Below are 57671 nucleotides of genomic sequence, written 5' to 3' on the forward strand. Positions count from 1 at the left end.
TGCCCTGGCGAATCCACACTTCTTCCTGCGCCAGCTTCCTGTCGAACAGTGCGTTGGCCTGCGCCTCGGCGTGCAGGCGTTCCTCGCGGCGGCGCAGGTAGTTCGCATAGTCGCCGGGCCAGTCCGTGAGCTGGCCACGGTCGATCTCGACGATGCGCGTGGCCAGCGCCTGCAGAAAGCTGCGGTCATGGGTGACGAAGACCAGGCTGCCGTCGAAGGATTTCAGGAAGCCTTCCAGCCAGCCGATCGCCTCGATGTCGAGATGGTTGGTGGGCTCGTCGAGCAGCAGCACGTCGGGCTTGCGCACCAGCGCCTGCGCCAGCAGCACGCGTCGCTTCATGCCGCCGGAGAGCGCGGCGAAATCGGTTTCGGCGGGCAGCTCCAGCCGGGCCAGCACTTCGGTCACGCGGTGGTCGAGGTCCCAGCCGTGACGCGCCTCGATCTGCGCCTGCACCTCGCCCAGCGCATCGACCATGCCATCCAGGTGCAGGCCCTCGTGCAGCAGGTGGTGGTAGCGCGCCAGCAGCTGACCGAGGTCGCCAAGACCCGTGGCCACCACATCGAACACGCTGCCGGTGGTGCCGTGCGGCACTTCCTGCGCCATGCGCGCGATCACCGTGCCGCCTTGCACGCGCACTTCGCCATCGTCGGGCTTCAGCTCCCCGGCGATCAGCTTCATCAGGGTGGATTTGCCTTCGCCGTTGCGGCCGACGATGCATACGCGCTCGTTGCGATCGATCGACAGGTCGACGTGTTCGAGCAGGAGGGGGCCGCCGATGCTGAAGTCGACGCGCTGCAATTGGATCAGGGACATCTTTTCATTCTAGCGGGCGACCACGCCGAAGCTGCGGCATGCGTGGGCGAATGGCTGGAACAATCCGTTGTGGAACATGGATTTAACGAAATTATTTCATGTCTTGCCTATGGAATTTGCCGCCGCCTTGCGTTAAGGTCGCGACCACGCGGGGTTATTGTTGCAATTTGTTTGCGAGGAATTCGGGTGGCCATCGAGTCCATGAGGCTGGGGCGGGTGCTGGATCGTCTGCGTGCGATCCTGCTGCTGGTGTTGCTGTGCAGCCTCGGCGGCTTCGCCTGCGCGGCGCACGCCGGTTACGCGGCCATCGTGGTCGACGGCAGCACCGGCCAGGTCCTGCAACAGGTCAATGCCGACCAGCGCGACTACCCCGCTTCGCTGACCAAGATGATGACGCTCTACCTCACCTTCCAGGGTTTGAAGAGCGGCAAGCTGACGCTCGACCAGCAGATGCCGGTGTCCGCCTGGGCGGCGAACAAGTCGCCCACCAAGCTGGGCTTGCGCGCCGGCCAGACCGTCTCGGTGCAGGACTGCATCCTCGGCATGATCACGAAGTCGGCCAACGATGCCGCCACCGTGATGGGCGAGGGCATCGGCGGCAGCGAAAGCCATTTCGCCGAGATGATGAACGCACAGGCCGCGCTGCTCGGCATGAGCGATACGCATTTCGCCAACGCCTCCGGCCTGCCCGACCCGAACAACACCTCCACCGCGCACGATCTGGTGAAGCTGGCGATGGCGCTGTACCGCGACTTCCCGCAGTACGCACATTTCTTCGCCACCCAGGAGTTCGTGTTCCGCGGTCACATCGTGCGTGGCCACAACCACCTGATGTATCGCTATCCCGGCATGGACGGGCTGAAGACCGGCTTCACCGACGCCTCCGGTTTCAACCTTGCCTCCACCGCCGTGCGCGATGGTCACCGCCTGTTCGCCGTGGTGCTGGGCAGCCGCACCGCCGCCGTGCGCGACAACCTGATGGCGCGCCTGCTCGACGATGGTTTCGAGGGGCAGCAGACGCCGCCGATCCTGGTTGCCGAAGCCGCCGGCGTGCGCGCAGGCAGCCGGGCTGCCCGCATCCTCGAGGCGATCTCGCCGATCCAGACCGCCGAGGCGGATACGGTGCCGGCCTCGCAGCGTCGCCCCGGAGCCCGCCCGCCGCGCCATGGTAAGCGTGCGGTCGTGGCCAGCCGCAGCTGCGGCACGAACCGCGGCACCGCCTGCCGGGCCAGTCGCTCGCATCGTCGTGCGCGGCATGCCGCTCCCAAGCTGGCTGCCCATCATCCGCGGACCAAGAAGACGGTCGTGGTCGCCTCGCGCCGCGACACCGACGGCTAGACAGCCGCCTCGCTCCATCGTCCTTCCATGTCGCCGCGCGGCTGAGCCCCGCGCGGCATGAGCGATGCCGGTGGCGCCTGGCCCGGCATCGGTCGATCCGATGGCTTATCCTGTGGCGTTGAAACGCGCGGCATGGCTGCTGCACATGCGTGCACGGACCGTGCGGCGCACACCCAGGGGCATCCATGACCGGTCAGCTGACCGACCGCTATCTGCGGGCCAAGCACATCGCGATGAGCGTGCTGGAAGCCGACGCGTCCGGACGCGATGCGGCGATCGTGCGCGAATGCGGCGACGACGAGGAGCTGGCGCGCGAAGTGCGCTGGATGATCGCGGCCGTCGAGCGCAGCCACACCGCCACGCTGCCACTCTTGCCGGGGGATACGGTCGACCTGAGTGGCCTCGATGCGCAGGCCAACGCGCCTCGCCGCTACCGCCTGGTGCGCCGCGTGGGCGAGGGTGGCATGGGCGTGGTCTACCTCGCCGAACGCGCAGATGCCGGCTTCGCGCAGCAGGTGGCGCTGAAGGTGTTGGGCACCGGCGCGGTGGGTTCGCCCACGCTGCTGGAGCGCTTCGCACGCGAACGGCAGCTGCTGGCGCGGCTGGAGCATCCGGGCATTGCACGGCTGCTCGATGGCGGCCTGCTCTCCGATGGCCAGCCCTTCCTCGCGATGGAGTATGTAGAGGGCGAGCGCATCGACGCATGGTGCGAGCGGCGCGGGCTCGACCTGCGCGAGCGCATCATGCTGTTCCTCAAGGTCTGCGCCGCGGTGGAATACGCGCACCGCAACCTGGTGATCCATCGCGACCTGAAACCCGCCAACATCCTGGTCGATGCGCAGGGCCAGCCCAAGCTGTTGGACTTCGGCATCGCCCGCCTGATCGATGCAGAGGCCATCGAGACCACGCTCACCGAGACCGGCCAGCATGCGCTGACCCTGGCCTACGCCAGTCCCGAGCAGATCGAGCAGCAGCCGCTGACCACCTCGGTGGACGTCTACGGACTGGGCATGGTGCTGTACCAGCTGGTGGCAGGGCGGCGCCCCTGGCAGCACATCACCACGCCGCACCAGCTGAGCCACGCGATCGTCTCCGGCGAGATCGTGCCGCCCAGCCGCAGCGCGCAGCCGCCGCAGGCGAATGGCAGCGAGGCGCCGCGCCGGGTGGTGCCAGCCGACATCGACGCGATCGCGCTGAAGGCGCTGCGCCGCCAGGCCAGCGAGCGTTATGCCACCGTCGGCGCGCTTGCCGCCGACCTGCGCAACTGGCTGGAGCGGCGGCCGGTGCTGGCGCGGCGCGGGCGCCGCCTGTACCGCCTGCGCCGCTTCCTGCAGCGCAACCGCTGGCCGTTGACGGCTGCCACCGCGCTGTTGCTCAGCGTGCTTGCCGGCCTCGCCACCTCGCTCTACTCGCTGCACCAGGCGCGTGTGCAGCAGCGACTGGCCGAGCGGCGCCAGCAACAGCTGGAGCGCATGGTGCAATTCCAGCAGTCGATGTACGACAGCGTGGATATCGGTGCGATGGGGCACGCCGTCGTCGCCGCGACGCAGCAGCAGGTCGGCGCGGCGCTGGCGTCGTCGGCATCGGCCGTGCCGGCGGTGGACGGCACGCTGGCCAGGGCTTTCGCCGGCGTGCAGGCCACCGACATTGCGCGCGAAGCGATGGACGACTACGTCATCGGCCACACGTTGAATGGCCTCGATCACGCATTCCCCGATGCGCCGCTGCTGGATGCCGATCTGCGCCAGTCACTGGCGCGCGCATTGCTGGGCATCGGCAGCTATGCGCATGCCGCCGCCGAGCTGCGCAAGGTGCTCGCGGTACGTGCCAAGTTGCTGCCCGCCGATGACCGCCGTCAGCTTTCCGTGCGCGTGGATCTGGCGCAGGCGTTGGAGAAGCAGGGGCAGGCCGCTGCCGCGGCGGACATGTACGCCCAGGTCGAAAGGCTGGCGCGGGCCGAGCCGCCCACCGGCGCGCTGCGGGTCGCGGCCGAATCCGGGGCGGCGCGCATGCTGGTGGAGCAGGGGCATCTGCAGCAGGCATTGCAGCAACAGGACGCGCTCTACGCCATGTTGAAGCCGCGCGTGCCTGCCACTGACCCCGGCCTGATGCAGCTGCAACGCGACCTGGTGATGACGTTGATCGGGCTTGGCCAGCGCGATCGCGCGCTGCAGCTGGCCGAACCGCTGGTGGCGCTGGAGCAGCGCACGCTGGGCGCGGACAACCCGCAGACCCTCGACGCCATGTTGGTGCAGGCCAGGTTGCTGCACTACCGCTACGAGTACGAGCGTTCGCTCGCGCTCGCGTGCCAGGTGGCCGCCGCACGCACGCAGCGCCTGGGTGCGGACCATCCCGACACGCTGGCCGCCGCCTATATGGCTGCGACGGACGAGGTGTACCTGGCGCAGGAGCCGCAGGCTTTCGCGGCGGCAGGCGCGGATCTGCAACGGGTGATCGACGCGCGTCGCCGCGAACTGGGCAGCGACCACCCCGACACCATCGCCGCCGAGACGGTGATGGTGCGACTGCTGGCCAAGCAGGGCGGCTATGCCAAGGCGCCGGCCGAGCAGCGCGCGTATTACGCACAGGCGATCGCGCTGGAGCGGCAGATCCTCGCGGCCCACGAACGCCAGCTCGGCCCCGACCATCCCAAGACCTTGATGGCGCTGGGCAGCCTCGCCAGCCTGCTGGACGAGGCCGGCCAGTACGGGTCGGCGCTCGCCGAGGCCAAGCTGTGCCTGGCCGGCCAGTTGCGCGTGCTGGGCCCGCAGCACCCGCTGATTTCCGCCACGCGCACTCTGATCGGCGACATCGATGACGATGCCCACGATTGGGAAGCCTCGCGCGATGCCTACCGGCAGGCGCTGGAACAGCGCGAGCGGCTGCTGGGCCTGCGTGACGCACATACCATAGAGAGCGCCTCGCGCCTGTACTCGGTGCTGATGGAGCTGCACGCCAGCGCCGACGCCATCAAGGTGCGCCAGCGCTACATGGACCCGGTGATCGCGATGGACCCGAAGACGCTCAACGCCGCCATGCGCAGCGTGCGCGACGAGGCGATCCGGATGCTGAAGCCGTAGCGTCTGTCAGTGCAAGGTCGTCGCAGGCGGGCGGGGTGTGGCGTCCGGCAGATGCCGGCGCAGCAAATCCGTGGCGTAGTGGAAATCACGGCCTAGGTCTTTGCGCGAGAACGGGGTCTCCAGCATGCGCATAGCCACTTCGAACGCGGTGAGCCTGTTCCACGCGAACTGCGTCCACGCCTCGTATTTGCGCTGGTTCATCGACGCGACCAGGCTGCGGTTGGTGTTACGCGCGTAGGCTGGCGGTTGCCGCCATGCATCGAGTTCGGCATGCGCCGCCGGGCCGTCGATGCCGCAGGCGGCGAACAGCAGGCGCAGTTGCTCTGCTGCCATTTCGTGCAGGCGCCTCAGGTTGGCCGCACGAGCCGGCAGCACCAGCACGGTGCCGGTGGCCGCATTCATCAGCAACGCGAAGGGCTGGCGGTCGATGAAGTCGATGTCCGCGCACCATTCGCCCAGCGGGTTGCCGGCGGCCGGCGGCTCCGGCGGCGCGGACGGCAGGTGCAGGCGCTTCAAGAGTTTCTGCGAGCAGCGGACGACGGTCAAGGCGCGCCTTCCGCCTGCGCGCGGGCAGCCTGCAGCCAGGCCAGCGCGGCGGCTTCGGAATCCTCGATGGCGATTTCCACGGTGCGCTTGGCGGCGTCGAGGAGGGTGGCGGCACGTTGCTTCGCCGCGAACGCTGCGTCGACGGATTGCCGGATGGCTTGCTGCACGTGCTCCGGTGCTTGCCAGACGAGGAAGCGTGCGATGTCGTTCGGGTACAGCTCGATCTGCCCGGACGAGCCGCGCAACCATTTTTCCACCTGCGACTGGCCGGCGCGGCTATTCAGGTACACCGACAGGTACACAGGGTCGATGGCGCTCGGTTGGGGGCGCAAGACGGTGACATGGTTATCGGGCAATGCCCCGGTCGCATGCAGGTAGGGTGCCGTGCGGCCAATGGTGCCGACGCCGGTGCCGTTCATCAGCACGTCGCCGTAACGAATCGTGAGCGCGCGTCTGCCCGATGAGGCGGTGCGGTTCTCGGCATCCAATCGCACCTCGCCGTTGACGACATGTTTGGAATTGACGACCGGCAAGCCCTGATCGGCGTAGTCCGGCTGCGCTCCGCGCTCGTTAACGGTGAGTAGCGTTTGCAGCGCGCATGAGCGTCCGGTGGCACGAAGGTGTGCCTCCAGCTCGACGTAGCTAGGCTTGAAATGTTCCGCGTCCAGCCGCCCTGCGGCGAAAGCGTCGCGGCTGCGGCGGACGTAGCTCAACGGTTGTGGCGGTTGCCAGTCGGCGAGGCCAAGTGCTGATAGCAGTTGCCGTTCGCCTCGTGCTTGGGCAGTCTTTGCTTCGTCGTGAAATGTGATGGCGGTTTGGAAGCAATCCACAATGCAGGCTTGAAGGCGCTGACCCAAGCGTGGAACTGGCACCTTGCGGCCATCGTCGAGGCTAAGGTGAAGTTGGACGTTGCCTTGGAATTGCCGCTGCAACAGGCGCTCACCTAAGTTGCTGTTGAGATATGCGACCAAGGCCTCCGGGGCGAAGACGCTTTTACCGTAAGGTGAAAGTCTGGTTGCAATTGTGTCCTGGCTGGTGTTGCAGCGATTCAGTGTGACGACCGAGGCGGCGGGATACGCAGTTTTCGACAACACGATGTCGCCTCTGCGTAGCTCGGTTTTCTTCTCCGTTTCGTGGATCGTTTCGGGAATAAGTGCAAGATTGGAATCGTCGATGACACCGGAGCGCAGATTGAGGATGCGCAAGAAGGGTACGCCGGTTTCGCTATACGACTCCGCGTTGATGTCGAAGATGCCTTTCACGAAGCGTGAGAATAGCGGGCCGAGTTCATCGTGGCCGCCAGTGTAGGCACGCACTTCCTTGTCAGCCGCCAGCATGGGTTTGGCGAAGTAGCCGCTATCGATGCGAAGTTTGCCGTTGTCCCTGCGAACATCCGACAAGCGAAGTTCGCTGACTTCCAGCCCCTCCAACAAGCCCGCATAGCGGGCCGCGTCAAAGGGGCGATTCAAAAAAAACCGAGTTTCTCCTTCGCCGCGAATTCGGCGAAGGCCTCGGCGATGCCGTCCTGGGTCAGCCCGTCGTGGTTGAACAGGTCGTGCTGGATCACCCAGTGCCCGTGGTTGTCGCGCAAGGGCTGGCGATAGGACTCGACCTCGCGCAAGCGCTGCAGCCGATAGCCATCCTTCTGGCGGATTGCCTCCAGGCTTCCATGTTGCTGGACCAGCGTGAGCGCTGTTTCGACACCCTCCTTGCCGTCCGGATAGGTGACTCGATAAAGACCGGCGGCCTCCGCTACAGCGAAGCGTTGCTGCAGCTCTTCGTCTGACAAGTCTTCCAGCGTCGGTTTGTCGCCTTCTGTCCAGTCGAACAGGCGATGCCGTGGTTGTGAGAAGGCTATGATCTTCTCGCCGCTGTTGTCCTTACTGGCCAGCTGCTGGGTGGCGAAGAAGATCGGGTAGTCGTCCACGCGTGGGCAGTGGTAGCGCGGGTCGCTGGCGTCGTCGTTCCACTTCTGCACGAACAGCACGCTGGTCTTGGTGCCGGTGTGCGGCTTGAAGGTGTTGGGGTGCAGGCCGACCACGGCGAGGATGCGGCAGCGCTCGGCGACGAATTCACGCACGCGCTGGTCGCTAGCGTTGTTGAAGCGGCCTTGCGGCAGCACCACGGCCATGCGTCCGCCGGGACGCAGGAAGTCCAGGTTGCGTTCGATGAACAGCAGGTCGCGGCCGACCTTGCTTTCCAGCTTGCCGTTGGCCTTGTGGCCCAGGTCGTAGGGGCTGAGCATGTCGCTCTGCTTGATGTCGCCCGCGAACGGCGGGTTGGCCATCAGCACGTCGAAACTGAACGTGCGGTTCTGGTTCTTGGGGCTACGCAACTTTTTCAGCTTGGCCCAGCCGGGGCCGTAGGTTTCCTGCCAGTCCTCGTCCTGCTTGATGCGCTCGTCCCACTTGGGCCAGTCCAGCGTGTTCAGGTGCAGCACGTTGGTCTGGCCGTCGCCGGCGATCAGGTTGAGGCAGCGCGCCACACGCACGGATTTCTCGTCGAAGTCGATGGCGAACACCTTGTCGCGCACGTAGTCGTGGCAGCGCTGTGGCTTGGCCTCCATGGTGAACAGGTTCGAGACAGGCAGGCCTTCGTCGGCAAAAATCTGCTTCCACACATGGAACATCGAGTGCACGGTGAAGCCGGCACTGCCGGCCGCCGTGTCGATCACCGTCTCGGACTCGTGCGGATTCATCATGCGCACGCACATGTCGATCACCCAGCGCGGGGTGAAGTACTGGCCCTTCTCGCCCTTGGACGATTTGCCGACCAGGTACTCGAAGGCGTCGTCCACCACGTCGAGATTGGAGTTGAACAGCTTCCACTCCTCCAGCGAGCCCACGCAGACTTGCAGGTGCTCCGGGCCGAGCTTGATCTTCTCATCGTCGGCGAACACGCCGGGCCATTCCTTCTTCGCGTCGTCGAACAGCGACTGGATGTTGGCCTTGAGCTGGGCAGCGGTGTTGGAGTTCCGGAAGCGCAGGTACTTGTGCCGCCCGCGGTAGCAGTACATCTCGTCGTAGAGCTTGCTGAAGATCAGCTTGAACACTTCCTCGAACACGTCCACGCCAGCGTTGGCGAGGACTTCGTTCTCCATTTCCTCGATCAGCTGTTTCAGGCTGCGCACGCGCTTGCCTTCGGCCTCGCGCTTGCGCTCCACCTCGATCAGCGTGTCCATCGTCCACGGCTGGCCGGCGATGTCGTCGATGGTCTGCACGACATCGGGAATGTCGGGAATCTCGACGAAGTAGTTGGGGTTCTTGCGGTGCCAGACCACCGATTCCACGCCGTTGCACCACATTGCCAGCGGCGCGCCGGTGGCATGGGTGTAGGAACGCAACTGCTCCTTGCCGTCCTTGAGCTTGCCCTGTTTCACTTCGACGACGATGTAGGGCACGGTGGGACGGTCGGCATCCATCACGACGATATCGGCGCGCTTGGAGCTGTCGCGGCCGAAAGTGATGGGGTATTCCACTGCCAGGCGCGACGGCGAATAGCGGTAATGCAGCGCCAGCCGCTGCAGCCAGAGCTGGCGCACCAGCTCCTCACGCTTGGCCTGCACCGGCTTGTCGCGCACCAGGCAATGCACGTAGGGCTTGCCGTTCTTCTCGCTCAGCGCGGCTTCGACCGCCGCCAGTGGAGCGCCGCCGAAAAGCTCGATCAAAGTGCCGCGATCAATGTCGTTGAGCAGGTGTTCGAGGCGCATGCGGCGGCCGTCCGTCGGGTGTGGAGGATTTGCGGGTTATACCACTCATCCACTTCGAGTGGTATAACCGAGCGGCCTTCCGGAGCCTTGCCATGGCCTTGTACCGTGAACTGCCCGCCGCCGCGCAAACCGCCTACGCCGAGCTTCAGGAGTTGGTGCAGGTGGCGGAGGCGTTGCGTTCGCCGGCCTCGCTGACGGGCACGGTGGGCTGGAAGACGATCAAGGGTCACCGTTACGCGTACTGGCAGTTCAAGGAGATCGACGGGCGCAAGCGCGAGTATTACCTCGGGCCGGACGGGCCGCAGATCGCGGCGATCGAGCAGGCGCGCGACCGACCCGCGCCGGCGTTGGAGGCGGTGGCGCGGCAGGCGCGTGCGGCGGTGGCGCACGGCAACCTGCCGACGCCGGCCAAGCCGTTCCGTATCGTCAAGCGCTTCGCCGACTACCAGTTCTTCCGCGCCGGTGGGCTGCTGGTGGGTACGCATGCGTTCCTCGCCATGGGCAACCAGCTGGGCGTGGCCTGGGGCGAGGGCACGCGCACGCTGGATCTGGATTTCGCCCATGCCGGCCCCGGCGGCGACGTGGCAGTGGCGCTGCCGGCCGATTTGAAGACGGACATGCCGGATGCGTTGAAGTCGCTGGAGATGGGCTTCCTGCCGGCGCTGGGCGGCAGCCGCGGCTTTGCCAACCAGTATGTAAGCGAGCGCGAGCCGGACCTGCGCATCGACTTCCTCACCGTGCCGCGACGCAAGCGCGACGACGTGCATGCGCCCGATCTCGGTGTGGCGCTGGTGCCGTTGAAGTTTCTCGATTACCTGCTGGAACAGCCGGGGCAGGCGGTGCTTCTGGATGCGGCCGATGCCTGTCTGGTGAATCTGCCTGATCCCGCGCGCTATGGCTTGCACAAGCTGTTGGTGGCGGCCGAACGTGGCGCACGGCATCCGAAGTATCAGAAGGACATTGGCCAGGCGCTGGCGCTCATCGACTGGCACCTGGAGCGTGCGCCGGCACTGTTGCTGGATGCGTGGGGTGACCTTGCGGGGCGCGGTACTGGCTGGACGAAGCGTGCCCGGCAGTCACTGGCCGCGGCGCCGGCGCGGCAGCGCGAGCTGGTGCAACGTTTCCAGCGGGCGGCCGGCCTGAAGTGATTGCCGGTCCAACGAAAACGGGCCGCATCATGCGGCCCGTTTCGGTCCAGCCCTTCGACTTCCTCGCTCCTCAAAGCGCGGATGTCCATACCCGCTCCCCGCGTCGCGCCTGCGGCGCTACGCTCAGGGCGAACGGCAGTGGCTTACTTCAGCTTGGCGGCCTTGCGCAGCGCCTCGGCCTTGTCGGTCTTTTCCCACGAGAACGCGGTGTAACCCTTGCCGTTCTTGTCCTTGACCTCGACCGGGCTGCGGCCGAAGTGGCCGTAGCTGGCGGTCTGCTGGTACATCGGGTGGATCAGGTCGAGCATCTGCAGGATGCCGTACGGGCGCAGGTCGAAGTGCGCGCGGATCAGCTTCTCGATCTTGTCGTCGCTGATCTTGCCGGTGCCGAAGGTGGTCACCGAGATCGAGGTGGGATGCGCCACGCCGATCGCGTAGCTCACCTGCACCTCGCAGCGGTCGGCGATGCCGGCGGCGACGATGTTCTTGGCCACGTAGCGCGCGGCGTAGGCGGCCGAACGGTCGACCTTGGACGGATCCTTGCCGGAGAACGCGCCGCCGCCGTGGCGGGCCCAGCCGCCGTAGGTGTCGACGATGATCTTGCGGCCGGTCAGGCCGCAGTCGCCCACCGGGCCGCCGATCTCGAACTTGCCGGTCGGGTTGATGTGGAACTTGGTGCCCTTGTGCAGCAGCTTGGACGGCAGCACCGGCTTGATGATGTGCTCGCGCACGGCCTCGATCAGGTCCTTCTGCTTCACGCCCGGATCGTGCTGGGTGCTGAGCACCACGGCGTCGATCGCGGTGGCCACGCCGTTGTCGTAGCGCAGGGTGACCTGGCTCTTCGCGTCCGGGCGCAGCCACGGCAGCGGCGAGTTCTTCTTCTTGCGGACCTTGGCCTGCTGCTCGACGAGGCGATGCGAATAGTGGATCGCCGCCGGCATGTAGTCCCTGGTCTCGTTGGTCGCGTAGCCGAACATCAGGCCCTGGTCGCCGGCGCCCTGTTCCTCGGGCTTCTTGCGGTCCACGCCCTGGTTGATGTCGGGCGACTGCTTGCCGATCAGGTTCAGCACGCCGCAGGTGGCGCCGTCGAAGCCGACGTCGCTGGAGTTGTAGCCGATGTCGAGGATCACCTTGCGGGTGATCGCCTCGAGGTCGATCCAGGCGCTGGTGGTGATCTCGCCGGCGACGATCGCCACGCCGGTCTTGACCATGGTTTCGCAGGCCACGCGGGCGCGCGGATCCTGCGCGAGGATCGCGTCGAGCACGGCGTCGGAGATCTGGTCGGCGACCTTGTCCGGATGGCCTTCGGAGACCGATTCGGAAGTGAACAGGTGGCTGGACATCGCGTTTATATCCTCGTGTACGGATAAAGAGATAAAAGAGTGCGCCATCATACAACGCCGCCCCGGCTTTTGCAGCCGGCCGAAATTCTGGCGGCCGGCCGGTTAGCTGCGTGTTCAGACGTCCGAATGGCCAGCGGCCCAGCAGCGGGGCCGCCGGCCGACGGACTCAGGCCGCTGCAGCGGCCAGTTCCGCCCGCAGCAGGCGGGCGCAGTCCACCATGCCGCGCAGCGCCGGTTCCACTTCGGCCCAGCCGCGGGTCTTCAGGCCGCAATCGGGGTTGACCCAGAGCTGGCCGGGCTGCAGCACCTGCAGCGCCTTGCGCAGCAGGGCTAGCATCTCCTCCTGCGTGGGCACGCGCGGCGAGTGGATGTCGTACACGCCGGGGCCGATGCCGTTGGGGTAGCGGAAGCGCACGAAGGCGTCCAGCAGTTCCATGCGCGAGCGACTGGTCTCGATCGAGATCACATCGGCATCCATCGCGGCCACCGCCTCGATGATGTCGTTGAACTCCGAGTAGCACATGTGGGTGTGGATCTGGGTGGCGTCGCGCACGCCGCCGGCGGTGATGCGGAAGCATTCCACCGCCCAGGCCAGGTAGCTCGGCCAGTCGGCGCGGCGCAGCGGCAGGCCTTCGCGCAGCGCGGGCTCGTCGATCTGGATCGCGCGGATGCCGGTGGCCTCCAGGTCGTGCACTTCGTCGCGCAGCGCCAGCGCGATCTGCCGACACACGGTCTCGCGCGGCAGGTCGTCACGCACGAACGACCACTGCAGCATGGTCACCGGGCCGGTGAGCATGCCCTTCATCGGCTTTTCGGTGAGCGACTGGGCGAACGTCGACCAGCGCACCGTCATCGGCGCGGGCCGTGCCACGTCGCCCCAGATCACCGGCGGCTTCACGCAGCGCGAGCCATAGCTCTGCACCCAGCCCAGCCTGGTGAAGAGATAGCCGTCCAGTTGCTCGCCGAAGTATTCCACCATGTCGTTGCGCTCGGGTTCGCCGTGCACCAGCACGTCCAACCCGATGGCCTCCTGGAAACGTACCACGCGCTCGACTTCCGCTTCCAGCAAGGCCTCGTAGTCGGCATCGGCCAGTCTGCCGGCGCGATGCGCGGCGCGTGCCTGGCGCAGATCGTCGGTCTGTGGGAACGAACCGATGGTGGTGGTGGGCAAGGACGGCAGGGCCAGCGCCCCGGCCTGTGCCGCGCGCCGCGTGGCGTAGGGCGAACGGCGCAGCGCCATCTGCGGGCTGAGTTCGTGCAGGCGGCCGCGCACGGCCGGGTTGCGCACGCCGGGCTGCTGCGCCTGCCGGTCGAGCAGGGCCTGCTGCGCCTGCAGCGCGGCCTCGGCTTCCGCCTGGCCGGTGAGGGCGTCGGCGTAGACGCGCAATTCCTCGATCTTCTGCCGCGCGAACGCCATGCCGGCCCGGCGTGCCGGATCGAGCGCGGTCTCGGCATCGAGATCGATCGGCACGTGCAGCAGCGAGCAGGAGGGCGCCAGCCAGACCCGCTCAGCGCCGAGGCGCTCGCGCGCCTTGCGCAGCAGCGGCAGCACCCGGTCGGGACGACTGCGCCACACGTTGCGGCCATCGACCACGCCGGAGCTGAGCACACGGTCTTCAGGCAATGCGTCGAGCACGGCATCGAGCTGCTGCGGCGCGCGTGCCAGGTCGACGTGCAGACCGGCCACCGGCAAGCTGGCGGCAAGCGCGAGATTGTCGTCGAGTGCGCCGAAGTAGCTGGCGAGCAGGATCTTCGGACCACCCGCCGCGGCCAGTGCCGCGTACGCATGGCGGTAGGCGGCGTGGTCGTCGGCGTCCTGGTCGAGCGCGAGGCAGGGCTCGTCCAGTTGCACCCAGTCCGCGCCGGCCGCGACCAGTCGACGCAGCAGCTCCCCATAGGCGGGCAGCAAGGCGTCGAGCAGGGCGAGCCGGTCGCTGCCGTCCACGGTCTTGGACAGCAGCAGGAAGGACACCGGCCCCAGCAGCACCGGCCGCGCGCGGTGGCCCAGTGCCTGGGCTTCACGCAGCTCCGCCAGCGGCTTGTCGCCGACGAGGGCGAAGCGCTGGCCGGCATGCAGCTCCGGCACCAGGTAGTGGTAGTTGGTGTCGAACCACTTGGTCATTTCCAGCGCGTGCAGGTCGTGGCCGCCGCGCTTGTGGCCGCGCGCCATCGCGAAATAGCCGTCCAGACGGTTTTCGGCGAACACCGGCCGGTAGCGACCCGGGATCGCGTCGAACAGCACAGCGGTGTCGAGCACGTGATCGTAGAGGCTGAAGTCGTTGCAGGGCACGACGTCGGCGCCGGCCTCGCGCGCCAGCTGCCAGTGCCGCGCCCGCAGTGTGCGAGCGGTGTCGAGCAGGGTGTCGGCCGGCGTGTTGCCGTGCCAGTGGGATTCGAGCGCGCGCTTCAGTTCGCGCTTCAGGCCGATGCGTGGAAAACCGAGAAAGGTGACGAGTGACATGGATGATTCCTCTTGCATGGATGGGCAAAGAGGAACGAAGGGTGGCCAGCGCGGACGGCTGGGCCGGTGACCTTCGCCCCCGCGGGCGAACCAGCTTGCGCGGGGTATGACGCGCCCGCCGCGATCCACGCGGCGAGCGTGGCACTCCCCGCGGAGAGCCAGGCCGTACGGAGCCCGAGCGCTCGCTTTCGCGGGCGCGCGGATTCCGGCCAAGGCAGGTCTTCGGGCTCGTGGACATGGCTGGCGATGTGCCGGCCGCCTACTGTCCGCCGCTTCCCGGGCGGGAACCTGGGCCACAGAAACATCCGAGGCGAAAAGCCTGTGGTGCGAGGGCAGATTTTCGACGGTTTGCTGGCCCATGGTGGTCCCATGGGCCAAGAGCCGGCGGAAATATGCACCGCGCCGCGGGCTTTGCAGCCCGGATGGTTTCTGCAGCCCAGGCTCCTTAGCCCAGTGCTGGTGACGGAGGTCGTTTCCACATACCGCTGCGGGGCAGCGCCGGATTCGCACCGGCTTCCCTTTTGATTTCATCTTTCCATTCGAATGGAAAGATGAAAACCTCGGCGCTGCGCAAGGTACGCTCCGGCAGGGCATCCGTCAATGGACGGATAGCCATCCAAACGGTCATGGAGGGCCCGCTATCCGGCGCTGTCATGCCGCTGACGCGGCAACGCAACGAGGCCGTCCCGATGGTCGCGGAATCTTGCGGCAGGCCAAGCCGGGAGTCTCGCCATGCAAGCCATCGAGCAGCGTTTGCAGCAACGCTACCCCCACTGGTTCCGCGGTCACCGCGGGCGGCTCGCCACCCCGCTGCTGCACGGATGGGCAAGCTGGTCGGGACTGGACGGCATCGATGCCTTCTGCACGGAGCATGCCGGGTTGCGCGGCTTCGCCTTCGTCGAAGCGGGGCTGCGCTACCTGCAATTGCGCTACGACGTGGACGGGCAAGCGCTGGCGCGCATCCCGCCAAAGGGGCCACTGCTGATCGTCGCCAACCACCCCTGCGGCGGGCTCGATGCGCTGGCGCTGCTGGACATGGTGGGGCGGGTGCGCCGCGACGTGCGCATCATCGCCAACGAAGTGCTGGCGCTGGTGGAGCCGCTGGCGGAGCTGCTGCTGCCGGTGCGCGTGTTCGGCGGCAGCGCCGGCGCGGCCAGCCTGCGCCGGGTGGGGCGCGCCCTGCGCGCCGGCGGATGCGTGATCGTATTTCCGGCCGGCGAGGTTTCGCGGCTGGGTCCGCGCGGCGTACGCGACCCGCACTGGCGTCCCGGCTTCCTGCGCTTCGCGCGCCGCGCAGCGGCGCCGGTATTGCCGGTGCGCATCGAGGCGCGCAATTCGGTGTTGTTCTACGGGATTTCCGCACTGTGGCGACCGGCGTCGACGGCGCTGCTGGCGCGGGAGATGTTCGCCCGCCGGCAGCGGCCGGTGCGCTTGCACGTGGGCGAGCCGACCGTGGTCACGGATGGCGAGCGCGAGCGCGATGCGCTTCGACGCATCCGCCAGACGCTGTATGCCATCGGCCGCGACGAAACGGCGCCCTCCGGGGTGGGCTCCATGCCTGTGGCGCCGCCGATCGGCGCGCACGAACTGGCGGCGGCCGTGGCGGCCACTGAACTGCTCGGAGCCACCAGCGACGGCAAGCAGATCCACCTGGCGCGGAATGCCGGCGGTTCGCCGCTGCTGCAGGAAATCGGCCTGCTGCGCGAACTGACCTTCCGCGAGGTCGGCGAAGGCACCGGCCGCAGCCGCGACCTCGACGCCTACGATGCGCACTACGACCACATCCTGGTGTGGGACGCAGAGGCCTCGCGCATCGCCGGCGCCTATCGGGTGATGCGTGGCGTCGAGGCGCTGGCGCGCACCGGGCTGGCCGGTCTGTACACGGCATCGCTGTTCCGCTACGCGGACGAGGCCGTGCCGCGGCTGGCGACGGGACTGGAGCTTGGCCGCAGCTTCGTGGTGCCCGACTACTGGGGCAGCCGCAGCCTCGACTACCTATGGCAGGGCATCGGCGCCTACCTGCAGCGCCATCCGGGCGTGCGCTACCTCTATGGTGCGGTGTCGATCAGCGCCGCGCTGCCGCGCGCGGCGAGCGAGCAGATCGTGGCCTACTACCAGCGCTACCACGGCAGTGCGCAGCCGCTGGCCAGCGCGCGCCGGCCATTCGCGTTCGGGGATGCGGCGCCATCGTTCGACGGGCTCGACGGCGCGGCCGCGCACGAGGCACTGAAGCTGGCGCTGGACCGGCTCGGCGCCTCGGTGCCGATGCTGTACAAGCAGTACACCGAGCTGTGCGAGCCCGGCGGGGCGTGTTTCCTCGCCTTCGGCGTGGACCCGGACTTCAGCGGCTCCATCGACGGACTGATCGAGGTGGACCTGGAGCGGCTGCGGCCGCGCAAGCGCCAGCGCTACCTGGCGCGCCGGCAGGATGCGGTGGCATGAAGCGCCCGACCGCCCCGTCCGAGCGGCGGCTGCGGACGGTGTTCCTGTCCGACGTGCACCTGGGCACGCGGCATTGCCACGCGGCGGAATTGGCCGATTTCCTCGACAACCTGCGCTGCAGGCAGTTGTACCTGGTGGGCGACATCGTCGACCTGTGGCGGATGGCGCAGCGCCGCTCGCAATGGAGCGGTGCGCATACCCGGGTGATCGAGGCGCTGCACGCGCTGCACGCGCGCGGTACGGAGATCATCTACGTGCCAGGCAACCACGACCGGCCGTTGCGGCGGGTGTGCGGGCTGATGCTGCCGGGCATGCGCGTGCGGCGGCGCGCGGTCCACGTCACCGCCGACGGCCGCCGCCTGCTGGTGACGCATGGCGACGACTACGACAACGTCACCCAGTTCGGCGGCCTGCAGGAACGCCTGGGCGACTGGCTCTACTACCGCATTCTCACCTGCAACCGCTGGCTCAACTGTGCGCGCAGGCGGCTCGGCCTGCGCTACTGGTCGTTGTCCGCCTTCGTGAAGCGGCGCAGCGGCGCCGCCGAACGCTACATCGCGCGCTTCGTGCAGGCCGGGCTGGACGATGCCGCGCGACGGCGCCTCGACGGCATCGTCTGCGGGCACATCCATCGCGCCGCGCTGATCCAGCGCGACGGCCTGATCTATGCCAACGACGGCGACTGGGTGGAAAGCCTCACCGTGCTGACCGAGGACATGGACGGCGCGCTGCGCCTGCTCGGCCATCGCGGCGATGTGCAGGCCGAGCTGCCGCCGCGGTTGCGCCTGACGACGGTGGAACTGCCGTGCGAGCTGGCGGCCTGAAGACGGATCAAGCAGCCAGGCGCTCGCCGACCGACAGCGCGGCGAAATAGTCGCGGGTCAGCCGGAGCTGTTCGGCCGCGGTTTCCGCGCGGTTGACCACCCCGCGGAAGGCGGCGTTCTCCAGGCGATCCTTGGCGTACCAGCCCAGGTGCTTGCGCGCGATGCGCACGCCGGCCTGTTCGCCATAGAAGGCGTAGAGGTGTTCCAGGTGGCCGAGCAGGATCGCCGCCACTTCGGCCGGCGTCGGTTCGGGCAGCTGTTCGCCGGTGGCGAGGTAGTGGGCGATCTCGCGGAAGATCCACGGTCGGCCCTGTGCGCCGCGGCCGATCATCAGCGCATCCGCGCCGGTGGCGTCGAGCACGTGCCTGGCCTGCTGCGGTGTCGCGACATCGCCGTTGGCGAACACCGGGATGCGGACGCTGGCTTTCACCGCGGCGATGGTCTCGTATTCGGCCTCGCCTTCGTACTTGTCGGCGCGGGTGCGGCCATGCACGGCGAGCGCGGCGATGCCGGCGTCCTCGGCAATGCGCGCGATGGCCAGCGCATTTTTGTTCTGGCGATCCCAGCCGGTGCGGATCTTCAGCGTCACCGGCACCTCCGCCGCCTCCGCCACGGCCTTGCAGATGCGCGCCACCAGCGGCTCGTCCTGCAGCAGGGCGGAGCCGGACCACACGTTGCACACCTTCTTCGCCGGGCAGCCCATGTTGATGTCGACGATCTGCGCGCCGTTGGCCACGTTGAAGCGCGCGGCCTCGGCCAGCATCGCCGGGTCGTAGCCGGCGATCTGCACGCTCACCGGCTCGGGCTCGCCCGCGTGGTCCATGCGGTGCAGCGACTTGCGTGTATGCCAGAGGCGCGGGTCGGCCGTTGTCATCTCGGACACGGCCAGGCCCGCGCCCAGCCGCTTGCACAGCAGGCGGAACGGCTTGTCGGTGACGCCGGCCATGGGGGCCAGCGCCAGCGGCGGGTCGATGCGGTACGGGCCGATCTGCATGCGGGTATTGTACCCGGCCGACCTTTTGGACCCGATGAACCGACGGAGGCACTGCATGAGCACCACCCGGCGCCAGCGCGCATGGATGTTTTTGTCACTGTTGCTGGTGCTGCCGATGGCGGCGCTGGCGCACCACGATCATGGCGACAAAGGCAGCCGCGGGCTGCGCAATGTCACCGTGCTGATCGTGCGGCATGCCGAGAAACCGGCCTCGGGCAATGGCCTGAGCTCGCAGGGCGAGCAGCGCGCCCAGGCTTACGCCAGCTATTTCGACCCGCTGCGGCTCGATGGCCAGAGCCTGCTGCCGGGACGGCTGATCGCCACCAGGGACAGCAAGGCCAGCATCCGGCCGCGCCTGACGCTGACGCCGCTATCGCAGCGTCTTGGGCTGCCGATCGAGCAGCCGTATGCCGACGCCGACGTGGACAAGCTGGTGAAGTCGCTGGGCAAGGACAACCAGGCGCCGGTGGTGCTGATCGCCTGGCACCACGGCCACATCGACAAGCTGATCGAGGCTTTCGGCGGCGACGCCAAGGCCATCACCGGCCGCAAGTCGTGGCCGGGCGACGTCTATGACTGGCTGGTCGTGCTGCGCTTCGACGACCATGGCCGGCTGCTGGCGCCGCGCAGCCAGCTGGTGCAGGAGCATCTGTTGCCTGGCGATGGCGCCGGCTGACACGCGGCAGTGGCGAAATGCGGGGCGCTCGGCGTCCAGCCGTCGTGCCGGCGGCGAGTGTGACGGTCACCCGGAAAAGCTATGATCACGGCGAGAGGCACTTGACAGGGAACGGGCTTCGGATGTTTCGGGGGGCATGGCTGGGTCTGCTGCTGACGCTGATGGCGATGCCTGCTGTCGCGGCGTCCATGAATGCGTTCCGCGAGCGCGCCGTGACCGATCCGCACGGTTTGATCGCCGCGGTCCGCCAGCAGCTCGACCACGCGGGCGCCAACCTGCCGCCGGCGCGCGAGCGCGAGCTGTTGTGGGGCATGGGCACGGCCGCGATCAACAGCAACGACGATGCGGCGCTGGCTGAAGCCACGCTGCGCCTCAACAGCCTGGCCGCGGTGACGCACGATCCGGTGGCCGCGGCGGCCGCGGGTTTCCTGCAGGCGCGCCATGACATCGCCAATGGCATCAGTGCCGGCCTGGGCGAAGCCCTGCAGGCGGCGAACAAGGTGCTGGGGCAGGCCGATCCCGGGATCGTGGCCTGGGCACGCTACCAGTTCTGCGACGCCTACACCCTCGACGACAAGCCGGACAAGGCTATTCCGCTGTGCCAGCAGGCGCTGGCGGACTATCGCGCACTGGGCGACGAGTTCGGCATGGGCGATGCGGAGAACGACACAGGCCTCGCGCTGGCCACGCAGGACAAGGTGGACGACGCAGCCGCCGCCTACAAGCGTTCGCGCCAGCACTACGCCAGGGCAGGGGCGGATCAATTGGTGGTGCTGGTGGGCGACAACCTGGCGAAGATGTATCTCAAGCAGGGCCGCCCGCGCGAGGCGATGGCGTTGTCGCAGGCCTCGCTCAAACAGGAGCTGGCCGCCGGCCGCGTCAGCGATTCGCTGGACTCCACCACCGACATCGCGCTGGCCGAGGCGGCGCTGGGCCTGCATCGCCAGGCCTACGCGCGGATGCGCGATGCCGTGGCGCGCGCACGCAAGGCCGGCATCAACGGCCAGTTGATCGGCATGCTGCAGGTGGAGAGCCGGATGGCCGAACAGGTCGGCGACCTGCGCCAGGCCTTGGCCGACGAGCGCGAGGCATCGCGGCTCAACAACCAGGCAGAGACACCGGCGCAGCGCGTCGTCGAGGCCGAACTGGAGCAGCGCTATGCCACCCGCGAGAAGGAGCTGCGCATCAGCGAGCTGGAGCATGCCAACGAGCTGAAGGACTTGCAGCTCAAGGCGGCGGAGGCTGACGCTGCGCGCCGGCGCGAGCAGCAGCAGCGGCAGCGCCTGGCCAGTGTGACGATTGCCTTGCTGGCGGCAGCCTTGCTCCTGATCGTCGGCCTGCTCGTGCTGCTGCTGCGCGCGCAGCGCCGGCATGCCGCCGAGCTGCAGGCGCAGACCTTGCGCGATCCGCTGACCGGCATGGCGAACCGGCGCGCGTTCCAGCAGCGTGCCACCGAGCTGCTGCACCATCCGCGCGAGGAGCACGCAGCGCCGCACGTGCTGTTGCTGATCGACATCGATCATTTCAAGAGCATCAACGACAGCATCGGGCACCTGCAGGGCGACCGGGTATTGCGGCTCCTGACCGATTACCTGCGCACCGCGGTGGACGACTCCTGTTTCGTGGCGCGCATCGGCGGCGAGGAATTCACCGTGCTGTGCCCGCGTGCCGGCTTGGCCGCAGGCATGCGCCTGGCCGAAGCCTTGCGCACGGGGGTGGCCGCACTCGTCCTGCCGAAGGACCTGCCGTTGACCAAACTGACGATCAGCATTGGTGTGGCGCAGTTCGATGGCGCGCGCTGCCATGACCTGTCGAGCTGGATGCGCGCCGCCGACCTGGCCCTGTACGCGGCGAAGTCCGGCGGCCGCGACCAGGTGGTGGCGAGCAAGCTGGCCGGCTGACTCAGTGTGTGGGCACGATGCGGCCGGCGGCGGCCGGGTCGTGCCGGTGCTTGAACAGCGGCACGAACAGCAGCGCCATCACCAGTGCATAGCCGGCGAAGGCCAGCCAGATGCCGTGCCAGTCCTTGCAGATCAGCAGCGCATCGTTGCAGGCGTGGTTGGTGAAGAAGTGGTCGATCACGAAGCCGGCGATCAGGCTGCCCAGCACCGCGCCGACGCCGTTGGTCATCAGCATGAACAGGCCTTGCGCGCTGGCGCGGATCTTCGGGTCGGCCTGGCCCTCGACGAACAGCGAGCCGGAGATGTTGAAGAAGTCGAACGCCATGCCGTAGACGATGCACGACAGCACGATCATCCATAACCCGCCGAGGGGATCCGGGTTGCCGAACGCGAACAGGCCGAAGCGCAGCACCCAGGCCAGCATGCTCATCGTCATCACCGCCTTGATGCCGAAGCGCTTCAGGAAGAACGGGATGGTGAGGATGAACGCGGTTTCCGAGAACTGCGAGATCGAGATGATGATGGTCGAGTACTTCACCGTCAGCAGGTTCGCGTAGGCCGGCACCTTGACGAAGTCGCTGAGGAAGGCGTCGCCATAGGCATTGGTGAGCTGCAGCGCCGCGCCCAGCAGCATCGCGAAGACGAAGAACACCGCCATGTTGCGGTTCTTGAACAGCACGAACGAGGTGAGGCCGAGACGATCCGTCAGGCTGCGGCTGTGCGCGGCATCGAGCCTGGGCGGGCACTTCGGCAGGGTGAACGCATACAGGCCCAGCAGCAGCGAGGCGCCCGCGGCCACGTGGAACTGCGCCGGAGACGCCTTGAAGCCGAGCAGGCTGGTGGTCCAGGTGGCGGCGATGAAACCCACCGTGCCCCACACGCGGATCGGCGGATAGGTGCTCACCACGTCCAGCCCTTCCTGCTTGAGCGCGTTGTACGCCACCGTGATCGAGAGCGAGATGGTGGGCATGTAGAAACACATGTACAGCAGCACCACCCAGAACATCTGCTGCGGGTCGGCCGCATGCGGTATCGCGAACAGCACCAGCGCGCCCACGATCTGGAACAGGCCGTACAGGCGCTCCGCGTTGATCCACTTGTCCGCCACGATGCCGGCCAGCGAAGGCATGAACAGCGAGGCGATGCCCATGGTCGAGAAGATCGCGCCGAAGCTGGTGCCCGACCAGTGCAGGGTCTGGAACCACCACGTGCCGATGGTCAGCAGCCAGGCGCCCCAGATGTAGTACTGGAAGAAATTCAGGATGACGAGGCGGAGCTTGAGGCTCATGGATGCGGATTCCCCTTTCGGCCGGGGACGATCCCGTGGCCATGCTGCTTGGAATCGGGCCAGATTAGATGAAGCTCCGGCAAGGCAGCAAGGCGCGGTGCATCGCACTGTTGCGGCTAAACTGCGCTTCCGCCATCCCGTCCGGAGCGTGTTGCATGAGCCTGTTCCTGACCATCGCCGTGGTACAGCTGATCGCCCTGATGAGCCCGGGCCCGGATTTCTTCTACGTCTCGCAGACCGCGGTGAGCCACTCGCGCCGCGAGGCGCTGGCTGGCGTGGCGGGTATCACGCTGGGCGTGGCGGTGTGGGCTGCGCTGGCGCTGCTCGGCCTGCAGCTGCTGTTGCACCGGCTGCTGTGGTTGGAGCGCGCGATCGCGGTATGCGGTGGCGCCTACCTGTGCTGGATGGGGCTGAAGATGCTGCGCGGCGCACTGGCTGTGCCTGCTGGCGGCGTGCCGGCGCATGCGGTGCGATTGGCCAATGGCCCCTGGCGCGCGCTGCGCAGCGGCCTGTTCACCAATCTCGCCAACCCCAAGGTGGTGGTGTATTTCGGCAGCATCTTCTCCGCTTTCGTGGGCGACGGGCAGAGTGCCTGGGCGCGCTGGGGGCTGTGGCTGATGGTGGTGGCCGAGACGCTACTGTGGTTCGCCCTGGTGGCCGGCGTGTTCGCGCTGCCGGCGATGCGCCGCGGCTACCTGCGCCTGCGCCGCTGGATCGACGGCTGCGCCGGCGCGGTATTCATGCTGTTCGGGCTGCACCTGATCTTCGCGCGCCGCACGGGTTGAAGGCGCGCTCCCGGTAATGCGTGTGGTGTTAGCCCTGCGGCCACACCGTCGCTGTTGACTACGAGGTCGTGGCATGGAGCCGCGGCTTGCGGCCCTTCGCTCGCTCCGACGTGGCCGAACCACCTCACTCTCGCCGCGTGCTCCGTCTCCCCTCGCCGTCATTCCGGCGCAGGCCAGAATCCAGTAGCAGGGGCGACGGGTCTTCGCGACAACCATGCATTGCTTCACTGGATTCCGGCCTGCGCCGGAATGATGGTCTGCAAGGGGACCGTCATCGGATGTCGAGAGACGGCCGGGCGGTTCCTAACGCAATGCCATGGCCACCTGCCGGCGCAGCTCCGGCAGCAGTTCCGTTTCGAACCATGGATTGCGCGCGAGCCACAGCCGGTTGCGCGGGCTGGGGTGCGGCAGCGGCAGCGCGCCGCGGGCGAGGTGTTCGCGCCAGGCCAGCACGGTATCGGTGAGCGTGCGTCCGCGCCGTTCGCCGAGCAGGCCGGCCTGCGCGTACTGGCCGATCGCCAGCGTCAGCCGCACCTGCGTGAGGCGTGGCAGCAGCAGCGGATGCCAGGCGGGCGCGCATTCCGGCCGCGGCGGCAGGTCGCCACCCTTGCCGGTGCCGGGAAAACAGAAACCCATCGGCACGATGGCGATCTTTCCCGCGTCGTAGAACGTGGCGTGATCCACGCCCAGCCATTCACGCAGGCGATCGCCGCTGACGTCGTTGAACGGGATGCCGGTCTCGTGCACCTTGCGTCCCGGCGCCTGGCTCACGATCAGCAGCCGCGACTGCGGCGACGCCTGCAGCACCGGGCGCGGCCCCAGCGGCAGGTGCGCCTCGCACAGGCGGCAGGCGCGGACGCGCGCCAGCAGTTGTTCGAAGGATTCCAGTCCGCTCACGGCAACAGCTTGCCCGGATTGAGGATGCCGTCGGGATCGAACGCGGCCTTGATGCCGCGCATCAGGTCCAGCGTGGCGGCCGGCAGCGCCAGCGGCATGAACTCGCGCTTGACCACGCCGATGCCGTGTTCGCCCGAGATCGTGCCGTCCAGCGCGATCACCAGCGCGAACAGCCCGGGCAACGCGGCGTAGGCGCGTTCGATCTCGTCCACGTCGCGCGGCAACAGGTTCACGTGCAGGTTGCCGTTGCCGGCGTGGCCGAAGCTGACGATGGGCACGGCGTGTCTCGCGGCCAGCTGCTTCACGCCATCCACCAGCTCGGGCAGGCGGCTCACCGGCACCACCACGTCCTCGTTGATCTTGTGCTGCGTGGCGGCGCGCTGGGCGAAGGAGAGCGCCTTGCGTGCGGCCCATAGCGCGCGGGTCTGTGCCTCGTCGCGGGCCACCTCCAGTTGCACCAGCCCATCCACGCGTGCGGCGGATTCGACGGCGGCGACCGCGCTGTCCAGCGCATCCTGGGCGCCGTCCAGCTCGATCATCAGCAGCGCCTCGACCACCGGTACGCCGGCCTCGGGCTGGTGCTCGCGAGCCAGCTTCAGCGCCAGCGCATCCATGAACTCCAGCGCACAGGGCGTGGCCGGCTGCGCCATGATGCGCGCCACTGCCCGCGCCGCCGCCGCGGTGTTGCGATACGAGGCGCGTAGCGTGCGCACCGCCAAGGGTTTCGGCGTGAGCTTGAGCGTGGCCTCGGTGATCAGTGCCAGCGTGCCTTCCGAACCGATCAGCAGGCGCGTGAGGTCGTAGCCGATCGCACTCTTGGTGGTCTGCGTGCCGCAGCGAAAGCTCTCGCCGTTGCCCGCCACGGCGCGGAGGCCCAGCACGTTGTCGCGGGTCGAGCCGTATTTCACCGCGTGCGGTCCGGAGGCGTTGCAGGCGAGGTTGCCGCCCGCCGTGCACCACGGCGCCGAGCCCGGATCGGGGGGCCAGAAGAAGCCGTGCGGCGCCAGCGCCAGCTGCAACGCCTCGTTCGTCACGCCCGGCTCCACCACGGCGAGGCGGTTGTCCGGATCGATGCGCAGGATGCGGTCCATGCGCATGAAGTTCGCCGCCACGCCGCCTTCCAACGGCACCGAGGCGCCGGTGGAACTGGTGCCGCCACCGCGTGCGGTGATCGGTACGCGATGCTCGCGGCAGGCATGTACCAGCGCTTCCACCTGCGCGTGCTCCGTCGGGAAAACCACCGCATCCGGCAGCGTGTTGAGCCGCGAGTTGTCGCCGGCGCAGGCGCGGCGTTCGGCTTCGGCCGTGGACACGGCGCCGGACGGGAAGGCTTCGTGCAGAAAGTCCAGCAGGGTGGAGGGCAGTGGCATCGCGGCAGTTTAACGCTGTGCACACGACGGGTACGCGTGACCTTTCCCCCAGTAGCCGTACCTACGGTCACTGAGAAAGCCCAAGGTTGAAGGGTGCCGTGTGTTGGCATGTCGTGCACGATGACGAGCTGCAAACCGAGCGGGCGGGATATGCCCACAACGGCTGTGCGGTCGTGTTGCGTTGCAGGCACGCCGCCGGTCCGCGATCGCATCGCGGGCTCGGCCCGGCGATGTGAGCCAGTGCTCGTTCAGGCATTCGTCGCGGAACTTGCCGCTGGAGCTTTCGATGCAGCCGCTCTGCATGGGGCGCTCCGGTTCAATGAGAAGGTGCTCGACGCCGTATCGCGTGAATGCTTGCCAGCTACGCTTCAGTCGGCTTCAAACGCCGCGCGCAGCCATTGCATGCGCGCATCGGCGGCCTGGCCGTCGTAGCTCACCACGTCGAAGCGGCAGGGGCGCTGTGCGTGTTGCGGATGGGTGGCCAACCATAATTGCGCGGTGCGGACCAGCTTGTCCCGCTTGCCGCGGGTGACCGAGGCGAGCGCGTCGCCGTGGCCGGCACGCGCGCGGTAACGCACCTCGACGAACACCACGGTGTCGCCGTCGAGCATGACCAGGTCGAGTTCGCCGTGGCGGGTGGTGTAGTTGCGCGCCAGCAGTTTCAGGCCGGCGCGTTCGAGTTCGGCACTGGCGCGCTGCTCGAAGGCGGCACCGGTGTCGCGCATCAGCGGGTCGAGGAAGCGGGGGCCGGTTGCGCGCTGCTGGCCGGGGCCGGTGTGCTGGTTGCCGGCGTGGGCAGGTCGTCGACCTGCAGGCTGCCGCCCAGCGGGCGCGCGAGGCCGTTCTGGAACTTTGCCCAGATCAGCACGCGGCGGATGCGGCCGAACTGGTCGGCGGTGAGCTGGCCGCTGGCGCCGGGCAGATAGCTGCCGGGGTGGTTGCGCAGCCAGTCGAGGTAGGGCACCAGGTTCCACGCATCCATGCCGAACGCGAACAGCCGTGCATTGCCGTCGCGCGCGGCGGGCAGCAGGGTGGCGATGTCGTCGTGGCGCGGCAGGCCGGGCTGGGCGTCGAACAGCCATGGCGCATCGCAGAACTCCACGCCGTTGAGATCGCCGTCCGCGGTGGGATTGTCGGAGCCGGCGTAGACGTGCGAGGTGGCGAACACCGGCAGCGCGATCCTGGCGATCTGCAGCTGTGGCAGCAGCAGGCGCGCCTGGTTGGGGCGCATGCTGATGAAGATGCCGGTGTCACTCGCGGGGGCACCGGCGACGGCGCCTGTACTGGCGCTGGCAGCGGGAGCGGAGGCATCGGGCGTGCTGGTGGCGGGAGCGGCGGTGGCGGCGGTGACGGGCAGGTGCAGGCTGGCGATCAGGTTCGCGTAGTTCGTGCCATCGGCGGGCAGGGTGGCCATACCCGCCACATCGCCGCCGCGGGCGAGCAGCTCGGCCTTGAACGCGTTGGCCGCACGTTGGGCGAAGTCGTCGCTGGAGATCACCACGTAGGCCTGGTGCACGCCGCGTTCGATCATGTGATCGGCGGCCTGGGCACCTTCGGTTTCCGGTAGCAGGCCGAACTCGCTGGCATTGCTCGCGGGGAGCTGCCGGTTGTCCGGGTGGTTCAGCGCCAGCACCGGTACCGGCAACTTGGCTTGCGCGAACAGCGCGGCCACCGCGCCGCGGGTGAGCGGGCCGACCACCAGTTGCGCACCATCGGTCGCAGCCTGCTGGTAGGCCTTGATCGCGCCGTCGGAACTGCCCTGCGTGTCGTAGATGCGCACCGAGGCGCGCGGCGCGTGGGTGCGGGTGCTCTCGGCGTAGGCGGCGAAGAAGCCCTCGAGAATCGCATTGCTGGCAGCGGAATAGACGCCATCCTCGGGCAGTAGCAGGGCTACGTGGGCTGGCATCTTGTAGCCCTCGCGCACGTCGGCACCGGTGCCCGGCAACAGGGTGCCGACCGGCTGCTGCAGCGACGGCGGCGCCTGGGCTACGGTGACGCCGAGCTGGGTGAGCGCCTCGTTGGTCCACGACAACATGCGGTCGTCCGGCTTCATCGCGGCGGCGCGCTGCTTGAGCGAAGCCACGTCCAGCTGGGTCAGCTGGGCGAGGATCTGCTTGCGGTTTTCCGCGCGATCCAGCCCTTGCAGGTGGTCATCCATCTGCACGCGGGTGCGGGCGGCGCCCCAGTGGTCGCCCGTGGCGGCCTGGGCGCGGGCGCGCAGTTCGTACAGGCGCGCCTGCAGCTTGTCCGGCACGGCAACGGAGGGCTGGGTGGTGAGCCGGAGTGCGGTAGCCGCATCGTGGTTGCGCAGCGCGAGATCGGCGCGCAGCAGGTCGAAACGCACGGTATCGTCGCCCTGCAGGTTGGCGCGCCTGATCTGCGCCAGGGTGGGTGCGGCCGCTTCGATCCGGCCCTCCTCGCGCCAGGCTTCGGCCGCCAGCAGCTGGTAGCGGTCGGCATGGCCGCCGTATTGCGCGGCCAGCGCGAGGTAAGCCTGTGCGGCCTGGTCGAACTGGCCTTGCCGGGCCAGCGATGCGGCACTGTCCGATGCGCTGATTTCAGCAGGCGAGCTCTTCGTGTTGCCCGGGACGCAACTGCTCAGGGCCAGCGTGGCGGCCAGCAACAGGATCGGACCGAGGGCGGGCAGGGATGGCCGGGGGACGGGGCGCAGGCGCATCGGAAGTCTCTTGTCGGTAATCGCGGCGAGTGTGCGCGATGATAGCCGATCGTTTCCGTGACTCGGGTCCGCAGGAGCTTGCACATGTCATCCGTCCAACCCGGCTGCCTGTGGGTGGTCGCCACGCCGATCGGCCATCGCGACGATTTCTCCGCACGGGCGATCGCCACGTTGCGCGAGGTGGCGGTGATCGCCGCCGAGGACACTCGCCACAGCCGGCCGTTGCTGCTCCATCACAACGTTGCCACGCCGCTGGTTGCGCTGCATGAGCACAATGAGCGCGAAGTGGTGGATGCCATCGTGCGACGATTGCAGGGCGGTGAATCGGTGGCGCTGATTTCCGATGCGGGCACGCCGCTGATTTCCGATCCGGGGTTCCGCCTGGTGCGCGCGGCGCGGGCGGCGGGCATCGGTTGCGCGCCGGTGCCGGGCGCCTGCGCGGCGATCGCCGCCTTGTCGGTGGCGGGCCTGCCCAGCGACCGTTTCGTGTTCGAGGGTTTCCTGCCGCCGAAATCCGCGGCGCGCCGTGCACGCCTGCAGGAACTGGCGGGTGAGCCGCGCACGCTGGTCTTCTACGAATCCTCGCATCGCGTCGCCGAAAGCCTGGCCGACATGCGTGCGGTGTTCGGTGAAGAACGCGAGGCGGTGCTGGCACGGGAACTTACCAAGATGTTCGAGACGGTGATCGGCGAGCCGCTGGCGCAGCTCGCCGAGCGCGTGGCGAACGATCCCGACCAGCAGCGCGGCGAATGCGTGCTCCTGGTTGCTGGTCGCGGCGAGGAGGCGGATGCGAAGCTCGCCGAAGGGCAGCGCATCTTCGCCATCCTGCGCGAGGAACTGTCGCCGGCGAAGGCCGCGAAGCTGGCTGCCGCGATCAGCGGTGCGCCGCGCAAGGCGCTATACGAAGGGTAGGGGCGCACCCTGTGCGCGACTGTGCTGGCGCCTGATCGAAGCAAAAGCCATCGCGCACAGGGTGCGCTCCTACTACAATGACCGGCGGAGTCGGCCGGACAGTCGCGTCGCGCGCAAGCGCGTCGAGGAAAGTCCGGGCTCCACAGGGCAGGGTGCCAGGTAACGCCTGGGCGGCGCGAGCCGACGGCCAGTGCAACAGAGAGCAGACCGCCGATGGCCCGCAAGGGCACAGGCAAGGGTGAAAGGGTGCGGTAAGAGCGCACCGCGTACGGGGCCAACGCCGTGCGGCACGGTAAACCCCACTCGGAGCAAGACCAAATAGGGGAACGATAACGCGGCCCGCGTTGTTCCCGGGTAGGTTGCTGGAGCCAGGCGGCGACGCCTGGCCGAGAGGAATGACTGTCGCGCCGCAAGGCGTACAGAACCCGGCTTACAGGCCGACTCCACCTTTCCCGTCCATGCCCCGGCGCACACGTGCGCCGGGGCATGTGCATGTGGCTGGGGTATGGCGACGAGGTGAACGGAGGTTCATGTCACTGCCGGCCATGGCGGGCATGAGCGTGACGATTCGCGCCAGCCGGCGCGCAACTCGTTTCGCAAAAATTTCCCTGCATTCAAGCACCTTGGGGATGTTCCTCAGAAAGTGCTGGAAACGCAGTCATAACTTCGCCTTTCTCCTTGATTCACAAGCAAAAATCCCTTGACAGTCTCAGGGGGCGAGACTATCGTGGTTTTCAGTGTGAAATCGTGGGTTTTCGTGGAGTCTGTTGCGTGTTCCAGGGCGAGACCGCCATCACCGTCGACGACAAGGGCCGACTGGCCATACCGACCGCGTACCGCGAGTTGGTGGCCGGCGCCTGCGTGAACCGTCTGGTGATCACCTACAACCCGTTCGAGCCGGGCTGCCTGTGGCTGTTCCCGCATGCCGAGTGGGAAAAGGTGCGCGACCAGGTCAACGCGTTGTCCAAGGTGGTCAAGGCGCACCGCGACATGCAGATGAAGATCGTGGGTGCCGCCGCGGTGGTGGAACCCGACGGTGCCGCGCGCATCCTGCTGCCGGCCAGCCAGCGTGCGACCACGGGCATCGAGAAGAAGGCGGTGCTGCTGGGCATGGGCAACAAGTTCGAGCTGTGGAGCGAACAGGCTCACCTGGCCAAGATCCGCCAGACCATCGGCGAAGACGAAATCACCAACGACATGGCCGCATTGCAGCTCTAGCGCGGTGCGCGGGTTTGCAGGCGGGTTACGGGACGGGAGGTGCGGCATGGCCGAGTTGCGGCACATCCCGGTAATGCTGGATGAAGCGGTGGAGGGCCTTGCCGTGCAGGCAGGCGGGCGTTATCTGGATGGCACCTTTGGACGCGGCGGACACGCACGCGCCGTGCTGTCGCGCCTGGGCTCCGCCGGACGGCTGCTGCTGATGGACCGCGACCCGAAAGCCATCGCCGCGGCGCGGGACGCATTCGCCGCCGAGCCGCGCGTGGCGATCCGCCACGCCAACTTCGCCAGCCTCGCCGAATGGGACGAGACCGCTGCCGGCCTCGACGGCGTGCTGCTGGATCTGGGCGTGTCCTCGCCACAGCTGGACGAAGCCGCGCGCGGCTTCAGCTTCATGGCCGACGCGTCGCTGGACATGCGCATGGACACCACGCAGGGCGAGAGCGCGGCGGACTTCCTCGCCCATGCGCCCGAGCGCGAGATCGCCGACGTGCTCTGGCAGTTCGGTGAAGAGCGCTTCAGCCGCAAGATCGCCCGCGCCATCGTGGAGCGTCGCGCGGAAAGCCCGCTTACCCGCACCGGCGAGCTGTCCGCCCTGATCGAGCGAGTGGTGGGTCGGCGCGAACCGGGTAAGCACCCTGCCACGCGCAGCTTCCAGGCCTTGCGCATCCACGTGAACGGGGAGCTGGATGCCGTGCGGCGCGGGCTGGACGCCGCGCTGGCGCGGCTGAAGCCCGGCGGCCGGCTCGCCGTGATCAGCTTCCACTCGCTGGAAGACCGCATCGTCAAGCAGTTCATCCGCGACCATTCCGGCCGCGTGCAGGGCAGCCGGCGCGGTCCGCCGCAGGCCGCGGCGCCAGCCGAGCTGGCCGCGGTAGGCAAGGCGCAATTCCCCTCCGAGGCCGAGCTCGCCGTGAATCCGCGCGCCCGCTCGGCCGTGCTGCGGGTGGCCGAGAAACTGGCGCAGGCGGGCCACGCATGAAGATGATCCAGACCATCCTCATGCTCGCGCTGCTGGCCGCCGTGATCGCCAGCGCGATCAGCGTGGTGTGGGCGCGCCACGAGAGCCGGGTGCTGTTCGTCAATCTGACCGCGTTGCAGAACCAGCGCGACGACATGAACATCGAGTACGGCAAGCTCGAGCTGGAGCAGGCCACGTTCGCCGAGCCGCGCCGCATCGACGAAGAGGCGCGGCAGCAGCTGGGCATGGTCGATCCGCGTCCGCAAGATATCCGGTTGCTGCGCCGATGAAGTGGCGCGACCGCACGCGTCCGCAGCCGCAACGCGCCACGTCGTCGCCGAGCCGTCGTCGCGGCGCCGGCCCCAGTGCGCGCAAGCGCATGGTGGTGGTGGTGGGTGTGCTCGGCCTGGTCTCGCTGGGTCTGGTGGCGCGCGCGTTCGACCTGCAGGTGGTGCGCAAGCAGTTCTACCAGAAGCAGGGCGACGCGCGATTCCTGCGCGAGGTGCCGATCCCGGTGTCGCGCGGCACCATCTTCGACCGCAACGGCGAACCGCTGGCGGTGTCCACGCCGGTCACCTCGATCTGGGCCAACCCGGCCGAACTGCTGGCCAACGACGACCGCATTCCCGAACTGGCCAAGGCGCTGGGCGGCAACGCGACCGACATCCAGCGCTACCTGGAGCAGCGCGCGAACCGCGAGTTCGTCTACCTGCGCCGGCAGATGCCGCCCGAGGCGGCGCAGGCCGTGCTCGACCTCGACATTCCCGGCGTCAACGGCCAGCGCGAATTCAAGCGTTTCTACCCGTCGGGCGAAGTCACCGCGCACATCCTCGGCTTCACCAACATCGACGACCACGGCCAGGAAGGCCTGGAGCTGGCCTACGACGACTGGCTGGCCGGCAAGCCCGGCGCCAAGCGCGTGATCCGCGACGGCAAGGGCCACGTGGTGGAGGACCTGGAGCAGGTGCGCGCCCCCAAGCCGGGGCAGAACCTCACGCTCAGCATCGACCGCGGCATCCAGTTCCTCGCCTACAACGAGCTGAAGAACACGCTGGACAAGTTCAACGCCGCCTCCGGTTCGATGGTGGTGATGGACGTGCACACCGGCGAGATCCTGGCGATGGCCAGCCTGCCCACCTTCAACCCGAACGCGGTGACCGGCAGCAAGCCGGCGCAGCGCCGCAACCGCGCGGTCACCGACGTGGTGGAGCCCGGCTCCACCATGAAGGCGTTCACGCTGACGGCGGCGCTGTCCAGCGGCAGGTACACGCCGACCGGCCCGATCATCGATACCGGCAAGGGCCACTGGTTCTTCTACGGCCACGACATCCGCGACGACGACCCGAACGGGCTGCTTACCCCGACCGGCGTCATCACCCGTTCCAGCAACGTCGGCGCGGCGAAGATCGCCATGACGCTCGACACCTCGCTGATGTACGACACCTTCCGCGCCTTCGGCTTCGGCAACAGCACCGGCAGCGGCTTTCCGGGCGAGGCTTCGGGCTACCTCAAGATCGGCCGCGACTGGCGCCCGCTGGAAAAGGCGATCATGGCCTACGGCTACGGCCTGAACGTCACGCCGCTGCAGCTGGCCAACGCCTACGCCACCATCGCCGACGGCGGCGTGATGCATACGCCCACCTTCATCAAGGGCGACGACAGTCCGGGCAAGCAGATCATCTCGCCGCAGGTGGCGCACGAGCTGGTCAGCATGCTGGAGACGGTGACCGGCCCCGGCAGCACCGGCGCCAAGGCGCGCATCGCGAACTACAGCGTGGCGGGCAAGACCGGTACCTCGCACCAGGCGATCGCCGGCGGCTACTCCAAGAACACCTACAACTCGCTGTTCGCCGGCATCGTGCCGGCCAGCAACCCGCAACTGGTGGCCGTGGTGGTGGTCAACGGCACCACCAAGGGCGGCTACTTCGGCGGCACCGTGTCGGCGCCGGTGTTCTCCGCGGTGATGGACGGCGCCCTGCGCCTGCTCGACATTCCCCCGGACAACATCGGCCGCTGGTACGTGGGCGGTCCGCTGCAGGGCAATGGCGGCCTGGTCGGCAGCCAGCAGCCGGTGAAGCCGGCCGCCAACGACGTGCCGATCAACGAGGCGCCGGTCGACGAGGCGCCCACGGAAGGAGCCATGCCATGAGCACTGGCCACCTCGACCAGCTGCTGCTGGGCCTCGCCGACGCGCCGCTGGCAGCTACGCCGGGGGCGGCGCGCATCGTGGTGTCCGGCTTGACCCTGGACTCGCGCAAGGTGCGGCGCGGCGATGCCTTCCTCGCCTTGCGCGGCACGCAAAGCCACGGCATCCAGTTCGCCGCCGCCGCGGTGCAGCGCGGCGCGGAAGTGGTGCTGGCCGAGGCACCGGTGGTGGAGGGCGTGTCGCTGGACGTGCCGGTGCTGTGGATCGAGGGCCTGCACGGCCTGGTCGGCGAGATCGCTGCGCGTTTCCACGGGCGGCCTTCCGAGACGCTGCGGGTGATCGGCGTCACCGGCACCAACGGCAAGACGTCCACCGTGCAGCTGCTGGCCCAGGCGCTGACGTTCCTCGGCCACCGCGCCGCCAGCATCGGCACGCTGGGCGCGGGCCTGCACGGCCGGCTGCGCGAAAGCGAACGCACCACGCCGGACGCGATCAGCGTGCACGACCTGCTGGCGGAATTCCGCGATGCGGGCGCCACCCACGTGGCGATGGAAGTGTCCTCGCACGCGCTGGAGCAGGGGCGGGTCGGCGCGGTGGATTTCGAGGTCGCCGCGTTCACCAACCTCACCCGCGACCATCTGGACTACCACGGCAGCATGGAGGCCTACGGCGCAGCGAAGGCGAAGCTGTTCGCCTGGCCCGGGCTGCGCGCCGCGGTCGTCAACAGCGACGACGCGTTCGGTGCCGAGCTGCTGCAGCAGTTGCCGGCCGGTGTGCGCGCTCTGCGCGTGAGCGCGCGGGGCGATGCCGCCGCGGACGTGGCGGCGAGCAACGTGGTGAGTTCCGCCGAAGGCCTGGCCTTCGTGCTGCGCACGCCCTGGGGCACGCATACGCTGAAGAGCCACCTGCTGGGCCTGTTCAACGTGGCGAACCTGCTCACGGTGGCGGCCTGCCTCGGCGCGCTGGACGAACCGTTCGACCGCATCGTGGCCGCGCTGGAGAACCTGCAGCCGGTCAACGGCCGCATGAGCCGGCTCGGCGGCCGCCACGGTTTGCCGCTGGTAGTGGTGGATTACGCGCACACGCCCGATGCGCTGGAGCAGGTACTGAGTGCGGTGCGCGCGCATTGCCGCGGACGGTTGATCTGCGTATTCGGCTGCGGCGGCGAACGCGACGCCGGCAAGCGCCCGCTGATGGGCGCGATCGCGGCGCGGCTGGCCGACGTAGCGATCGTCACCGACGACAACCCGCGCGGCGAGAACGGCGATGCCATCGTGGCGCAGATCGTGGCCGGCATGGGCGCGGCGCGCGAATACGGCGTGCAGCGCGACCGCGCCGCGGCGATCGAGCAGGCGCTGGACATGGCCGCGGCCAACGACGTGGTGGTGATCGCCGGCAAGGGCCACGAAACCTACCAGGAGGGCGCGGCCGGCAAGCGTCCGTTCGACGACATGCTGGTCGCGCGCGCGGCCCTGGAGCGGCGCGCATGATGCAGCTCAGCGCCATCGCGATGTGGACCCACGGCCGCCTGCTTGGCGACGATGCCGCGGTGGGCGGCGTCGCCATCGACACCCGCAAGCTGAAGGCCGGCGACCTGTTCGCCGCGTTCAAGGGCGAGCGCGTGGACGGCCACGACTATCTCGCCCAGGCCGCCGCTGCCGGCGCCGCCGGTGCGCTGGTCGCACGCAAGGTGGACAGTCCGCTGCCGCAGGTGCTGGTGGACGACGTGGAGGCGGCGCTCGGCGACCTTGCCAGCGCGGTGCGCGCGCAGCGCCGTGCGCGGGTGATCGGCGTCACCGGCTCCAACGGCAAGACCACGGTGAAGACGCTGACGGCGTCCATCCTGTCGCTGCACGGGCGCACCCACGTCAACACGGGCAGCTTCAACAACGAGATCGGCCTGCCGCTGACCCTGCTTTCGATGCCGGAGGACGCCGAATACGCGGTACTGGAGATGGGCGCAGGCAAGCCCGGCGACATCGCCTACCTCGCCGCCATCGCGCGGCCCGATATCGGCCTCGTCAACCTCATCGCGCCGGCGCATCTTGAGCGCATGGGCAGCGTGGAAGGCGTGGCCGAGACCAAGGGCGCGCTGTACCAGGCACTGCCGGCGGACGGCGTGGGTATCATCAATGCGGACGATGCGTTCGCCGGTTTCTTCGCAGGCCTGGCCGGCGCGCGCCGCGTGCTGCGCTTCGGCCTGGAACACAAGGCCGACGTGGGCGCGGACATCGTGGAGCAGCGCACCGACGGTTCGCTGTTCGTGCTGAGCACGCCCGCGGGCGATGCCGCAGTGAACCTGTCGCTGCCCGGTCGCCACAACGTCGCCAACGCACTGGCGGCGGCATCCATCGCGCTGGCGCTGGACGTGCCGCTGGCCACCATCGTGGCGGGGCTGGAGCAGGCACGTGCGGTCGAAGGTCGACTGCGCCGTGTGGCGTTGCCCGGTGGCTGCACGCTGATCGATGACAGCTACAACGCCAACCCCAGCTCGATGGCCGCGGCGATCGACACGCTGGCGCTGGCGGCGGGCGAGCGCTGGCTGGTGCTGGGCGACATGGGCGAGCTGGGTGCCGATGCCCGTGCGCTGCATGCCGGCGTGGGCGCGAAGGCGCGCGAGCGTGGCGTCGGGCGCCTGTTCGCCGTCGGCCCGTTGAGCGTGGCGGCGGTGGAGGCGTTCGGTGCCGGCGGCGAGCACTACCCCGACAAGGTCGCGTTGATCGATGCACTGAAGGCCGGCCTGCACGGCGACGTGACCTGCCTGGTCAAGGGTTCGCACTCGGCGGGCATGGATGAAGTGGTGCGGGCGCTGGAAGCTGCCGTTGGAAAGGGGGGCGCATCCGATGCTGCTTGAACTCGCGGACTGGATGGCGCGGCACTTCACCACGCTGCACCTGTTCCAGTACATCACCTTCCGCACCATCATGGCCGCGCTCACCGCGCTGGCGGTGTCGCTGCTGCTCGGTCCTGCACTGATCCGCAAGCTGGCGGCGCTGAAGGCGGGCCAGGTGGTGCGCAGCGACGGCCCGCAGACGCATCTCTCCAAGGCTGGCACGCCGACCATGGGCGGCGTGATGATTCTGCTCGCGGTCACTGTCGCCACGTTGCTGTGGGCGGACCTGCGCAACCGCTACGTGTGGGTGGTGCTGGCGGTGATGCTGGCCTTCGGCGTGATCGGTTTCTACGACGACTACCGCAAGCTGGTGCTGAAGGACAGCCGCGGTCTCGCTTCGCGCTGGAAGTATTTCTGGCAGTCGGTGTTCGGCCTGTGCGCGGCGCTGTTCCTGTATCTCACCGCGCCGCATGCGGTCGGCAACGCGCCGGTGGCGGAAACCGCGCTATTCCTGCCGCTGTTCAAGCACGTGGCGATTCCGCTGGGCGTGTTCTTCGTGGTGGTGACCTATCTCATCATCGTGGGCTTCTCCAATGCGGTGAACCTCACCGACGGCCTCGACGGCCTCGCGATCATGCCCACCGTGCTGGTCTCCGGCGCGCTGGGCGCGTTCGCCTACCTCGCCGGCAACCGCGTGTTCTCCGAATACCTGGGCATCCCCTCGATCCCCGGCGCGGGCGAGCTGTCGATCTACTGCGGCGCGCTGGCCGGCGCGGGACTGGGCTTCCTGTGGTTCAACACTTATCCGGCCCAGGTGTTCATGGGCGACGTGGGCGCGCTGGCGATCGGCGCCGCGCTGGGCTGCATCGCCGTGATCGTGCGCCAGGAGATCGTGCTGCTGGTGATGGGCGGCGTGTTCGTGCTGGAGACCGCCTCGGTGATGATCCAGGTGGCCAGCTTCAAGCTCACCGGCAAGCGCGTGTTCCGCATGGCGCCGATCCACCACCACTTCGAGCTCAAGGGCTGGCCCGAGCCCAGGGTGATCGTGCGCTTCTGGATCATCAGCGTCGTGCTGGTGCTGATCGGCCTCGCCACATTGAAGGTGCGCTGACATGTTCGGTTTCGGCACATCGCAGGCAATCAAGCGGCAGGGGCCACGGGGCAGCTACGACCAGTGGCTGCTGGTCGCGCTGGTCGGTCTGGCCAGCGTCGGCGTGGTGATGGTGACCTCCAGCTCGATCGCGGTGGCCGACAGCAGCAAGGACGGTGCGTTCTATTTCCTCAAGAAGGATCTGTTTTTCCTCGCGCTGGGCGTGTTGGCAGCCGGTGTGGCGATGCGCACCGAACTGAAGCTGGTCGAGAAGCGCGCGTTTCCGTTGCTGGGGCTGGCGGTGGTCCTGCTGCTGGCGGTGTTCGTGCCGCACCTGGGCATGCGCATCAACGGCGCGCACCGCTGGCTGAACCTGGTGGTGACCAGCTTCCAGCCGGTGGAGGCGGTGAAGCTGATCCTGGTGGTGTATCTCGCCAGCTACCTGGTACGCCACCGCGACAGCATCGAGACGAAATTCCTCGGCCTGATCAAGCCGATCGCGGTGGCCGGCATCATCGTGCTGCTGTTGCTGGCGCAGCCCGACTTCGGCTCGGCCACACTGGTGATCTCGGTGACCATCGCGATGGTCTGGCTGGGCGGCGCGCGGCCGATCTACCTGTTCGTGATGGGCCTGCCGCTGATGCCGCTGCTGGTGATCGCGGCGACCGGCGAGAGCTACCGCGTGAAGCGCCTCACCTCGTTCATGAATCCCTGGGAGCATCCGTTCACCGACGGCTTCCAGCTCACCCAGTCGCTGATGGCGATCGGCCGTGGCGAATGGACCGGCGTGGGCCTGGGCTCCAGCGTATTGAAGTTGTCCTACCTGCCCGAGGCGCACACCGACTTCATCTTCGCGGTGATCGGCGAGGAGCTGGGCCTGGTCGGCGTGGTGCTGGTGATGGGCCTGTTCGCGCTGGCGGTAGGACGTGGTCTGTACCTCGGCCTCAAGGGCGTCGAGGTGGGCCAGCGCTTCGCCGGCTACATCGCGTTCGGCATCTCGCTGATGCTGGCGATGCAGGCGATCGTTTCGGTGGGCGTGAACCTCGGCGCGCTGCCCACCAAGGGCCTCACCCTGCCGCTGATCAGCTACGGCGGCTCGTCGATGGTGCTGACCTGCGCGATGGCCGGCGTGCTGCTGCGCGCCACCTGGGAGATCAACCGCGCGCTGGATGCGCGGCAGATGGCCAAGCGCATGCCGGAGGCGGTGGCGGCTCCCGACGTGAACGACGCGGCGCGCCCGCGTGAGGCGGCGGTGGCATGACCGCGGCGCAGCGTCCCGTGCTGATCATGGCCGGTGGCACCGGCGGCCACATCTTCCCCGGCCTTGCCGTGGCCGAGACGCTGCGCGCGCAAGGCGTGCCGGTGGCGTGGCTGGGTGCCGTGGGTGGCATGGAGACCAGGGTGGTGCCGGCGCATGGCATCGAGCTGCACGAGATCCGTGTCGGCGGCCTGCGCGGCAAGGGCTGGAAGACACGATTCGCGGCGCCGCTGATGCTGGCGCGCGCGCTGCTGTCCGCGTTTGCCGTATTGCGCAGGCTGAAGCCGCGCAGCGTGCTGTCGATGGGCGGCTACGTGGCCGGTCCGGGGGGGCTGGCTGCGCGCCTGCTGCATCGGCCGTTGCTGGTGCATGAGCAGAACCGCGTGGCCGGTTTCACCAACCGCAAGCTCGCCGTGCATGCGCAGCGCGTGCTGGCGGGCTTTGCCGGTGCGCTGCCGGATGCGGAATGGGTGGGCAACCCGGTGCGCGGCGCGATCGCCATGCTGGCGCTGCCGGCGCAGCGCTTCGCGGGTCGCACGGGGCGTGCCCGGCTGCTGGTGCTGGGCGGCAGCCTCGGCGCGCGCGCGCTGAACCTTGCGCTGCCGCAGGCGTTGGCATTGCTGCCGCCGGAGCGGCGCCCAGAGGTGCTGCACCAGTGCGGCAACCGTGGCATCGACGAGGCGCGCGAGGCGTACGCGAAGACTGGCGTCGAGGCACAGGTGGTGCCGTTCATCGAGGACATGGCGGGCACCTACGGCTGGGCCGATCTCGCGGTCTGCCGTGCCGGCGCGCTGACCCTGGCCGAACTCACCGCAGCCGGACTGGGTGCGGTGCTGGTGCCGTTCCCGCACGCGGTGGACGACCACCAGACCCGCAACGCCGAGGCGCTGGTCGCTGCCGGCGCCGCCGAACTGATACAGGAACGTGATTTGAACGTGGAACAACTTGCGCAGCGTCTGGACGCGCTGCTGGCCGACCGCGCGCGGCTGCTCGCCATGGCCGAGGCCGCCCGCACGCTGGCCAAGCCCGATGCGGCAGCGGTGATCGCACGCGCCTGTCTGGAGGTGGCCGCATGACGCCGCGCAGGCTGCTCGCGCACGAAGACCTGATGACCACGTTCCGCCGTGTGCACTTCATCGGCATCGGCGGCGTGGGCATGAGCGGCATCGCCGAGGTGCTGCACAACCTCGGCTACGCGGTGTCGGGTTCGGACAAGGCGAACTCGCCCACCGCGCAGCGCCTCGCCCGGCTGGGGCTGGTGGTGCACGAGGGGCACGATGCTGCGAACGTGGGCGACGCCGACGTGGTGGTGACCTCCAGCGCGATCCGGCCGGACAACCCGGAACTCGTCGCCGCGCGCGCCGCGCGCATCCCGGTGATTCCGCGCGCGGAGATGCTGGGCGAGCTGATGCGCTTCCGCCGCGGCATCGCGATCGCCGGCACGCACGGCAAGACCACGACCACCAGCCTGGTCGCCAGCGTGCTGGCCGAAGCGAACTACGACCCCACCTTCGTGATCGGCGGCCAGCTCAACGCGGCCGGCGCCAACGCGCGGCTGGGCACGGGCCAGTACCTGGTGGCCGAGGCCGATGAATCGGACGGCTCCTTCCTGCTGCTGTCGCCGGTGATCGCGGCGGTCACCAACATCGATGCCGATCATCTGGAGAACTACCACGGCGACTTCGCCGAGGTGAAGAAGGCCTTTGCCGATTTCCTGCATCGCCTGCCGTTCTACGGCTTGGCTGTGCTGTGTGTGGACGACGCCGAGGTGGCCGAACTGGCGAAGACCACCACGCGTCGCGTGATGACCTATGGCATCGCCACCGCGGATGCCGACGTGCGCGCATCCAACGTGGTACAGCGCGGTTTCGAGATGCATTTCGACCTACACCTGCCCGGCCGCGCCGAGGCGTTGCCGGTGACGCTGAACCTGCCGGGCCGGCACAACGTGCTCAACGCGCTGGCTGCGGCCAGTATCGGCTGGCAGCTGGGCGTAGGCGCCGAGGCGATCGCGCACGCGCTGGCGAACTTCCAGGGCGTGGGCCGGCGCTTCCACCGCCGCGGCGAACTGGCGCTGGACCGGGGCAGCGTGCTGCTGGTGGACGACTACGGCCACCATCCCAGCGAACTGGCCGCGGTGTTCGCCGCGGCGCGCGGCGGCTGGCCGGAGCGGCGTCTGGTGGTCGGCTTCCAGCCCCACCGCTACAGCCGCACGCGCGACCTGCTGGACGACTTCGCGAACGTGCTGGCCGAAGCCGACGTGCTGGTGTTGACGGACGTCTATCCGGCCGGCGAGGCGCCGATCGCCGGCGCCGACGGCCGGGCGCTGGCGCGTGCGGTACGTGCGCGCGGCAAGGTCGATCCCGTGTTGGTCGAGCATCCGCGCGAACTCAAGGACACCCTGCCGGCGCTGCTGCGCGACGGCGACCTGCTGCTCCTGCTCGGCGCCGGCGACATCGGCGCCGCGGCGGTGGAGCTGGCGCAGCTGGGCCAACTGAAGACGAAGGGAGGCGCCTGATGGCCGCCACGACGCATTCTGCATCGCGCATAGCGAACCCCTCGGACTTCGGCCGTGTCGCCGTGGTGATGGGCGGCAGCTCGGCCGAGCGCGAGGTGTCGCTGGACTCCGGCCGCAACGTGTTGGCCGCGCTCAAGGCGCGCGGCATCGACGCGCACGCGATCGACGGTATCCCGGCGCTGCTCGACGCACTGCGCGCCGGCCATTTCGCGCGCGTGTTCAACATCCTGCACGGCCAGCACGGCGGCGGCGAAGACGGCGTGCTGCAGGGCGCGCTGGAGTCGCTCAACGTGCCGTACACCGGCTCGGGCGTGCTCGGCTCGGCGCTGTCGATGGACAAGACGCGCTCCAAGCGCGTGTGGCAGTCGCTGGGCCTGCCCACGCCGAAGTTCGTGGCGCTGCCGCGCGGCGGCGATGCCGCGGCGGTGCATGCGGCGGCGCGCGAGATCGGCTTCCCGCTGATCGTGAAGCCGGCCTGCGAAGGTTCCAGCGTCGGCGTCACCCGCGTGTTCGAGGAGGCGCAGCTGGACAGCGCCGTCGAGCTGGCGGCGAAGTACCCCGGCGACCTGCTGATGGAGACCCTGATCGAGGGCGACGAGCTGACCGTCGGCATCCTCGGCCGCGAGGTGCTGCCGTCCATCCACATCGTGCCGAAGGGCGCGTTCTACGACTACAACGCGAAGTACGTCGCCGAAGACACCCAGTACCTGTGCCCGGGGCTGCAAGGCGCGGCCGAGGCGGAACTGCGCGCGCTGGCGCTGGGCGCATTCGATGCGCTGGGCTGCGCCGGCTGGGGCCGCGTCGACGTGATGCGCGACCGCCAGGGCCGCAACTGGCTGCTGGAAGCGAATACCGCGCCGGGCATGACCTCGCACTCGCTGGTACCCAAGGCTGCCCGCGCCGCCGGCGTCGATTACGAGACGCTGTGCTGGCGCGTGCTCGAAACGAGCTTCCGGGGGGATGCATGAGGGGAAGCGCCCGCCTCGTCGCCTGGTGCCTGGTCGCCGCCCTGCTGGCGCTGCCCATCGTGGGCGTGCTGAACGGCTGGTTCGCGGCCAACCGCTGGCCGGTGACCCAGCTCACGGTGCAGGGCGAGTTCCGGCACGTGGGCATGGAGGAGATCCGTGCCGCCGTGCTGCCGCGGCTGGGCAAGGGCTTCTTCGCGCTGAATCTCGACAGCGTGCAGCAGGCCGTCGCGGCGCTGCCGTGGGTGGAGTCGGTAGAGGCGCGCAAGCGCTGGCCGGACACCTTGCAGCTGCGCGTGATCGAGCGCCAGCCGTTCGCGCGCTGGAACGACAAGCAGCTGATCAGCCGGCAGGGCAAGGTGTTCGAGGCGCCGATCAGCACGGCCGACGCCGCCACGCTGCCCGATCTCGAGGGGCCGGACGACCACCTCGCCGAGGTGGTGAGCTTCTACGCCGACGTGCGCAAGGCGTTCGTCGGCACCCATCTGGTGATCAACGGCGTGGCGCTCACCGCGCGCGGCAGCTGGAGCGTCACCACGGCGACCGGCGCACACATCGTGGTCGGCGACCGCGACCTCGCCGGTACACGGCTGCGCCGCTTCCTCGACGTCTATCCGCAGCTGATGGCCGGCCACGACGAGGGTTTCGTCTACGCCGACCTGCGCTACACCAACGGGTTCGCCGTGCGCTGGCCGCAGCAGGCGCCCGCCACCGCCAAGTCAGGAGCCGTGCGCCGCTCATGAGGACGCCATGCATATGAAGACGCGCAACGACAAGCAGCTGGTGGTCGGCCTCGACATCGGCACTTCCAAGGTGACCGCGATCGTGGGCGAGTACGAGCCGGGCGAGCCGATCACCGTGATCGGCATCGGTACCCATGTGTCGCGCGGCATGCGCAAGGGCATGGTGGTGGACATCGAATCCACCGTGCACTCGATCCAGCGCGCCGTGGAAGAGGCCGAGCTGATGGCCGGCTGCGACATCCGCTCGGTATGTGCCTCGATCTCCGGCAGCCACCTGGAAACCCGCAACTCGCACGGCAACGCGGCGATCCGCGACCGCGAGGTGACCCCCGGCGATCTGGAGCAGGTGCTGGAAGCGGCCAGCGCGGTGGCGATCCCGGCCGACCACAAGGTGCTCTACAAGGAGCCGCAGGAATACCGCATCGACGGCCAGGACGGCATCCGCGCACCGGTCGGCATGAGCGGCGTGCGGCTGGAGGCGAACGTGCACCTGGTCACCGGCGCGGCGGCGGCGGTGCAGAACATCACCAAGTCGATCCAGCGCTGCGGTCTGTCGGTGGACGAGCTGGTGCCATCGGCGCTGGCCAGTGCGAAGGCGGTGCTCACCGACGACGAGCGTGAACTGGGTGTGTGCCTGGTCGACATCGGCGCCGGCACCACCGACATCGCGATCTACACCCAGGGCTCGATCCGCTACACCGCCTCGCTGCCGATCGGCGGCGACCAGGTCACCGGCGACATCGCTTACGGCGTGCACACGCCGACCGCGCACGCCGAGGAGATCAAGATCAAGTATGCCTGCGCGCAGACCGGGCTGGCGCACGCCGAGGAAACCATTCAGGTGCCCAGCGTGGGCGACCGCCCGCCGCGCCGTCTGGCGCGGCAGGCGCTGGCGCAGAGCGTGCAGGCGCGCTACGAGGAAATCTTCGAGATGGTGCAGGACCGGTTGCGCAGCTCCGGCTACGACAGCCTGGTGGCGGCCGGCGTGGTGCTCACCGGTGGCGCCTCGAAGATGGAAGGCGCGCTGGAGCTGGCCGAGGAGATCTTCCACAAGATGGTGCGCCTCGGCGTGCCGCAGGAAATCAGCGGCCTGGGTGAAGTGATCAGCAGCCCGCTGCATTCCACCGGCGTGGGCCTGCTGTTGCACGGCTCGCGCCACAACGCCCCGGTACGGGGCGGCAGTCCGGCGCTAGGCAATGTCGGCGGCCTGCTCGGCAAATGGCGCAGCTGGCTCACGAAGAACTTCTAGCAGGGCGCCTTGCGAGATGCGAGACGCCCGGCAAACCCATGGATGGGGTTGCCCGTGATCAGGCATTCGAATGCCTGATCACGGGAGGCAGTCCGGACATGCGCCGGACTGGCCGACTCGGACGACTGCCAGGACGGCAGTCGCCCGGGCAACGGAATACGGCGGCGCAGGAGGCGCAGCCACGGGCGGCGGGATGTCCGCCCACCACCACGGAGCGACAGGAGTCGCCACCCGCGGTTACAACGACAACAACTCTGGAGGACGGGAAATGTTCGAGCTGATCGAGAAACTTGCACCAAACGCAATCATCAAGGTCGTCGGCGTGGGCGGCGGCGGCGGCAATGCCGTGGCGCACATGATCAACGCCAACATCGAAGGCGTGGAATTCATCGTCGCCAACACCGATGCGCAGGCGATGACCAGCTGCAACTCGCGTACCCATCTGCAGCTGGGCTCCAACGTCACCAAGGGCCTGGGCGCCGGCGCCAATCCCGAAGTGGGCCGCCAAGCCGCATTGGAGGACCGCGAGCGTATCGAGGCGATGCTGGAAGGCGCCGACATGGTGTTCATCACCGCCGGCATGGGCGGCGGCACCGGCACCGGCGCCGCGCCGGTGGTGGCCCAGCTGGCCAAGGAAAAGGGCATCCTCACCGTGGCGGTGGTCACCAAGCCGTTCCCGTTCGAGGGTCGGCGCCGCATGCAGGTGGCGATGAAGGGCATCGAGGACCTCAGCCAGCACGTCGATTCGCTGATCACCGTGCCGAACGAGAAGCTGCTCAGCGTGCTGGGCCGCGAAGTCACCCTGATCAACGCGTTCAAGGCCGCCAACAACGTCCTGCAGGGCGCGGTGCAGGGCATCGCCGACCTGATCACCGCACCGGGCCTGATCAACGTCGACTTCGCCGACGTGCGCACGGTGATGAGCGAGATGGGCCAGGCCATGATGGGCACCGGTACCGCCAGCGGCGACGATCGCGCCCAGGCCGCCGCCGAGGAGGCGATCAAGAACCCGCTGCTGGAAGACGTCAACCTCAACGGCGCCTGCGGCATCCTGGTCAACGTCACCGCCGGCCCCAACCTCACCATGCGCGAGTTCGACGAGATCGGCCGCATCGTCCACGACTTCGCCAGCGAGGACGCCACCGTGGTGATCGGCACCTCGCTCGATCCGGAGCTGAAGGACGAGGTACGCGTCACCGTGGTCGCTACTGGCCTCAACCGCGCGCCCGCCTCGCGGAACGTGCGCATGGTGGAACAGAAGCAGGTGGAGATGCGCCAGCGTCCGCGTCCGGTGGTGCTGCGTACCGGCACCGGCAACGAGGTGGTCGACTATGCGCAGCCCGAGGTGGCGATCAGCACCAATCCGCGCAGCGAGGCGCCGGCCAGGAGTCAGGACAATGGCCTGGAGTACCTGGACATTCCAGCCTTCTTGCGCCGCCAGGCCGACTGAGATGGCCTGCTGAAGTGGCTGGCGCCTGAATCGGGCGCACCATGCTTGTTAAGAGGAGTTGAACAAAACGCCTGTCGAACTGGTCATTGCAGAAACATGAAGGGTGGATTCGAGCCTGTTGCCGTGGCGAGGTGCCGCGGCTGTCAGCGAACGGCCGTTTGGCGCGTTCGAGCCTGGAATCCGCAAGACGATGCGTCAGGGATGGCGCATGATCCGCTGTATCAGGGTGAGAGCCCGGTTTGGCTGATCCGTTACCCCGGTGCCGGAATCCCGTCCCGGCCCGGGGTATCGTGTTGCCCCGCACGCTGGTCGCGCGGAAAGCATGTTTTTGGCGTGTGCCTTCCGGGATGAAGGTCGCATGAAGGTCCGACCAGACTGTACGGTACGGTTTGCTATTGCAGCTGGTTAAAACTGTGTTAGCATCCGACCCCTGATTGGCTGCTACTTGGCAGGTACCAACGACAATGATCAAGCAGCGCACGCTCAAGAACATCATCCGCGCCACCGGCGTGGGTCTGCACACCGGTGACAAGGTGTACATGACCCTGCGTCCCGCAGCTCCCAACACCGGCATCGTGTTCCGCCGCACGGATCTCAATCCGCCGGTGGATATCCGCGCGCGCCAGGACAACGTCGGCGACACCCGGCTTTCCACCACGCTGATGAACGGCGAGGTGCGCGTCGCCACGGTCGAGCACCTGCTGTCGGCGATGGCCGGCCTCGGTATCGACAATGCCTACGTGGACCTGTCGGCGCCGGAGGTTCCCATCATGGATGGCAGCGCCGGCCCGTTCGTGTTCCTGCTGCAATCGGCCGGCATCGAAGAACAGAACGTGGCCAAGCGCTTCATCCGGATCAAGAAGCCGGTGAAGGTGCAGGAAGGCGACAAGTGGGCCAGCTTCGAGCCGTTCGAGGGCTTCAAGGTCGGCTTCTCGATCGAGTTCAACCATCCGATCATTTCCAAGCGCACCTCGCGGGCGGAGATCGACTTCTCCACCACCTCGTTCGTGAAGGAAGTGAGCCGCGCGCGCACTTTCGGCTTCATGCGCGACATCGAGATGCTGCGCGAACACAACCTCGCGCTGGGTGGCTCGATGGACAACGCCGTGGTGCTGGACGACTACCGCGTGCTCAACGAGGATGGCCTGCGCTACGAGGATGAGTTCGTCAAGCACAAGATCCTCGATGCCATCGGCGACCTTTATCTCCTGGGCCACAGCCTGATCGGCGCCTACCATGCGCACAAGTCCGGCCACGAGCTCAACAACAAGCTGCTGCGTACCCTGATGGCCGATGCTTCGGCCTGGGAAGAAGTCAGCTACCAGGACGATCCGGCCACCTCGCCGATCTCCTACGCCCATCCCGCCCAGGCAATCTGATCGCACCGAGGCTTGGTGATACAGACAAGCGAAGGCCGTCGCATCCGTCGATGGGGCGGCCTTTTCGTTGCGCGGCTCAACGTGTGGGGTCGTCAGGCTTGGTCAGTGCGGCCAGTCGACCGAACAGCGCCTGCCATTCGGGGTCCGTAGCCGCCGCCGCAGCAGCGCGCAGATGGGCCGCAGCCGCGGGTGACAGTACGCGTACGCGTTCGGGTTCCACCTCGATCCGTGGCAGCGGGCTTACCTTGATCCCGACGCTCTCGGCGCGGATGTCGAGTCCGCGTGCGGTCGCGAGAATCTGTGCCTGCAGCAGGCGCAGGCGCGTGGCCCATGCGGGCGTGCTGGCGAGAAACAGCAGCCGCCCGCCGCGCAGGTTGGCGAAACGTACCTCGTCGCGCAGCGGCATCGGCAGGGTCTGGCGCAGCGCGCGATCCAGCGCGTCCAGCGCGGCAGCCCGGCTGGACAATGTGGCGAAGGACCCGCAGGCGCCGAGTGCTTGCGGGCCGCGGGAACGCGAGGCGGCGCGGGACATGGGCGGGCGGCTCCGGGGCGGGGCGATGCACCGATGATACCTGCCGCGGGCTGCGCCCGCCGCTCTTGAATCCGTGCTTCGCCGTCGCCATGCCGGAAAGCGCCGGGACCTTCGCCATGGGTGCCGTCCGGGCCCGTGTAGTAACATGCCCGTTTGGGTTGCGCCCAGGCGTGGCCTTCTGCCCCTGTCATCCGGAAGATCGATGCTCAATCGTGCCCTCACCAGCATTTTCGGCAGCCGCAACGAGCGTGTGCTGCGCCAGTTGTCGCGGATCGTGGTACGCATCAATGCGCTGGAACCCGAATTCGAGAAGCTGAGCGACGAGGCGTTGCGCGGCAAGACCGCGGAGTTCAAGCAGCGTGTCACCGGTGGCGAGTCGCTGGACAAGCTGCTGCCGGAGGCCTTCGCGGTGGTGCGCGAGGGCGCCAAGCGCGTACTGGGCATGCGCCACTACGACGTGCAGCTGATCGGCGGCATGGTGCTGCACCAGGGCAAGATCGCCGAGATGCGCACCGGCGAGGGCAAGACCCTGGTGGCCACGCTGCCGGTGTACCTCAACGCGCTGGAAGGCAAGGGCGTGCACGTGGTCACCGTGAACGACTATCTCGCCCGCCGCGACGCGGCGCAGATGGGCAAGCTGTATGGTTTCCTCGGCCTGACCACCGACGTGGTGTGGCCGGGCATGGACCACGCTGACAAGCACAAGGCCTATGCCGCCGACATCACCTACGGCACCAACAACGAGTTCGGCTTCGACTACCTGCGCGACAACATGGCGCTCAGCAAGGAACAGCGCTACCAGCGCGGCCTGCACTACGCCATCGTCGACGAAGTGGACTCGATCCTAATCGACGAGGCGCGCACCCCGCTGATCATCTCCGGGCCGGCCGAGGATTCGCCGCAGCTGTACATCGCGGTGAACAAGATCGTGCCGCGCATGATCCGCCAGCAGGAGGAAGAAGGCGCCGGCGACTACTGGGTCGACGAGAAGCAGAAGCAGGTGCACCTGTCCGAGGACGGCATGCAGCATGCCGACGAGCTGCTGCGCGAGACCGGCGTGATCAGCGAGGACAGCGGTCTCTACGACTCCAAGAACCTCGCCGTGGTGCATCACCTCAACGCCGCCCTGCGTGCCAACGCTATCTACCAGCGCGACGTGGACTACATCGTGCGCGACGGCGAGGTCATCATCGTCGACGAGTTCACCGGCCGCACCCTGCCGGGCCGGCGCTGGTCCGACGGCCTGCACCAGGCGGTGGAGGCGAAGGAAGGCGTGCCGATCCAACGCGAGAACCAGACGCTGGCCACGGTGACGTTCCAGAACCTGTTCCGCATGTACAAGAAGCTGTCCGGCATGACCGGCACGGCCGATACCGAGGCGTTCGAGTTCCAGAGCATCTATGGCCTGGAGGTGGTGGTGATCCCCACCCACAAGCCGATGATCCGCAAGGACAACGCCGACCTGGTGTTTCTCGGCCAGCAGGCCAAGTACAACTCGGTGATCGAGGACATCAAGGACTGCCACAAGCGCGGCCAGCCAGTGCTGGTGGGCACCACCTCGATCGAGGTGTCCGAGCTGCTGTCCGAACAGTTGCGCAAGGCCAAGGTCGCGCACGAAGTGCTGAACGCCAAACAGCACGAGCGCGAAGCGCACATCGTTGCCCAGGCCGGCGCGCCGGGACAGGTGACGATCGCCACCAACATGGCCGGTCGCGGCACCGACATCGTGCTCGGCGGCAGCCTGGAGGCGGCGCTGGCCGCGCTGCCGGCGGAGGCCAGCGAGGTCGACCGCGCCCGCGTCAAGGCCGACTGGAAGAAACTGCACGAGCAGGTGCTGGCCGCCGGTGGCCTGCACATCATCGGCACCGAGCGGCACGAGTCGCGCCGCATCGACAACCAGCTGCGCGGCCGTTCCGGCCGCCAGGGCGATCCGGGCTCCTCGCGCTTTTACCTGTCGCTGGAGGACAACCTGTTGCGCATCTTCGGCGGCGAGGGCCTGATCCGCTGGATGAAGCGCTTCGGCATGAAGGAAGACGACGCACTCGAAGACAAGATGATCAGCCGCCAGATCGAGAAGGCGCAGCGCAAGGTCGAACAGCACAACTTCGACATCCGCAAGCACCTGCTCGAATTCGACGACGTCGCCAACGACCAGCGCAAGGTGATCTACCGCCAGCGCGACGAGCTGCTGGAAGGCGAGGACGTTTCCGCCACCGTGGCCGACATCCGCAGCGACGTGGTCGAGAGCATCGTGCGCGACCACGTGCCGCTGGACAGCATCGACGAGCAGTGGGACATCCCGGGCCTCGACCGCGAGCTGGAAGGCAAGTTGGGCCTGGCGCTGGACCTGCCGCACTGGCTGGAGCAGCAGTCGGAAATCGATGCGGCGATGATCCTCGAACACGTGCGTGGGGGAGTGGACGAGCTGTTCCAGGCCAAGGAGGCGCAGATCGGCGCCGAGACCATACGCCAGCTCGAAAAGCACATCATGCTCACCGTGGTCGACAACGCATGGAAGGAGCACCTGGCGAACATGGACTACCTGCGCCAGGGCATCTACCTGGTGGGCTATGCCCAGCAGGATCCCAAGCAGGCGTTCAAGCGCGAGTCGTTCCGCCTGTTCTCCGACATGCTCGACCGCATCAAGTCCGAGGTGGTGCAGATGCTGGCGCGCATCCGCATCCGCAGCGAGGAGGAAGTCGCCGCGATGGAGGCCGAGCAGCGGCGCCTTGCCGAGCGCCTGCAGCGGCAGATGCTGGCCAGCGGCGGCGGCGCGCCCGATGCGGCGCTGGATGCCGATCCTGCCAGCGTGGCCGCTGGTGCCATGCACCTGCAGCAGCCCGACACGCCGCGCGTGGGCCGCAATGAACCCTGTCCCTGCGGCTCGGGCAAGAAGTACAAGCACTGCCACGGGCAGCTGAGCTGATGAAAAACCCCGCCGAGGCGGGGTTTTTCATGATGCATGCCTGCATGGGGTGTCTTGCGGGGGTGGGGGCTTCAGGTTTGTCCGGCGGAAACCAGAAGCCCGCGCTGTTTGTGTCAGGGAAAGCACTTCCTGTGCTTTCCCTGACTCGCCCCGGTTGGCCGGTGGCCAACCGGGGCTCTGCTGCGCGGCCGCCGCCGCGCAGCGTGTGATCCATCCATGGATCGGGGGACTGACAGGCCGCCGCAGGTGGCCTCGGCCTGGTCAGTCCCCGCCGCCAGGCGGCCGCTTGCGGTGCGGCTCGGCGTTCACGGCGATGTAGCGCGGCTCTTCGCTGTCCAGCTGCAGCGCGGTGAGCTGGCCACCCCATACGCAGCCCGTGTCGATCGCGTAGACGCCGAGGCCGGCGAAGCGGCCCAGTGCGGACCAGTGGCCGCAGACGATGCGCGTCTCGCGCCGGCGCATGCCAGGCACTTCGAACCAGGGATACAGCCCGGGCCGCTGGGTGCCGGGTTCGCCTTTGCCCTCGAAGTCGATGCGGCCGTTGACGTCGCAGTAGCGCATGCGGGTGAGCAGGTTGATCGTGGCGCGGTGGCGGTCCAGTCCCTGCAGGCGGCTCGACCAGCTGGCCGGGCGGTTGCCGAACAGGTTCCTGAGGATACGCGGGTGGCGCGGGCTGGAGAGCTCGCGCTCCACTTCCTGCGCGGCCTTCTGCGCTTGGCGCAGCGTCCACGAGGGGGCGAGGCCCGCGTGGACCATGGTCCAGCCGAGCGGCTCGTCGTGGTGCAGCAGCTTCTGCGAGCGCAGCCATTCGAACAGTACCGGTGCGTCCCCGGCGAACAGCACTTCGCGCAGCTCCGGATTCACCTTGGCCTGGGCCTCGGGTTTGCGCAGCGAGATCGCCAGCAGGCTGAGGTCGTGGTTGCCCAGGGTGATGACGCACTGTTCGCGCAGGCCGTGGATCAGCCGCAGCGTGTCCAGCGACTGGCCGCCGCGGTTCACCAGGTCGCCGCAGAACCACAGCCGGTCCGCCGCCGGGTCGAAGCGCAGCTTGTCCAGCAGACGCTGCAATTCCGGATAGCAGCCCTGCACGTCTCCGATTGCGTAGGTGGCCATCAGTGGAGCGTGCGTGGTATGGACAGGGTGAACGACGGGATCGGCGCCTCGAAGTGGGTGCCGTCGTCGGCCAGCATCTGGTAGCTGCCGCCCATGGTGCCCACCGGGGTCTCCAGCACCGCGCCGGAGGTGTATTCGTAGTCGTCGCCCGGGCGCATCCACGGCTGCTCGCCCACCACGCCGTCGCCACGCACTTCCTCCACCTTGCCGTTCGCGTCGGTGATCACCCAGTGCCGGGTCAATAGCTGTGCGGGCACGCTGCCTGCATTGCGCAGCGTGATGGTGTAGGCGAACACGTAGCGGTTGTCGCCGGGGCGGGACTGGTCTGGGACGAAACGGGTGCTGACCTGCACGTCGATCGTGTAGGGATTGTTTGCGCTCATGCGGCGATTGTAAGGCCAGTCGCCGATGAACGGTCGCCCACGCGGCGGCGGCGCGGATGGATTCAGCGCGCGGCCAGCCGCTTGGCCAGCCGCTTGGCCAGCCGCACGAAATCCTCCGGTGCCAGCGTCTCCGCGCGGACCCTGGGATCGACGTCGGCGCTGCGGATCGCGTCGGCATCGAGCAGCTGCCGCAGCGCGTTGCCCAGCGTCTTGCGGCGCTGGCCGAAGGCGGCCTTCACCACGGCGTGCAGCAACTCGGGGTCGGCGTCGTGGCGCTCGTGTGGCGCCAGAGGAATGAGCCGCACCACCGCGGAATCCACCTTGGGTGGCGGTCGGAATGCCTGCGGAGGCACCTCGAACAGCGGCACCACGCGGCAGGCCAGTTGCAGCATCACCGACAGCCGGCCGTACACCTTGCTGCCGGGTTCGGCGGCCATGCGCTCCACCACCTCCTTCTGCAGCATGAAGTGCATGTCCTCGATCGCCGCCGCGTATTCGACGCAGTGGAACAGGATGGGGCTGGAGATGTAGTAGGGCAGGTTGCCGGCGATGCGCAGGCGCGCCACGCCATGGCGGTGTGCCAATGCGGCGAAATCCACCTTGAGCACGTCGGCGTGGATCACCGCGAGTTCGCCCACGCCGGCTGCACGGTCCTTTAGCGCGGGGATCAGGTCGGTGTCCAGTTCGATGGCGGTGAGTGAACGCGCGACCGCCAGCAGGGGCATGGTGAGTGCTCCTTCGCCCGGGCCGATTTCCACCAGGAAATCGCCGGTGCGCGGCGCGATCGCGCGCACGATGTCGTCGATGTAGCGACGGTCGTGCAGGAAGTGCTGGCCGAAGCTTTTCTTGGGGCGGGCGGGGGCGTGGTTCATGGGATTTATCGCGAGGTTGGCCCCTCACCCCTTGCCCTCTCCCCGGAGGGGAGAGGGAGAGTAGGTGGCGCTGCGCGCAACGAGGCTCATGGCCATGTTCGCGGCGGCGATCAGGCTGGCGGGATCGGCGCGGCCGCTGCCGGCGAGATCCAGCGCAGTGCCGTGGTCGACCGAGGTGCGGATGAAAGGCAGGCCCAGGGTGAGATTGACGGTGCGGTCGAAGGCTTCGCTCTTGAGTACCGGCAAGGCCTGGTCGTGGTACATCGCCAGCACCGCGTCGTAGCGAGTGCGCTGCGCGGGCACGAAGGCGGTGTCGGCGGGCAGCGGACCGAGCAGTTGCATGCCTTCGGCGCGCAGGTCGTCCAGCAGCGGGATGATGGTGTCCAGTTCCTCACGGCCCAGGTGGCCGCCCTCGCCGGCGTGCGGGTTCAGCCCCAGCACGGCGATGCGCGGCGCGGCGATGCCGAACTTCGCGCGCAGTTCCGCATGCACGATGCGCAGCGTGCGCGCCAGCGTGGCGCGGGTGATCGCGGCGGGCACGGCGGCCAGCGGCAGGTGGGTGGTGGCCAGCGCCACGCGCAGTTCGGGGCTGGCCAGCATCATCACCACATCGGCGCGGGCACGCTCGGCGAAGAATTCGGTGTGGCCACTGAAGCGGATGCCGGCCTCGTTGATCGAGGCCTTCTGCAGCGGCGCGGTGACCACGGCGGCATAGCGGCCGGCCATGCAGCCGTCGGCGGCCTCGGCCAGGGTGGCGAGCACGTGCTGCGCGTTGCGCGGGTCGGGCTGGCCGGGGCGTTCGGTGGCACCCAGCGGCACATGGTGCACGCGCAGGCTGCCGGGGTCGCGCCGTTCGCATGGCGCCCCGTCATCGTCGATGACGGCAATGCGTAGATTGCAGCGCGCGGCGGCGCGCTCGAGCAGTGCGCGGTCGGTGATCGCCACCAGATCGGCCGCCAGTGGCGTGGCGGCCAGTCGCGCGACCAGTTCCGGGCCGACCCCGGCCGGCTCACCAGCAGTGACGGCGAGCCGTGGGAGCGCCATGCGGGAGGCTCTTAGGAGGCTTTCCCGGCGTCGGCCGGCGTATTGGTGTCGTCGCGCAGGGCGGGCACCAGCACGCTGATGTACGCGTTTGCGCGCAGGTCGCGCAGGAAGTCGTCGTAGGCCTGCTCGGCCTTGCGGTTGCCGATCGCCTGGCGCGCCTGGTCGCGTTCCATCTGGGTGGTGAGGTCGCTCTGGCGGGTGCCCAGCAACTGCAGGATGTCCCAGCCGTTGCCGGTCTGGAACGGCTGCGAGACCTGGTTCTCCTTCAGCTGGCCGAGCTGCTGCGCGATGGCGCCGCCCCAGGCCTGTTGCGCGAACCAGCCCATGTCGCCGCCGAGATTGGCCGTGGTGTCGTCCTTGGAGTTGTCCTTGGCCAGCTTGGCGAAGTCCGCATGCTTGTTGACGATCTGGTCGTACAGCTCCTGCGCCTTCTGCTGGGCCTGCTCAGGCGTCATCAGCTCGCTCGGCTTGAGCAGGATCTGCCGCGCGTGGTACTCGGTGACGATCTGCTTGGACGGCGCGCGCTGCCCGACCAGCTTGATGATGTGGAAGCCGGTGGGACCGCGCAGTGCGGGGCTGACGTCGCCGGGCTTCATGTTGGCCACGGTGTCGGCGAAGGCAGGCGGAATCTCGTCCATGCGGCGCCAGCCGAGGTCGCCGCCGTCCAGCGCATCGGGCGCATCGGAGTAGCGGATCGCCGCGGCGTTGAAATCCATGCCGCCCTTGATCGCGTTGATCGCCTGCTCGGCCTTGGTCGCGGCGGCCTGGATCGCGGCGGCATCGGCGCCACCCGGGATGCTGATCTGGATGTGCGCCAGATGCACTTCGCCGGCCTTGTAGCTGGGGCTGGCGAGCAGGTTGTCGATCTCGCTGTCGGTGACCGAAACCGAGTCGTGCACCACGCTCTGGTGAAGTTGCTGCACAGTGAGCTGATCGGCCAGCTGCTGGCGGAAGGAGGCGAAGTCCTGGCCGGTGCGCTCGACTTCGGTACGCAGCTGGTCGGGGCTCATCTTGTTCTGCTGGGCCACCTGGGCCACGGCCTGGTCGACGTCTGAATCGGAGACATGGACGCCCTGGTCATCGGCCTTCTGCAGCTGCAGCCGCATCAGGATCAGCCGGTCCAGCACCTGCTTCTGCAGCACGTCCAGCGGTGGCAGCTGGCCGGGCTGGCTGGCGTACTGCTGCTGGATCGAGCGCACCGCGTTGTCGAGCTCGCTTTGCAGGATCACGTCCTCGTTCACCACCGCCACGATGCGGTCCAGCGACTGAACCTGGCCAGCGGGCGCGGCATTGGTGCTGGCATTGGGCAGCAATTGGGCCTGTGCGGGGAATGCGAGCACAAGAACGGGCAGGAACAGGGCGAGAAGTCGCTTCATCAGGGAGTAGCCGAAAGATGGATACAGCGGATTATTGATAGCCGAGGATATCACGGCGCAGCAGGGGGTCGATCTGGCCGCCGGTGGATCCCATGCCCTTGAAGACGACTTCGAACATCACCGCGTTGTCGCGCAGGTTGGTCTGGCCGGGCGTCGTAATAGGCACGACGCCGTAGTAGCTTTGGTTCACGTAACTGCGGTCGATCAGGCGCAGGGTGACGCAACAACTGTCGTACTCCACGCCTGCCAGTGCTTCGATAGTGCCTTTCAGCGGATTGACCACACCCTTGATCGGTTCCGCATACGTCCATGCACCGATCAGACGCCAGCGCTCCGAGAGCGGATAGACCGCCGAAACGCTGTATTGTTCCATCAGGCCGTTGCGGTAGCGGTAGGCGAAGTTGATTACTCCGTCCAGGCCCAGCCGGCCTTGCACCTGGAACATGGCCATGTCGTTGTGGTCGGTGTTCGGGTTCCACTGGTAGGAACTGCTGAGCTTCCAGCGGTCGTTCAACTGCAGGTCCAACTGGGCCACATAGGCCGAGCCGGACCAATCGGTGGCCGGCGATACCGTGTTCGTGCCGTTCGGCATCTGCACCAGCTGCGGAGTGAAGTAGCGGATCTGGCCGAAACTCGCCGACAACTGCTCCACGCCACTGTTGTCGAGCAGGCGAGTGGTGATCGCGGCGGTGAGGTTGTTCGCGTTCATCTGGCGATCGGCGCCAGAGAACTGGTTGGTGGAGAACAGCTGCCAGTAGTCGAACGTCATCAGGCTGCTGTCGAACAACGGTATGTTGTCCTGGTTGCGGTAGGGCACGTACAGGTAGTAAAGCCTCGGTTCCAGTGTCTGCGTGTAGTCGTTGCCGAACAGCGAGATGTTGCGGTCGAACACCAGTCCGCTGTCCACGCTCACGATGGGCAGCGAGCGGCTGGGCGATTGCTGGGTGAATGGCGACGGGGTGCCGCTGCCGAGCAGGCCGTAGTAACCGTAGTTCTGGTAGCCGCTGCTGAGCTGGTAGTCGGTGTAACGCCATTCCACGCGGGGACGCACGAACCAGCTCGGCGCACCGAAATCGGCTTCGATCCATGGCTGGATATCCTCGCGGCTGCCCTCCACGAAGCCCGGCTTGCGGAACGCCACGAACTGGTTGGTCATGCCAAATTCCAGCCAGCGGTTCAACGGCAGGTTCACGTTGAAATTGACGAATGGCAATTGTCGATAGGGCATCCAGGCGTCGGTGAGGAACGGGTCCATGTTCTGGTAGGCGTAACCACCCACCGAGGCGTTCCACCACTTGCCGCCGCCGGCGATCTGGGCAGAGGATCCAAGCAGGTACACCGGCGGACCTCCCAGCTCGTTGCCGAAGTCGTACAGGAAGTTGTTGTCCGAGCTGCGGTCGATCGTGGTGGAGAAGTTCCAGCTCCCCCAGAGGTGGGTGGTGTCGGTGAAATGGACCTTGTAGCGCCGCGTGCCGGCGGTGTTGGCGGTGGTGTCGGGATCGGTGGCACCATGGTCTTGCGGCATGTACTGCACGTCCAGCAGGCCGCTGCTGCCCGGCACCATGTAGCGGAACTCGCCGTCCAGCAGGACGCCGCGTGCGCTGTAGATGCGCGGGTCCAGCGTGGCGTCGTAGTTCGGCGCCAGGTTCAGGTAGAACGGCGTGCTGAGCATGTAGCCCGAGCGGCTGCTGTGGCCGAACGTCGGTTCCAGGAAGCCGGTCATGCGCCGGTTGTCCACCGGGAAACTGAACCAGGGCAGGTAGAGCAGGGACACGTTGCCGATGCGGAAGGTGGCGTTGCGCGCCACGCCGCGGCCGGTGTCCTCGTTGATGGTGATCGACTTGCCACGGAACTCCCACAGGTGGTGGCCCAGGTCGCAGGTGGAGTAGGTGGCCTGGGTGTAGCGCCTGTGGTCGGCGTCAAACATCTGCGCCTGCTTGGCTACGCCGTTGCCGCGCGAGCTCAGCATCTGGTAGCGGACGTTGTCGGCGATGCCGGTGCTGGCGTCGTCGTTGCCGCGCACATGCGTGGCGGCCATCAGCTGCGCGTAGTCCTGGGAGCGCACGTTGCCGCGTGCGTCGTAGTCGGTGGTGTCGTCGTTGTAGTCAACCGTGTCCGCCTGCAGCCGTTGATCGGCCCGGTCCATGCGCACGTCGCCGGAGAGGTGGTAGACGGTCTGGTTGGAACTGTCCACGTGCTTTGCCCACACGTAGGTGTTGCTGGTGTCGCGCAAGCTGCTGTCGCGGCTCAGCGTGGGGTCGTAGAACGCCAGCATCGCGTTGGGTCGGCACATGGCGTAGTTGTATGGCCGGGGCGGGCACACGAAGGTGCCCAGCGGGCAGACCTGCTCGCTGCCGTCCAGCGAGGTCTTGCGATGCTGTCCGGTGCTGCCGGCCACAGCGTCGACCGG

Annotated in this window: 45 protein-coding genes, 1 other RNA gene, 1 pseudogene and 1 riboswitch (2 of these 48 cut by a window edge); of the genes and pseudogenes, 27 read left to right on the forward strand and 20 right to left on the reverse strand. The window is 68.0% G+C overall.

All coding sequences use genetic code 11. The annotated features are described in order from the left end of the window. A protein-coding gene (locus tag ABQJ54_RS10420; protein WP_367854225.1) for an ATP-binding cassette domain-containing protein crosses the window boundary here: on the reverse strand, window positions 1-814 show its 5' end (the start). 1151 nt of this gene lie to the left of the window's left edge; only the first 814 of its 1965 coding nucleotides appear in the window; its start codon is at window positions 812-814; the stop codon falls past the left edge of the window. A gap of 186 nt (window positions 815-1000) precedes the next feature. Here ABQJ54_RS10420 and ABQJ54_RS10425 point away from each other — a divergent pair, with 186 nt between their 5' ends. Both ABQJ54_RS10425 and ABQJ54_RS10430 read left to right on the forward strand, forming a co-directional pair. Continuing rightward, window positions 1001-2152 (forward strand): D-alanyl-D-alanine carboxypeptidase family protein, encoded by a 1152-nt coding sequence (locus ABQJ54_RS10425; RefSeq protein WP_367854226.1) that lies wholly within the window; start codon window positions 1001-1003, stop codon window positions 2150-2152. A 185-nt stretch (window positions 2153-2337) separates the two neighbouring features. Beyond that, window positions 2338-5232 (forward strand): serine/threonine-protein kinase, encoded by a 2895-nt coding sequence (locus tag ABQJ54_RS10430; RefSeq protein ID WP_367854227.1) that lies wholly within the window; start codon window positions 2338-2340, stop codon window positions 5230-5232. 6 nt (window positions 5233-5238) lie between these two features. On the opposite strand, the gene ABQJ54_RS10435 is transcribed toward ABQJ54_RS10430, so the two are convergent. The 3 genes from ABQJ54_RS10435 to ABQJ54_RS10445 are packed head-to-tail and all read right to left on the reverse strand — an operon-like array spanning window position 5239 to window position 9487. Next, window positions 5239-5778 carry a DUF6933 domain-containing protein gene (locus ABQJ54_RS10435; RefSeq protein WP_367854228.1) on the reverse strand — a complete coding sequence of 180 codons (540 nt, stop codon included), beginning with the start codon at window positions 5776-5778 and terminating at the stop codon, window positions 5239-5241. Beyond that, window positions 5775-7247 carry a restriction endonuclease subunit S domain-containing protein gene (locus ABQJ54_RS10440; protein WP_367854229.1) on the reverse strand — a complete coding sequence of 491 codons (1473 nt, stop codon included), beginning with the start codon at window positions 7245-7247 and terminating at the stop codon, window positions 5775-5777. The genes ABQJ54_RS10435 and ABQJ54_RS10440 overlap by 4 nt, the downstream gene beginning before the upstream one ends. Next, window positions 7244-9487, reverse strand: coding sequence for a type I restriction-modification system subunit M (locus ABQJ54_RS10445; protein ID WP_367854230.1), 2244 nt, complete (start codon window positions 9485-9487; stop codon window positions 7244-7246). The genes ABQJ54_RS10440 and ABQJ54_RS10445 overlap by 4 nt, the downstream gene beginning before the upstream one ends. Before the next feature lie 92 nt (window positions 9488-9579). Here ABQJ54_RS10445 and ABQJ54_RS10450 point away from each other — a divergent pair, with 92 nt between their 5' ends. Next, window positions 9580-10635, forward strand: a complete 1056-nt coding sequence (locus ABQJ54_RS10450) for a GSU2403 family nucleotidyltransferase fold protein (protein ID WP_367854231.1) — start codon at window positions 9580-9582, stop codon at window positions 10633-10635. 143 nt (window positions 10636-10778) lie between these two features. On the opposite strand, the gene metK is transcribed toward ABQJ54_RS10450, so the two are convergent. Then, window positions 10779-11978 (reverse strand): methionine adenosyltransferase, encoded by a 1200-nt coding sequence (gene metK / locus ABQJ54_RS10455; protein ID WP_367854232.1) that lies wholly within the window; start codon window positions 11976-11978, stop codon window positions 10779-10781. 166 nt (window positions 11979-12144) lie between these two features. Continuing rightward, window positions 12145-14439, reverse strand: coding sequence for a 5-methyltetrahydropteroyltriglutamate--homocysteine S-methyltransferase (gene metE, locus ABQJ54_RS10460; RefSeq protein ID WP_367854233.1), 2295 nt, complete (start codon window positions 14437-14439; stop codon window positions 12145-12147). A 196-nt stretch (window positions 14440-14635) separates the two neighbouring features. Next, a riboswitch (cobalamin riboswitch) is annotated at window positions 14636-15017 on the reverse strand. A 154-nt stretch (window positions 15018-15171) separates the two neighbouring features. On the opposite strand from metE, the gene olsF reads away from it, so the two are divergent. Continuing rightward, on the forward strand, window positions 15172-16881 hold the full coding sequence (olsF, locus tag ABQJ54_RS10465) for a bifunctional ornithine lipid synthase OlsF (protein ID WP_367854234.1): 1710 nt from the start codon (window positions 15172-15174) through the stop codon (window positions 16879-16881). Then, the gene (locus ABQJ54_RS10470; protein ID WP_367854235.1) at window positions 16878-17705 is read left to right on the forward strand and encodes a UDP-2,3-diacylglucosamine diphosphatase; all 828 of its coding nucleotides are present in this window, start codon (window positions 16878-16880) and stop codon (window positions 17703-17705) included. Before olsF ends, ABQJ54_RS10470 begins: the two co-directional genes overlap by 4 nt. Before the next feature lie 7 nt (window positions 17706-17712). On the opposite strand, the gene dusB is transcribed toward ABQJ54_RS10470, so the two are convergent. After that, window positions 17713-18699 (reverse strand): tRNA dihydrouridine synthase DusB, encoded by a 987-nt coding sequence (gene dusB, locus ABQJ54_RS10475; protein WP_367854236.1) that lies wholly within the window; start codon window positions 18697-18699, stop codon window positions 17713-17715. 55 nt (window positions 18700-18754) lie between these two features. Between dusB and ABQJ54_RS10480 the strand changes: the two genes are divergently transcribed. Continuing rightward, a complete protein-coding gene (locus ABQJ54_RS10480; RefSeq protein WP_367854237.1) occupies window positions 18755-19375 on the forward strand; it encodes a hypothetical protein in 621 nt (206 codons plus the stop codon). Between the two features lie 122 nt (window positions 19376-19497). Next, a complete protein-coding gene (locus tag ABQJ54_RS10485) occupies window positions 19498-21276 on the forward strand; it encodes a GGDEF domain-containing protein (protein WP_367854238.1) in 1779 nt (592 codons plus the stop codon). Between the two features lies 1 nt (window position 21277). Here the strand turns inward: ABQJ54_RS10485 and ABQJ54_RS10490 are convergent, their stop codons facing one another. Beyond that, on the reverse strand, window positions 21278-22564 hold the full coding sequence (locus ABQJ54_RS10490; protein WP_367854239.1) for a nucleoside permease: 1287 nt from the start codon (window positions 22562-22564) through the stop codon (window positions 21278-21280). A gap of 155 nt (window positions 22565-22719) precedes the next feature. On the opposite strand from ABQJ54_RS10490, the gene ABQJ54_RS10495 reads away from it, so the two are divergent. Continuing rightward, a complete protein-coding gene (locus tag ABQJ54_RS10495) occupies window positions 22720-23349 on the forward strand; it encodes a homoserine/threonine efflux transporter (RefSeq protein WP_367854240.1) in 630 nt (209 codons plus the stop codon). A 303-nt stretch (window positions 23350-23652) separates the two neighbouring features. On the opposite strand, the gene ABQJ54_RS10500 is transcribed toward ABQJ54_RS10495, so the two are convergent. From ABQJ54_RS10500 to ABQJ54_RS10520, 5 genes and pseudogenes are all read right to left on the reverse strand, one after another. After that, window positions 23653-24246, reverse strand: a complete 594-nt coding sequence (locus ABQJ54_RS10500; RefSeq protein WP_367854241.1) for a uracil-DNA glycosylase family protein — start codon at window positions 24244-24246, stop codon at window positions 23653-23655. Continuing rightward, window positions 24243-25616: an FAD-binding oxidoreductase gene (locus ABQJ54_RS10505; RefSeq protein WP_367854242.1), complete on the reverse strand. Its 1374-nt coding sequence runs from the start codon at window positions 25614-25616 to the stop codon at window positions 24243-24245. The genes ABQJ54_RS10500 and ABQJ54_RS10505 overlap by 4 nt, the downstream gene beginning before the upstream one ends. 67 nt (window positions 25617-25683) lie before the next feature. Next, window positions 25684-25955, reverse strand: a pseudogene (locus ABQJ54_RS10510) (integrase core domain-containing protein); the annotation flags it as partial. Window positions 25956-25984: 29 nt separating this feature from the next. Beyond that, window positions 25985-26341, reverse strand: a complete 357-nt coding sequence (locus tag ABQJ54_RS10515) for a YraN family protein (RefSeq protein WP_367854243.1) — start codon at window positions 26339-26341, stop codon at window positions 25985-25987. Continuing rightward, entirely contained in the window at window positions 26341-28293 is a 1953-nt protein-coding gene (locus tag ABQJ54_RS10520) for a penicillin-binding protein activator (RefSeq protein ID WP_367854244.1), read from the reverse strand. Before ABQJ54_RS10520 ends, ABQJ54_RS10515 begins: the two co-directional genes overlap by 1 nt. 84 nt (window positions 28294-28377) lie before the next feature. Between ABQJ54_RS10520 and rsmI the strand changes: the two genes are divergently transcribed. From rsmI to lpxC, 18 genes are all read left to right on the forward strand, one after another. Next, window positions 28378-29205, forward strand: coding sequence for a 16S rRNA (cytidine(1402)-2'-O)-methyltransferase (rsmI, locus tag ABQJ54_RS10525; RefSeq protein WP_367854245.1), 828 nt, complete (start codon window positions 28378-28380; stop codon window positions 29203-29205). 86 nt (window positions 29206-29291) lie between these two features. Next, window positions 29292-29654, forward strand: an RNA gene (gene rnpB, locus ABQJ54_RS10530) — RNase P RNA component class A. Window positions 29655-29735: 81 nt separating this feature from the next. Beyond that, a complete protein-coding gene (locus ABQJ54_RS10535) occupies window positions 29736-29909 on the forward strand; it encodes a hypothetical protein (RefSeq protein WP_367854246.1) in 174 nt (57 codons plus the stop codon). Between the two features lie 67 nt (window positions 29910-29976). Beyond that, window positions 29977-30423, forward strand: coding sequence for a division/cell wall cluster transcriptional repressor MraZ (gene mraZ / locus ABQJ54_RS10540; RefSeq protein ID WP_367854247.1), 447 nt, complete (start codon window positions 29977-29979; stop codon window positions 30421-30423). A 46-nt stretch (window positions 30424-30469) separates the two neighbouring features. Then, on the forward strand, window positions 30470-31405 hold the full coding sequence (gene rsmH, locus ABQJ54_RS10545; protein WP_367854248.1) for a 16S rRNA (cytosine(1402)-N(4))-methyltransferase RsmH: 936 nt from the start codon (window positions 30470-30472) through the stop codon (window positions 31403-31405). Beyond that, on the forward strand, window positions 31402-31674 hold the full coding sequence (gene ftsL, locus ABQJ54_RS10550; RefSeq protein WP_437343340.1) for a cell division protein FtsL: 273 nt from the start codon (window positions 31402-31404) through the stop codon (window positions 31672-31674). The genes rsmH and ftsL overlap by 4 nt, the downstream gene beginning before the upstream one ends. Then, window positions 31671-33533, forward strand: coding sequence for a peptidoglycan D,D-transpeptidase FtsI family protein (locus tag ABQJ54_RS10555; RefSeq protein ID WP_367854249.1), 1863 nt, complete (start codon window positions 31671-31673; stop codon window positions 33531-33533). The genes ftsL and ABQJ54_RS10555 overlap by 4 nt, the downstream gene beginning before the upstream one ends. After that, window positions 33530-35020: a UDP-N-acetylmuramoyl-L-alanyl-D-glutamate--2,6-diaminopimelate ligase gene (locus ABQJ54_RS10560; protein ID WP_367854250.1), complete on the forward strand. Its 1491-nt coding sequence runs from the start codon at window positions 33530-33532 to the stop codon at window positions 35018-35020. Before ABQJ54_RS10555 ends, ABQJ54_RS10560 begins: the two co-directional genes overlap by 4 nt. Then, the gene (locus ABQJ54_RS10565) at window positions 35017-36384 is read left to right on the forward strand and encodes a UDP-N-acetylmuramoyl-tripeptide--D-alanyl-D-alanine ligase (protein ID WP_367854251.1); all 1368 of its coding nucleotides are present in this window, start codon (window positions 35017-35019) and stop codon (window positions 36382-36384) included. Before ABQJ54_RS10560 ends, ABQJ54_RS10565 begins: the two co-directional genes overlap by 4 nt. Beyond that, window positions 36374-37474 (forward strand): phospho-N-acetylmuramoyl-pentapeptide-transferase, encoded by a 1101-nt coding sequence (mraY, locus tag ABQJ54_RS10570; RefSeq protein WP_367854252.1) that lies wholly within the window; start codon window positions 36374-36376, stop codon window positions 37472-37474. The genes ABQJ54_RS10565 and mraY overlap by 11 nt, the downstream gene beginning before the upstream one ends. A 1-nt stretch (window position 37475) precedes the next feature. Beyond that, on the forward strand, window positions 37476-38714 hold the full coding sequence (gene ftsW, locus ABQJ54_RS10575) for a putative lipid II flippase FtsW (RefSeq protein ID WP_367854253.1): 1239 nt from the start codon (window positions 37476-37478) through the stop codon (window positions 38712-38714). Further along, window positions 38711-39787 (forward strand): undecaprenyldiphospho-muramoylpentapeptide beta-N-acetylglucosaminyltransferase, encoded by a 1077-nt coding sequence (gene murG, locus ABQJ54_RS10580; protein ID WP_367854254.1) that lies wholly within the window; start codon window positions 38711-38713, stop codon window positions 39785-39787. The genes ftsW and murG overlap by 4 nt, the downstream gene beginning before the upstream one ends. Further along, complete coding sequence (gene murC / locus ABQJ54_RS10585) at window positions 39784-41229, forward strand: UDP-N-acetylmuramate--L-alanine ligase (protein WP_367854255.1); 1446 nt, start codon at window positions 39784-39786, stop codon at window positions 41227-41229. The genes murG and murC overlap by 4 nt, the downstream gene beginning before the upstream one ends. Next, window positions 41229-42197 carry a D-alanine--D-alanine ligase gene (locus tag ABQJ54_RS10590; protein WP_367854256.1) on the forward strand — a complete coding sequence of 323 codons (969 nt, stop codon included), beginning with the start codon at window positions 41229-41231 and terminating at the stop codon, window positions 42195-42197. The genes murC and ABQJ54_RS10590 overlap by 1 nt, the downstream gene beginning before the upstream one ends. Continuing rightward, window positions 42194-42937 carry a cell division protein FtsQ/DivIB gene (locus ABQJ54_RS10595; RefSeq protein WP_367854257.1) on the forward strand — a complete coding sequence of 248 codons (744 nt, stop codon included), beginning with the start codon at window positions 42194-42196 and terminating at the stop codon, window positions 42935-42937. The genes ABQJ54_RS10590 and ABQJ54_RS10595 overlap by 4 nt, the downstream gene beginning before the upstream one ends. A 13-nt stretch (window positions 42938-42950) precedes the next feature. Next, window positions 42951-44186, forward strand: coding sequence for a cell division protein FtsA (ftsA, locus tag ABQJ54_RS10600; RefSeq protein WP_367854429.1), 1236 nt, complete (start codon window positions 42951-42953; stop codon window positions 44184-44186). Window positions 44187-44454: 268 nt separating this feature from the next. Then, on the forward strand, window positions 44455-45636 hold the full coding sequence (ftsZ, locus tag ABQJ54_RS10605; RefSeq protein ID WP_367854258.1) for a cell division protein FtsZ: 1182 nt from the start codon (window positions 44455-44457) through the stop codon (window positions 45634-45636). 464 nt (window positions 45637-46100) lie between these two features. After that, the gene (gene lpxC / locus ABQJ54_RS10610) at window positions 46101-47015 is read left to right on the forward strand and encodes a UDP-3-O-acyl-N-acetylglucosamine deacetylase (RefSeq protein WP_367845904.1); all 915 of its coding nucleotides are present in this window, start codon (window positions 46101-46103) and stop codon (window positions 47013-47015) included. A gap of 76 nt (window positions 47016-47091) precedes the next feature. On the opposite strand, the gene ABQJ54_RS10615 is transcribed toward lpxC, so the two are convergent. Continuing rightward, complete coding sequence (locus ABQJ54_RS10615) at window positions 47092-47547, reverse strand: DciA family protein (protein WP_367854259.1); 456 nt, start codon at window positions 47545-47547, stop codon at window positions 47092-47094. Window positions 47548-47749: 202 nt separating this feature from the next. Between ABQJ54_RS10615 and secA the strand changes: the two genes are divergently transcribed. Further along, window positions 47750-50473 carry a preprotein translocase subunit SecA gene (gene secA, locus ABQJ54_RS10620; protein WP_367854260.1) on the forward strand — a complete coding sequence of 908 codons (2724 nt, stop codon included), beginning with the start codon at window positions 47750-47752 and terminating at the stop codon, window positions 50471-50473. Between the two features lie 261 nt (window positions 50474-50734). Here the strand turns inward: secA and ABQJ54_RS10625 are convergent, their stop codons facing one another. The 6 genes from ABQJ54_RS10625 to ABQJ54_RS10650 form a co-directional block, all read right to left on the reverse strand. After that, window positions 50735-51586: a symmetrical bis(5'-nucleosyl)-tetraphosphatase gene (locus ABQJ54_RS10625; protein WP_367854261.1), complete on the reverse strand. Its 852-nt coding sequence runs from the start codon at window positions 51584-51586 to the stop codon at window positions 50735-50737. Continuing rightward, complete coding sequence (gene apaG, locus ABQJ54_RS10630; protein ID WP_367854262.1) at window positions 51586-51969, reverse strand: Co2+/Mg2+ efflux facilitator ApaG/CorD; 384 nt, start codon at window positions 51967-51969, stop codon at window positions 51586-51588. The genes ABQJ54_RS10625 and apaG overlap by 1 nt, the downstream gene beginning before the upstream one ends. Window positions 51970-52031: 62 nt before the next feature. Further along, complete coding sequence (gene rsmA, locus ABQJ54_RS10635; RefSeq protein ID WP_367854263.1) at window positions 52032-52841, reverse strand: 16S rRNA (adenine(1518)-N(6)/adenine(1519)-N(6))-dimethyltransferase RsmA; 810 nt, start codon at window positions 52839-52841, stop codon at window positions 52032-52034. Window positions 52842-52865: 24 nt separating this feature from the next. Continuing rightward, entirely contained in the window at window positions 52866-53885 is a 1020-nt protein-coding gene (gene pdxA, locus ABQJ54_RS10640; RefSeq protein WP_367854264.1) for a 4-hydroxythreonine-4-phosphate dehydrogenase PdxA, read from the reverse strand. Between the two features lie 11 nt (window positions 53886-53896). Beyond that, window positions 53897-55261, reverse strand: a complete 1365-nt coding sequence (locus ABQJ54_RS10645; protein WP_367854265.1) for a peptidylprolyl isomerase — start codon at window positions 55259-55261, stop codon at window positions 53897-53899. A gap of 31 nt (window positions 55262-55292) precedes the next feature. Continuing rightward, window positions 55293-57671 carry the 3' portion of an LPS-assembly protein LptD gene (locus ABQJ54_RS10650; protein ID WP_367854266.1) on the reverse strand. 66 nt of this gene lie beyond the right edge of the window, so the window shows 2379 of its 2445 coding nt (coding positions 67-2445); the start codon falls outside the window, past its right edge; the stop codon is at window positions 55293-55295.

The organism is Rhodanobacter lycopersici (assembly GCF_040812335.1).
Classification (GTDB): Bacteria; Pseudomonadota; Gammaproteobacteria; order Xanthomonadales; family Rhodanobacteraceae; genus Rhodanobacter_A; species Rhodanobacter_A lycopersici.

Bases quoted from the DNA above. Each gene is read 5' to 3' on its own strand.
- ABQJ54_RS10615 (WP_367854259.1), bottom strand. From the start codon at position 47,547: ATGTCCCGCGCCGCCTCGCGTTCCCGCGGCCCGCAAGCACTCGGCGCC.
- ABQJ54_RS10480 (WP_367854237.1), top strand. From the start codon at position 18,755: ATGAGCACCACCCGGCGCCAGCGCGCATGGATGTTTTTGTCACTGTTG.
- ABQJ54_RS10565 (WP_367854251.1), top strand. From the start codon at position 35,017: ATGATGCAGCTCAGCGCCATCGCGATGTGGACCCACGGCCGCCTGCTT.
- ABQJ54_RS10445 (WP_367854230.1), bottom strand. From the start codon at position 9,487: ATGCGCCTCGAACACCTGCTCAACGACATTGATCGCGGCACTTTGATC.
- ABQJ54_RS10590 (WP_367854256.1), top strand. From the start codon at position 41,229: ATGGCCGCCACGACGCATTCTGCATCGCGCATAGCGAACCCCTCGGAC.
- ABQJ54_RS10515 (WP_367854243.1), bottom strand. From the start codon at position 26,341: ATGCGCGACACCGGTGCCGCCTTCGAGCAGCGCGCCAGTGCCGAACTC.
- ABQJ54_RS10645 (WP_367854265.1), bottom strand. From the start codon at position 55,261: ATGAAGCGACTTCTCGCCCTGTTCCTGCCCGTTCTTGTGCTCGCATTC.
- ABQJ54_RS10430 (WP_367854227.1), top strand. From the start codon at position 2,338: ATGACCGGTCAGCTGACCGACCGCTATCTGCGGGCCAAGCACATCGCG.
- ftsA (WP_367854429.1), top strand. From the start codon at position 42,951: ATGAAGACGCGCAACGACAAGCAGCTGGTGGTCGGCCTCGACATCGGC.
- ftsZ (WP_367854258.1), top strand. From the start codon at position 44,455: ATGTTCGAGCTGATCGAGAAACTTGCACCAAACGCAATCATCAAGGTC.
- murC (WP_367854255.1), top strand. From the start codon at position 39,784: ATGACGCCGCGCAGGCTGCTCGCGCACGAAGACCTGATGACCACGTTC.
- metE (WP_367854233.1), bottom strand. From the start codon at position 14,439: ATGTCACTCGTCACCTTTCTCGGTTTTCCACGCATCGGCCTGAAGCGC.
- mraY (WP_367854252.1), top strand. From the start codon at position 36,374: ATGCTGCTTGAACTCGCGGACTGGATGGCGCGGCACTTCACCACGCTG.
- ABQJ54_RS10520 (WP_367854244.1), bottom strand. From the start codon at position 28,293: ATGCGCCTGCGCCCCGTCCCCCGGCCATCCCTGCCCGCCCTCGGTCCG.
- ABQJ54_RS10595 (WP_367854257.1), top strand. From the start codon at position 42,194: ATGAGGGGAAGCGCCCGCCTCGTCGCCTGGTGCCTGGTCGCCGCCCTG.
- pdxA (WP_367854264.1), bottom strand. From the start codon at position 53,885: ATGGCGCTCCCACGGCTCGCCGTCACTGCTGGTGAGCCGGCCGGGGTC.
- ABQJ54_RS10560 (WP_367854250.1), top strand. From the start codon at position 33,530: ATGAGCACTGGCCACCTCGACCAGCTGCTGCTGGGCCTCGCCGACGCG.
- secA (WP_367854260.1), top strand. From the start codon at position 47,750: ATGCTCAATCGTGCCCTCACCAGCATTTTCGGCAGCCGCAACGAGCGT.
- lpxC (WP_367845904.1), top strand. From the start codon at position 46,101: ATGATCAAGCAGCGCACGCTCAAGAACATCATCCGCGCCACCGGCGTG.
- ABQJ54_RS10495 (WP_367854240.1), top strand. From the start codon at position 22,720: ATGAGCCTGTTCCTGACCATCGCCGTGGTACAGCTGATCGCCCTGATG.
- ABQJ54_RS10555 (WP_367854249.1), top strand. From the start codon at position 31,671: ATGAAGTGGCGCGACCGCACGCGTCCGCAGCCGCAACGCGCCACGTCG.
- ABQJ54_RS10535 (WP_367854246.1), top strand. From the start codon at position 29,736: ATGTCACTGCCGGCCATGGCGGGCATGAGCGTGACGATTCGCGCCAGC.
- ABQJ54_RS10450 (WP_367854231.1), top strand. From the start codon at position 9,580: ATGGCCTTGTACCGTGAACTGCCCGCCGCCGCGCAAACCGCCTACGCC.
- olsF (WP_367854234.1), top strand. From the start codon at position 15,172: ATGCAAGCCATCGAGCAGCGTTTGCAGCAACGCTACCCCCACTGGTTC.
- dusB (WP_367854236.1), bottom strand. From the start codon at position 18,699: ATGCAGATCGGCCCGTACCGCATCGACCCGCCGCTGGCGCTGGCCCCC.
- metK (WP_367854232.1), bottom strand. From the start codon at position 11,978: ATGTCCAGCCACCTGTTCACTTCCGAATCGGTCTCCGAAGGCCATCCG.
- ftsW (WP_367854253.1), top strand. From the start codon at position 37,476: ATGTTCGGTTTCGGCACATCGCAGGCAATCAAGCGGCAGGGGCCACGG.
- ABQJ54_RS10490 (WP_367854239.1), bottom strand. From the start codon at position 22,564: ATGAGCCTCAAGCTCCGCCTCGTCATCCTGAATTTCTTCCAGTACTAC.
- ABQJ54_RS10505 (WP_367854242.1), bottom strand. From the start codon at position 25,616: ATGCCACTGCCCTCCACCCTGCTGGACTTTCTGCACGAAGCCTTCCCG.
- ftsL (WP_437343340.1), top strand. From the start codon at position 31,402: ATGAAGATGATCCAGACCATCCTCATGCTCGCGCTGCTGGCCGCCGTG.
- ABQJ54_RS10625 (WP_367854261.1), bottom strand. From the start codon at position 51,586: ATGGCCACCTACGCAATCGGAGACGTGCAGGGCTGCTATCCGGAATTG.
- rsmH (WP_367854248.1), top strand. From the start codon at position 30,470: ATGGCCGAGTTGCGGCACATCCCGGTAATGCTGGATGAAGCGGTGGAG.
- murG (WP_367854254.1), top strand. From the start codon at position 38,711: ATGACCGCGGCGCAGCGTCCCGTGCTGATCATGGCCGGTGGCACCGGC.
- ABQJ54_RS10470 (WP_367854235.1), top strand. From the start codon at position 16,878: ATGAAGCGCCCGACCGCCCCGTCCGAGCGGCGGCTGCGGACGGTGTTC.
- ABQJ54_RS10485 (WP_367854238.1), top strand. From the start codon at position 19,498: ATGTTTCGGGGGGCATGGCTGGGTCTGCTGCTGACGCTGATGGCGATG.
- rsmI (WP_367854245.1), top strand. From the start codon at position 28,378: ATGTCATCCGTCCAACCCGGCTGCCTGTGGGTGGTCGCCACGCCGATC.
- apaG (WP_367854262.1), bottom strand. From the start codon at position 51,969: ATGAGCGCAAACAATCCCTACACGATCGACGTGCAGGTCAGCACCCGT.
- rsmA (WP_367854263.1), bottom strand. From the start codon at position 52,841: ATGAACCACGCCCCCGCCCGCCCCAAGAAAAGCTTCGGCCAGCACTTC.